General features: G+C 45.2%; 43 protein-coding genes and 1 other annotated feature. Of the genes, 4 read left to right on the forward strand and 39 right to left on the reverse strand.

Going from position 1 to position 57,671, the window contains the following annotated elements; translation table 11 throughout:
• Window positions 1-324, reverse strand: a 324-nt coding sequence (locus BQ9856_RS04500; protein ID WP_328587228.1) for a Clp protease N-terminal domain-containing protein, incomplete at its 3' end; no start/stop codon positions are given.
• Window positions 325-549: 225 nt separating this feature from the next.
• Here BQ9856_RS04500 and BQ9856_RS04505 point away from each other — a divergent pair.
• Window positions 550-1,086, forward strand: coding sequence for a glucan-binding protein (locus BQ9856_RS04505; protein WP_077609902.1), 537 nt, complete (start codon window positions 550-552; stop codon window positions 1,084-1,086).
• A gap of 17 nt (window positions 1,087-1,103) precedes the next feature.
• Here BQ9856_RS04505 and BQ9856_RS04510 read toward each other — a convergent pair whose 3' ends face one another.
• The 10 genes from BQ9856_RS04510 to BQ9856_RS04555 all read right to left on the reverse strand — a co-directional run bounded on the left by BQ9856_RS04510 (window position 1,104) and on the right by BQ9856_RS04555 (window position 28,862).
• On the reverse strand, window positions 1,104-2,426 hold the full coding sequence (locus tag BQ9856_RS04510) for an MATE family efflux transporter (RefSeq protein WP_077609903.1): 1,323 nt from the start codon (window positions 2,424-2,426) through the stop codon (window positions 1,104-1,106).
• Between the two features lie 12 nt (window positions 2,427-2,438).
• Entirely contained in the window at window positions 2,439-3,422 is a 984-nt protein-coding gene (locus BQ9856_RS04515) for a Gfo/Idh/MocA family protein (RefSeq protein ID WP_077609904.1), read from the reverse strand.
• Between the two features lie 38 nt (window positions 3,423-3,460).
• Window positions 3,461-4,186: a class B sortase gene (locus BQ9856_RS04520; protein WP_159441942.1), complete on the reverse strand. Its 726-nt coding sequence runs from the start codon at window positions 4,184-4,186 to the stop codon at window positions 3,461-3,463.
• Between the two features lie 4 nt (window positions 4,187-4,190).
• Entirely contained in the window at window positions 4,191-18,191 is a 14,001-nt protein-coding gene (locus BQ9856_RS04525; RefSeq protein ID WP_235839115.1) for a SpaA isopeptide-forming pilin-related protein, read from the reverse strand.
• Between the two features lie 85 nt (window positions 18,192-18,276).
• Window positions 18,277-19,011, reverse strand: a complete 735-nt coding sequence (locus tag BQ9856_RS04530; protein WP_077609906.1) for a hypothetical protein — start codon at window positions 19,009-19,011, stop codon at window positions 18,277-18,279.
• A gap of 41 nt (window positions 19,012-19,052) precedes the next feature.
• Complete coding sequence (locus tag BQ9856_RS04535; RefSeq protein WP_077609907.1) at window positions 19,053-19,682, reverse strand: hypothetical protein; 630 nt, start codon at window positions 19,680-19,682, stop codon at window positions 19,053-19,055.
• Between the two features lie 420 nt (window positions 19,683-20,102).
• Window positions 20,103-24,230, reverse strand: coding sequence for a hypothetical protein (locus BQ9856_RS04540; RefSeq protein WP_077609908.1), 4,128 nt, complete (start codon window positions 24,228-24,230; stop codon window positions 20,103-20,105).
• Window positions 24,231-24,287: 57 nt separating this feature from the next.
• A complete protein-coding gene (locus BQ9856_RS04545) occupies window positions 24,288-26,564 on the reverse strand; it encodes a DUF6273 domain-containing protein (protein ID WP_077609909.1) in 2,277 nt (758 codons plus the stop codon).
• Entirely contained in the window at window positions 26,561-27,544 is a 984-nt protein-coding gene (locus tag BQ9856_RS04550; protein WP_077609910.1) for a hypothetical protein, read from the reverse strand. Before BQ9856_RS04550 ends, BQ9856_RS04545 begins: the two co-directional genes overlap by 4 nt.
• Window positions 27,545-27,965: 421 nt before the next feature.
• Window positions 27,966-28,862, reverse strand: coding sequence for a LysR family transcriptional regulator (locus tag BQ9856_RS04555; RefSeq protein ID WP_077609911.1), 897 nt, complete (start codon window positions 28,860-28,862; stop codon window positions 27,966-27,968).
• Between the two features lie 163 nt (window positions 28,863-29,025).
• Between BQ9856_RS04555 and BQ9856_RS04560 the strand changes: the two genes are divergently transcribed.
• Window positions 29,026-30,306, forward strand: coding sequence for an L-cysteine desulfidase family protein (locus tag BQ9856_RS04560; protein WP_442855482.1), 1,281 nt, complete (start codon window positions 29,026-29,028; stop codon window positions 30,304-30,306).
• 73 nt (window positions 30,307-30,379) lie between these two features.
• Here the strand turns inward: BQ9856_RS04560 and BQ9856_RS04565 are convergent, their stop codons facing one another.
• From BQ9856_RS04565 to BQ9856_RS04585, 5 genes are read right to left on the reverse strand one after another with little or no spacing between them, the layout of a single operon-like run.
• Window positions 30,380-31,993, reverse strand: coding sequence for a mannitol dehydrogenase family protein (locus BQ9856_RS04565; protein WP_077609913.1), 1,614 nt, complete (start codon window positions 31,991-31,993; stop codon window positions 30,380-30,382).
• Window positions 31,994-32,007: 14 nt separating this feature from the next.
• Complete coding sequence (gene uxuA, locus BQ9856_RS04570) at window positions 32,008-33,081, reverse strand: mannonate dehydratase (protein WP_077609914.1); 1,074 nt, start codon at window positions 33,079-33,081, stop codon at window positions 32,008-32,010.
• Between the two features lie 25 nt (window positions 33,082-33,106).
• Window positions 33,107-34,390, reverse strand: coding sequence for a TRAP transporter large permease (locus tag BQ9856_RS04575; RefSeq protein ID WP_077609915.1), 1,284 nt, complete (start codon window positions 34,388-34,390; stop codon window positions 33,107-33,109).
• A 2-nt stretch (window positions 34,391-34,392) separates the two neighbouring features.
• Complete coding sequence (locus BQ9856_RS04580) at window positions 34,393-34,983, reverse strand: TRAP transporter small permease (RefSeq protein WP_077609916.1); 591 nt, start codon at window positions 34,981-34,983, stop codon at window positions 34,393-34,395.
• A 10-nt stretch (window positions 34,984-34,993) separates the two neighbouring features.
• Window positions 34,994-36,016 (reverse strand): TRAP transporter substrate-binding protein, encoded by a 1,023-nt coding sequence (locus tag BQ9856_RS04585; protein ID WP_077609917.1) that lies wholly within the window; start codon window positions 36,014-36,016, stop codon window positions 34,994-34,996.
• 267 nt (window positions 36,017-36,283) lie between these two features.
• On the opposite strand from BQ9856_RS04585, the gene BQ9856_RS04590 reads away from it, so the two are divergent.
• Together BQ9856_RS04590 and BQ9856_RS04595 are read left to right on the forward strand one after the other, a co-directional pair.
• Window positions 36,284-37,300 carry a zinc-binding alcohol dehydrogenase family protein gene (locus tag BQ9856_RS04590; RefSeq protein WP_077609918.1) on the forward strand — a complete coding sequence of 339 codons (1,017 nt, stop codon included), beginning with the start codon at window positions 36,284-36,286 and terminating at the stop codon, window positions 37,298-37,300.
• A 101-nt stretch (window positions 37,301-37,401) separates the two neighbouring features.
• Window positions 37,402-38,079, forward strand: coding sequence for a GntR family transcriptional regulator (locus BQ9856_RS04595; protein ID WP_077609919.1), 678 nt, complete (start codon window positions 37,402-37,404; stop codon window positions 38,077-38,079).
• Window positions 38,080-38,584: 505 nt separating this feature from the next.
• On the opposite strand, the gene prfA is transcribed toward BQ9856_RS04595, so the two are convergent.
• From prfA to rfbA, 23 genes are all read right to left on the reverse strand, one after another.
• The gene (prfA, locus tag BQ9856_RS04600) at window positions 38,585-39,658 is read right to left on the reverse strand and encodes a peptide chain release factor 1 (RefSeq protein WP_077609920.1); all 1,074 of its coding nucleotides are present in this window, start codon (window positions 39,656-39,658) and stop codon (window positions 38,585-38,587) included.
• A gap of 74 nt (window positions 39,659-39,732) precedes the next feature.
• Window positions 39,733-40,599: a peptide chain release factor N(5)-glutamine methyltransferase gene (gene prmC, locus BQ9856_RS04605; RefSeq protein WP_139348647.1), complete on the reverse strand. Its 867-nt coding sequence runs from the start codon at window positions 40,597-40,599 to the stop codon at window positions 39,733-39,735.
• Complete coding sequence (locus tag BQ9856_RS04610; RefSeq protein ID WP_077609921.1) at window positions 40,596-41,540, reverse strand: DUF1385 domain-containing protein; 945 nt, start codon at window positions 41,538-41,540, stop codon at window positions 40,596-40,598. Before BQ9856_RS04610 ends, prmC begins: the two co-directional genes overlap by 4 nt.
• Before the next feature lie 213 nt (window positions 41,541-41,753).
• Window positions 41,754-41,963 (reverse strand): 50S ribosomal protein L31, encoded by a 210-nt coding sequence (gene rpmE, locus BQ9856_RS04615; protein ID WP_013271164.1) that lies wholly within the window; start codon window positions 41,961-41,963, stop codon window positions 41,754-41,756.
• 134 nt (window positions 41,964-42,097) lie between these two features.
• Window positions 42,098-43,705 (reverse strand): transcription termination factor Rho, encoded by a 1,608-nt coding sequence (rho, locus tag BQ9856_RS04620; RefSeq protein ID WP_077609922.1) that lies wholly within the window; start codon window positions 43,703-43,705, stop codon window positions 42,098-42,100.
• A 166-nt stretch (window positions 43,706-43,871) separates the two neighbouring features.
• Complete coding sequence (locus BQ9856_RS04625; protein WP_077609923.1) at window positions 43,872-45,191, reverse strand: replication-associated recombination protein A; 1,320 nt, start codon at window positions 45,189-45,191, stop codon at window positions 43,872-43,874.
• Between the two features lie 47 nt (window positions 45,192-45,238).
• On the reverse strand, window positions 45,239-45,958 hold the full coding sequence (locus BQ9856_RS04630) for a polysaccharide deacetylase family protein (RefSeq protein ID WP_077610038.1): 720 nt from the start codon (window positions 45,956-45,958) through the stop codon (window positions 45,239-45,241).
• Window positions 45,959-46,131: 173 nt separating this feature from the next.
• Window positions 46,132-46,821: a response regulator gene (locus tag BQ9856_RS04635; RefSeq protein WP_442855473.1), complete on the reverse strand. Its 690-nt coding sequence runs from the start codon at window positions 46,819-46,821 to the stop codon at window positions 46,132-46,134.
• A complete protein-coding gene (locus tag BQ9856_RS04640) occupies window positions 46,818-48,299 on the reverse strand; it encodes a sensor histidine kinase (protein ID WP_077609925.1) in 1,482 nt (493 codons plus the stop codon). The genes BQ9856_RS04635 and BQ9856_RS04640 overlap by 4 nt, the downstream gene beginning before the upstream one ends.
• A 2-nt stretch (window positions 48,300-48,301) precedes the next feature.
• Entirely contained in the window at window positions 48,302-49,291 is a 990-nt protein-coding gene (locus BQ9856_RS04645) for a potassium transporter TrkG (RefSeq protein ID WP_077609926.1), read from the reverse strand.
• On the reverse strand, window positions 49,278-49,949 hold the full coding sequence (locus BQ9856_RS04650; protein ID WP_077609927.1) for an NAD-binding protein: 672 nt from the start codon (window positions 49,947-49,949) through the stop codon (window positions 49,278-49,280). Before BQ9856_RS04650 ends, BQ9856_RS04645 begins: the two co-directional genes overlap by 14 nt.
• The gene (locus BQ9856_RS04655; protein WP_077610039.1) at window positions 49,946-50,386 is read right to left on the reverse strand and encodes a potassium channel family protein; all 441 of its coding nucleotides are present in this window, start codon (window positions 50,384-50,386) and stop codon (window positions 49,946-49,948) included. Before BQ9856_RS04655 ends, BQ9856_RS04650 begins: the two co-directional genes overlap by 4 nt.
• A 213-nt stretch (window positions 50,387-50,599) precedes the next feature.
• Window positions 50,600-50,803: a cold-shock protein gene (locus BQ9856_RS04660; protein WP_077609928.1), complete on the reverse strand. Its 204-nt coding sequence runs from the start codon at window positions 50,801-50,803 to the stop codon at window positions 50,600-50,602.
• A gap of 275 nt (window positions 50,804-51,078) precedes the next feature.
• Window positions 51,079-51,450 (reverse strand): 50S ribosomal protein L7/L12, encoded by a 372-nt coding sequence (rplL, locus tag BQ9856_RS04665; protein WP_077609929.1) that lies wholly within the window; start codon window positions 51,448-51,450, stop codon window positions 51,079-51,081.
• Between the two features lie 119 nt (window positions 51,451-51,569).
• Window positions 51,570-52,073 carry a 50S ribosomal protein L10 gene (gene rplJ / locus BQ9856_RS04670; RefSeq protein ID WP_077609930.1) on the reverse strand — a complete coding sequence of 168 codons (504 nt, stop codon included), beginning with the start codon at window positions 52,071-52,073 and terminating at the stop codon, window positions 51,570-51,572.
• Window positions 52,074-52,132: 59 nt separating this feature from the next.
• Window positions 52,133-52,276: a sequence feature (ribosomal protein L10 leader region), on the reverse strand.
• 40 nt (window positions 52,277-52,316) lie between these two features.
• The gene (gene rplA / locus BQ9856_RS04675) at window positions 52,317-53,012 is read right to left on the reverse strand and encodes a 50S ribosomal protein L1 (RefSeq protein WP_077609931.1); all 696 of its coding nucleotides are present in this window, start codon (window positions 53,010-53,012) and stop codon (window positions 52,317-52,319) included.
• A gap of 161 nt (window positions 53,013-53,173) precedes the next feature.
• Window positions 53,174-53,599: a 50S ribosomal protein L11 gene (gene rplK, locus BQ9856_RS04680; protein WP_077609932.1), complete on the reverse strand. Its 426-nt coding sequence runs from the start codon at window positions 53,597-53,599 to the stop codon at window positions 53,174-53,176.
• An 85-nt stretch (window positions 53,600-53,684) separates the two neighbouring features.
• Window positions 53,685-54,200, reverse strand: a complete 516-nt coding sequence (gene nusG, locus BQ9856_RS04685) for a transcription termination/antitermination protein NusG (protein ID WP_077609933.1) — start codon at window positions 54,198-54,200, stop codon at window positions 53,685-53,687.
• Between the two features lie 23 nt (window positions 54,201-54,223).
• Window positions 54,224-54,427 (reverse strand): preprotein translocase subunit SecE, encoded by a 204-nt coding sequence (secE, locus tag BQ9856_RS04690; protein WP_077609934.1) that lies wholly within the window; start codon window positions 54,425-54,427, stop codon window positions 54,224-54,226.
• A gap of 24 nt (window positions 54,428-54,451) precedes the next feature.
• Window positions 54,452-54,601, reverse strand: a complete 150-nt coding sequence (gene rpmG, locus BQ9856_RS04695) for a 50S ribosomal protein L33 (protein ID WP_077609935.1) — start codon at window positions 54,599-54,601, stop codon at window positions 54,452-54,454.
• A 231-nt stretch (window positions 54,602-54,832) separates the two neighbouring features.
• Entirely contained in the window at window positions 54,833-55,678 is an 846-nt protein-coding gene (rfbD, locus tag BQ9856_RS04700; RefSeq protein ID WP_077609936.1) for a dTDP-4-dehydrorhamnose reductase, read from the reverse strand.
• Window positions 55,679-55,719: 41 nt separating this feature from the next.
• Window positions 55,720-56,742 (reverse strand): dTDP-glucose 4,6-dehydratase, encoded by a 1,023-nt coding sequence (gene rfbB / locus BQ9856_RS04705; protein WP_077609937.1) that lies wholly within the window; start codon window positions 56,740-56,742, stop codon window positions 55,720-55,722.
• A 23-nt stretch (window positions 56,743-56,765) separates the two neighbouring features.
• Window positions 56,766-57,656 (reverse strand): glucose-1-phosphate thymidylyltransferase RfbA, encoded by an 891-nt coding sequence (gene rfbA / locus BQ9856_RS04710; protein WP_077609938.1) that lies wholly within the window; start codon window positions 57,654-57,656, stop codon window positions 56,766-56,768.
• Window positions 57,657-57,671 lie beyond the last annotated feature (15 nt).

The following is a 57,671-nucleotide window of genomic DNA, read 5'->3' on the forward strand; positions in this document are numbered from 1 at the left end:
GTGCTCTACCGAAACGTATTCATCCCCCATAGCCTTCGCTTCATCCTCGGCACTGATTAAAACCTTATTTAAATCATTGCTGATGTAAAGATGTCCCCCGCTTACCTTAGGCAGTTTTTCTATGGACCGGGCCGTTTCATGGAAGAATTGCTCCTTTTGTATATTCATCTTGGTAATCAGCTTTAAAATCAGGCTGTCTTCAATGGTAAGAAGGCTGTAAAGCATGTGCTCCTGCTCAATCTGCTGATTCCCATATTCATATGCAAGCTTTTCGCAGTTCTGGACGGCTTCTACAGACTTTTGCGTAAATTTATTAATGTTCATGATAGTACCCTCCTTTTTTCTTTGCTATGTACGATCATTGTTTCATTTGTTCTATGTGTAATATAACAAATACAAAGTCGTGTGTCAAGTTAAATTCATACAAAATCAGAAGGAATTTAAACGAAAATCTTACAGTTCTCTTTCACACATTGTTTTTTCTTCCGGCATCACGTATAATCGAAACAAATATTTTATAATCGTTACTTTCAGGAGGTGGCCGTTTTCATGATAAATTTTCCGCGTTGTATCCGGGCGCGCTCTGCCGCAGCAATTGCCGCCATTTTCCTGTTTCAATCCGCAGGAACCGGAAGCATCACCAGCCTGGCCCACACAAAAGATGAGTCTGTCTACTTAACCGGCATCTGGCAGCAGGACGAGAATGGCTGGCGGTTCTTCAATCAATGGAATTCTACCTCCCCTGCCGGGCAATGGGCGGAATATCAGGGCAATTCTTATTATTTTATGGATAATGGGTATATGGCTGCCGGCTGGCTTTTTCTCAGCAACCGCTGGTATTATTTTAATCCCTGCAAAGGAAAGCAGGAAGGCTCCATGGTAACCGGCTGGATCAACGATCCCTCTTATGGCGGTTGGTTTTATACAAATCAGAACGGAATCATGGTAACCGGCTGGCATAAAATTGACGGTTTCTGGTACTATTTTAACCCAGATTTTAATGGAATACTCGGACTTATGGCTACAAACCGTATCATTGATGACGCATATGTGGATTTAAACGGGCGTATGAATGAACTGCGGTAAAAAAAGGCAGTGCCGTTTTAAGAAACAGACACTGCCCTTTTTTCAATTCCATGAAATCTCCATACAAATACAATTGCACGGAAAATCCAGTCAATAAACATGCCGTACCAGACACCCATCACGCCTGCGTCCATAATATGTACGAAAAAATAAGCGAATGCAATACGAAACAGCCACATGGAAAACACCGACACTGCCATCGTGAATTTTGCATCCATGGATGCTCTCAGCGCATAGGGGACCGTAAAGGCAAATGGCCATACGATCATGGCGTAACTATGTGCTACTATCATTCGGGCGGATATCCCAGCCGCCTCTCCCGACAGATTGTAGACAGAAACAAGCCGGTCTGAAAATACTACCATGACAGTACAGAGCAAAAGAAGAATTCCATAGTTAACACCGACCAAAAGCCTGGTGTACCGCTTTGCCTGTTTTTTCTCTCCTGCTCCCACACACTGACCCACAATAGTAATGAGCCCCAGACCAATGGCATTGCCTGGCAGATAAAGAAGCGTCACCAGGTTGGAAGCTACCGCATAACTGGCAATAGCCGCCGTACCCAAAGACGAGACCAGGCTCTGCAGCGCAATTTTTCCGAATTGGAACATACCGCTCTCTAATCCATTGGGAATGCCGATGGAAAGAATATTTTTTATCATTTTAAGGTTTGGCCTCAATTCCTCCAACCGGTTTATTCTGACGGTATTACCCGGATTCTGGATCAGATACAGCATCATAATTGCGGCGACCAGCCGGCTTAACAGCGTAGGATATGCCACACCGGACACTCCCATATGCAAGCCGAACACGCAGATTGCATTTCCTACAATATTAATGGAATTCATCACCAGTGATACTGCCATGGATACCTTGGAGTTCCCCATGGACCGGAATAAGGCCGCACAGGAATTATAAACTGCTATAAACGGGTAAGACAGGGCTGTGATCCGGAAATAAATTAAGGCATCATCCATTACTGCAGGCTCCACTTTACCAAAAATGGTACTTAGCAGATAACGGTTCCCCACCAGAGCTGCAAATGTAACCGCCACCGATAATACGGTGGTGACTCCAATGAGCTGGCCTGCTGCCCTGCAGGCATTCTCTGATTGCTTTTTTCCAAGATACTGGGCCGATATAACGGCGCCGCCTGTGGCCAGCGCCGCCAGGATCTGTATAATCAAAATACTGATGGAATCCACCAGAGAAACTCCGGATACAGCAGCCTCTCCAACAGCAGCTACCATCACGACATCCACCATTCCTACCAGAACGGCTAATATTTGTTCCACAATTAATGGGGCAAGCAGCTTTAGTAAATCTTTTTTCGTAAACATATCGGGTCCTCTTTATTGTCTCTCAAATGGATAACGTATTCCCCACTGCCGCCTTAACTCATCCATAACCTTCATTATGTTCAGCGTTGTCTTATGCGGCATCTGCTGACACTCGGTCCAGCCATTTCTGATTGCTTCTGCACTGGCTTCGATCTGGTACTCATATCCTGAAATCTGTTCCGGCCTGATATGGGTTTCAACCAGCTGCCGATTGGTATCATAAACCCGGATGGACTCAAAATTATTAACATTCTCAACGACAAGGAACCCTTTAGTTCCGTAAACAATCCCCTGCCTGTCGGACAGCACCCGAAGGGAACTGTTAAGTATGGCCATTTTACCCCCCGGATAACACAGGGTAATGCTGTTTTGTGCATCCACTCCTGTATCCGTTTTAATCACACTGGATTGAATATCCGAAATGTCATCGCCGAAAACAAGAGAGGCGAAGTTAAGGGTATAGACTCCTACATCCAAAAGAGCTCCTCCTGCCAGTTCAGGCTTTACTAGGCGTGGCTTTTCAGACACCAGATAGCAAAGATTCGCCGTAAGAGTCATTGGCTCCCCGATCATGCCGGATTCCAGAACGCTTTTTAGCGTTTCAGCCATAGGCATATAACGCACCCACATGGCTTCCGTGATCATAAGGTTCTTTTTCTCTGCCAGGGCAATCATCTCCTCAGCCTGAGTAAAGTTTGCGGCAAATGATTTCTCGCAAAGAACATGCTTCCCCTGTTCCAGGCACAGTTTCGCGTTGCTGTAATGCTCTGAATGAGGGGTAGCAATATAAATTAATTGAATTTCCGGATCCTTTGTAAGCTCCTCATAGGTTCCATAAGCCTTTTTTATGGAAAAACGAGCTGCAAATTCTTCTGCTTTCTCCAGACTTCTGGAAGCAGTCCCATACAGATTTACCTGTGGCATCCGTATCATCGTGTTTGCCAATAACGATGCAATTCTGCCAGTTCCCATGATCCCAATTTTTAACGGCTCCATATCTCAGACCTCCACACATTTATACCAAACATTTCTATTTATTCAGTATAACACATCAAAACAGCCTGTACAATCATTCTTTTGGAACGCCCATAACAGGTTGACAATGTAATGATCGGGTTATTCACTGACGGACTTACCGGAATGTAATAGAGGGAAGCTTCTTTCATATTATCTATAAATTCCTGTTTTTCTTTTGCATTGGAGAATTCTGTTTGATAACACTGCATCTCCTCCTCTTCCTTAAGCTGGCAGGAAAAGATGATCCCTTCCTGCCACCTCCTCTCGTAATAAATTCGAATCATTTTATGGCTTTTATAAAAATCCCTGCCACTGTAATTTTTTAAGTCAGCAAACATGGTTCCGTCCTTCATATTATGACCGAAAATAACCGTATTTTCTTTATTCAGTTCCCCTCCTTCTTCCTGGACAAACAAGCTGCCACAGGAGTTTACATTTCCCTGAAAGGTATGGTTCAAATAATAACCCGGCCGGGTACTTCTTGCTACCGGATAGTTGACAGATGTGCCCGGTATACAAAGCCAGCATATGTAATCGGGATTTAGCTTCCATAAATATGCTTCCGGTATTTCCTTATTATCATCAAATGTCTTTCCACTCTCTTCCGTCTGTAATCCCGACAAAACACGGTTAAGCTCTCTATACTCCAGTTTTCCCTCCCTGTACTCAAGAACCCGTTGAAATAGCTGCAGACTGAATCCTAAAAACCCTGCCAGCCAAAAAACAGACAGGAAGTATTTCATTGTATTACTTTTCCAACTTGTTTTTATCCCGGATTCTACCATATCTTCTCCTTTTTCGTTTCCCTCCTCTTATGGTTAAAAGAAATCCCAAAAAACAGAGAGCCATACCTGAAATCCAGAAGCCGGCAGGAGTCCTGTCTCCTGTTTTTTCTCCATGCCTTCCGGTTTCTTTTCCATATGCTGATTCCAGCCATACCGGATCAAGCTGGTTCTTCCCGTAACGAGCTGTAATCGTTCCCATTTTTTGAGGCTCTTTTGGAACATTTGATTCCGGTTTCGGCACAGGCTCTGGCTCTCCTTCTCCTGATTTATGCTTTTTTAAATCCGTCATAATGACATCCAACTGTTTTGCACCTTTTGGAACAATAAATTTTCTATCAGCTGCAGGAAGATAACCGTCCGGCGCTTTTACTTCGTGCAGGAAATACGTTCTACCGGCCTCTAAAATTCCATCTATCTCAATTATTTTATCATTTGTTTCAAAATCCTGTATGGCAATATTCCCTCCTTCATCCAAAATCCTGAGAATTGCCCCTTCCACCAGCCTTCCTTCCGAATCCACCTTGCGAATTCTTACTTTTGTGGTATTATTTCTCATTTCAACCACATCAGTGCTTCCATCTCTGCTCACAGTAAACCGAACAGCATCGGAACAGGCATATCCGGGCCTGGGCCTTTCCTCACAAAAATAATATTGTTCTCCGGCCTTTAGCTTGGCGGTAATTTGATGAGGCTGATCCGTGGAGGTCCACTTCTCAACCGGATTACCGGCTTTATCTGTTATGCTCAATTGGTTTCCAGGTAATTCGTCATGGCCTGTCATGGCTTTTTTGGACAGTATCACATGGGTTGGATCATCTTTCATAACTACAACACCCCTGTTACCGTTTAAACTGACTGTAAAGGGGATATCTTCTGCATATGCATATCCATCAGCAGGACGGATCTCATGGAGCCAGTAGTTTTCTCCCGCTGCCAGCTGGCCTTTCAGCTCCTTAAACTGATTTCCCGTCGTAAAGATTAGATCATCACCGGCTTCAAAGCCATTGCCATCCCGCAAGGCTTTTGCAGGGCTTTTATTCTCATTTAAGACTTCAAGCACACATCCGGCCAACCGGCGGGCCCCTTCTGGTTGAGATGTTTCTGTAAGGGAATGGTCCAGCTTCTCAACCAAAATCTCCGTTTTCTTATCCGTCATGGTAACACTGATGGGTTCAGGCTCTTCCGGAACCGTGAAAACAACGTTCTGGCTGCAGGCATACCCGGCTGGCGGTTCTTCTTCTATTAGCTCATAGGTTCTTCCTGCAATCAGGATCCCTTTTAAAACGACCGTTTTTCCTTCCGCAGTAAAGGATGTTATAAGATCTCCTGTTTCCTTTTCTCTGATCGAGAACCGTCCTCCTTTTAAATATTCCCCTGTTTCAGCATCCACCTTTAAAATCCCTGCCTCCGTCTTTTTATCCTGCATGATGATGGTTGACCGTATGCCGCTCTCTTCTGCTATAAAACGGATCTCTTTTTCAAAAGAGCAGCCTGCCGGCGGAAGCTCTTCCCGGAAAAGATACTCCTTTCCAGGGGTAATGAATTCCGGCGGGATTAATACCTCCTTTCCTTCTTTTTTCGTAAATTCGTAGATATTTTTCCCTGTCTCTGCATCGATAAGGCTGTAACGGCCTCCCTCCAATTCCTTCTCTGAATCTCTATCTATCTTTGAAAAATACAGGCGTACCGGACGGTCCTCCATGTCCACATTATCAACCATTCCGGAAACGTTTAGCTGGAAGCGGTATACTCCGCTTATAAGGTTATTTCCGTCACTGTAGGCTGTGGTTTCAATAAGCCGGTAGCTTCCTCCTGCCGTCAGAATTTCCCGGATCGTTTCATCATTCCGGTTGTTTTTAAATACCGCACTCCGGAAGTTTTTTGATATCTCCCCTGTTATCGTACCGCTTCCTGTCTGCCCGGTGGAGAGGGGCACGCTGTCGTAGCCATCTTTCGGTTCCTGAGTGATCTCATATTTAGTTCCGTAAGGCAGCCCGGCGAAGGTAAGATACCCGTCACCGGTAATGACAATGTTCCCCTCACCTTTGATCCGTCCTTCAGAGGAACCGCTGTATGCCTGGTATCCGGTCAAGATGTGCCCATTCCGGTCCGTAAGCCTCACATGGAACGTAAATTCATCTGACAGTTCCTTTCCTGTTCCGGTCAGCTTGCTTATGATGGTAATAGAGCCATCCTGGACAATGGGGTTCGTAAGAGAAGTACGTTTTGTTACCGCATACACTTTTGTTTCAAAATGTGCTTTTGTCTGCGTTCCCTCCTCTCCGGCCGCGACTGCCACAACATCCACTGTACCGCTTTCATGGGCCGCCACATCGGTAAGATTCCAGGTCACGACTCCGTTTAACTCCGTGCCGTAAGCCGCAGATCTTAAATATTCCAGCCCTTCACCAAGAACCGCTTTTACCCGGACATCTGCCGGATAGTCGTATGGATTGGTATAGGTAATGGTGTACTTTATGACGCTGTTCTTTTTAACTGCACTATGATCCGTTCCGATAGTTCCGGTTACCCGGGCAATAGGTATTTCTCTTGTGACCGGATTTGTAATCGTATGATCGTGATCATCCTCATTGACGGTCCAGCTTGCAAGGACGTTTCCCACTGCATCCGTCAGCTCCTGCCTGGTTTCAAGGTACGTTCTGGATGGAATGGTGTAAGATCCGTTTTCATTGAAATAGATCCGCTTTGTTTCCTTAAATGACTTTTCCGTCCTGCCATCGGAATATCCGGTATACTCAGTGATTTCATATAAATGGCCGTTTGTGATACCGTCCTCCTCTGTTACTGTCCGGCCGCTTCCCGTTCCAACAAAGGGCGGAAGCTCAGTTCCTGTGTCTAGATCTTTTAATACGGTAAATACCTTTACCGGCACCCTTCCGGTTACGGTCATAGCTTCTATGGCACCGTCAGGGTCCGCCCCTTGGGCGTCACTTGCCATTTTTATGACGTTAAAGTCGTTTGAAACATTGCGGATTCCGGTACCGGCTCTGTTTACGGTAAAGATCACCGGCTTTGAAAGAGTATATCCGGCCGGAGCTTTCAATTCTTCCACGATGTAGACCCGGTCTGCTGACAGCTTCTTTGTCAAAGTAAAGCCGTCTGAACCTGATAGAACGGTTTCAATGGCTTTCCCTTGTTTTTGATACTTTCCATCAATGACCACCGCCTCATATACGGCTATTTCTGCACCTTCCACGGCCATGCCGGTATCAAAGTTTGTCTTTCTGAAATGAATCTCTGTTGGGTCGTTTAAAACCTCATAAGCAGAAAGAACTTCTTTTCCGCTTTCCGTCCCGTCAAACCGGAACTTGCTTATCCCTCCGGAAATCCGGTATAGGTCCGGTGGGGAAATTTCTTCTATGGTATAGGTATAAGGTTTTATGGTTCCGTCTGTCTGCACCGCACCTACGGGAAGATGATTTAAGTCCGCTTTTCCATCGGAGCCGGTTGTCATGTACCAGATATCCCCGGTGTCCTGATTGGTTATTTTAAACCTGGCGTTTTCCAGCCCTTCCCCTGCGTCGGAAGCTTTCTTTTTTATTTCCAGTTTTCCAACGGTTGGAGTATTTATTATCTTATAAAACGGGACTTTTTCAGCTCCTACGGTGATTTTTACCGGATCGGCCTTTTGCATATAAGGTGGGGCTTCTAACTCTGCGATATAATAGGTACCATAAGCGGTCTTATCAATACGGTGGGGTTTTAAATCTCCCACGGCCAGTCCTTCCGGAATGTTTCCGTTAAATTTATCCTCTTCCGTATATCTTCCATCTGATCCGGAACTCCATGTTTCAATGAGGTGGGTTTCATCTTCCACAAAATTTCCGGCTTCATCTGCCCGATAAAGGGCTAGTTTAGCACCCTCTACGGCATATTCATTTGTTCCATCCGTAACTACTTTCTGGATATTGATGTATTTTTCTTCATTTTCAAAGCTTACACGCTGCACGTCCCCAGTTTCTGTTATAACGATTGCTTTTGGGTCTGCTGTTTCAAATCCAGCCGGGACCTTTTCTTCCACCAGGACATAATTACCTATCTTCTTCCCGTCTTTTTCTGAATTTAGAGGTAAATAATCAATCCGGTGCATTCCTTCTAAGGTGTCATAGCTTTTAATTCCTCCATTCTCTTTGTAATTGAACTGATATTCAAAATGAAGGGGCAGCTTTCCCTCGCTGTCAAGGGAACCATTCTGGACATTACGATAAATGGTGATCCGGATTGTTTTTCCGGCATCGGTGGTCCAGGTCTGGACTGTCCCTTCTCCTTTCTCAGTCCGCAGGCTCTCTATCCGCTCCGCCGTCCGTTCTCCAGCCTTTGTGTACCAGGTGATGGAAGTAAAATCCTCCCCCTTCTCCCGATAGGCCGCTTCAAAGTCCGTGATAAAGCCGGACTGGTTTTCTGACAAACCTAAAAAATTCTTAATGCGGTCGATAAAGCCAGCGCTTTTTTCGGTTTTTTCCGTATATTCGGTCAGATCATCGGTAGTCCATGTATCCATCATTTTTGTTTCATCGTATACCGGGATACCTCTTTCCGTTATGATGTTTCCGTTTTGGTCTGTTTTCGCTTCATAAAGAGCCAGACCGGCAGCATGGTCATTGGGCAGCTGCACCCTGTTTCCCTTACTGTTCTGATAGTATTTATAGATTTCCAGCTTGGTATGATCATTTTTTACGTTGATGGTCTGAACATAACCGGCTGCCTTTATCGTTAATTCCATGGAAGAACGGACATAACCACCTGCTGCTTCCGATTCCTCCAGGATATAGTCTCCTGCAGGGATCCCTTCAAAGTATTTCGGGGTCCCGTCTGTGATCCAGTCAGCAGTAACAGTCACCGGCGTATTATCAGTGGAGTTTTCTACCTTCCACTGTGCCGGGGTAGTCTCTGCTTTCACCAGATAATATCCTTTCGGATAATTTTCGCTGTCTGTGGTATAAATACGTTTTGCCTTATAGAGTAACAGGTGAGTTCCGGATACCTGGCTGTAACTGTAGGCTCCCTTCGGTTCTGTGACTGCACCGTGCCCCGCTTCACCGGGTAAAAGACCTTCCTGATAGTCACTGATTACATTAATCCGGTACTGATCCGGTGCATCGGTTTTTACAATTTCTATCTTGATTTTTTCATCTTCCATTCCGGCCTTCTGGACTTCCGTTGTTTCGGTAACAGTAATTCCTTCCGGAAAGCCCTTTGTGTAGCCTGATGGAGCCTTGGCCTCCTCTATAATGTAGGTTCCGGGAATGACACGTTTTAACATATCGGCCTGCCCCACCGTCAGGGTCGGCCCCTCGGGTCTATCCCCTTTAAACGGATCATTGGGATATTTCTCTCCGGTGATCCAGGTGTTTTCCATGATCCAGGCTTCACCCTGGCGGTGATAGAGTTTTTTATCGTCTGTGGTATCCTCCTTATTCCCGATCTCCCCCATGCCGGCCTTATCATTGATTTTATAGGCAGCATTGTTATACGCTGGAAGAAGGTCATCGTATTTGTATCGGACATAATCCCCGTCAATGTCATAGACCGGGTTCCCCTTTTTATAGGTTTCAACCGATCTTTGGTAATACTCCGGAAGGCCATGCCCATTCAGAACAGGATTCATGCTTTTAACCAGACTGTTCCCGTCATAAGTTCCTGTGATGTATTCCTGATCGGTATCGGCATTGAAGGAAGCGATTCTCCATGTTTTGATCTTCTCCCTGGCAATGACCGCCCCGTTCTCTGTCCGGGAAATCTTCACCGGCCATACCAGAAGTTTTTCTCCGTCTTTCGTGTACGCCATACCTGTTGTTGGATTGACATACGCATCCCTATTCCCGTCACTGTCCAAATGGTACATGACAGTTCCATAGCTTAGAGAAAAGGTTTTATCCGCTGCTGAATACTTCACCGCAGTTAAATCCCCTCCGGTCAGCTCAAAGACTGGCTGACCGGCTTTCAATACGTAGATAGATTCCTGATTTTTTACCTGTACCTTATTTCCTTCCCGGTCATAGCCGTACAGCTTCCCATCAGTTCCGGCTTCTGTTGCCTTCAGGTTTCCAAGGGAGTAAAACAGGATATCTGTATCTTCCCGGTCTATGGTTTCATAGGTCCAGGTTCCCTCTTCTGTTCCTCCTGCAAGGCTTTCTTCCGAATCCTCTTTCCGGATAAACTCTACGGTTCTTCCGGCGTAGCCTTTTAATACCTTCATGGACTGGACGTTATTGTTCCGGTCTCTGGTCACTTCCACGCCGTCATATCCATAATCTCCGCTGTCCCCATTTTCTTTGATCTCTATGGCATCATAAAGGGTCATCTGCGCCCCGGCCACGTAGCGGTTTTGATCATCAGAGGTATCCAAGGGTCTGGATATCAGGCCGTAACCGGCAAACACGCTGTCAATATATACCAGTTCCACATCTTCGCCGGCATCTTTTCTGGCCTGAAGAGATTCAATGGTTCCCTTATACCAGGCATAGCCTAAATAGGTTCCGTTCTTGTAGGCAAATTCCAGGTTTTCCGTTCCGTACTTTTTCTTTAATTCCAGTTCTGTTCCTTCCACTCTCGTATCGGTCCGGTAGGTAACGGTCTGAGCGGAATCCTTGATTTTTGATACCTCTAAGCGGATCGGAGTGTTTGCTACATAGATCCTTGCGGTATCTTCTTTAATGGTTCCATTTTTACTTTGATTCTCATAAATAGCTGCGGCAACCCTCTCATCCCGGTTTCCGTCCAGGTAATAGGTGGTCTTATCAGAATAAATCTCAAGGGCTACCGGTTTTGTTCTCACATAGCCAGCTGGTGGCTTGATCTCACATAGGACATAGGTTCCTGCTCCAAGGGGCCGCGGTGTAACAAGATATCCGGTGTTTTGATCCTGATTGGCAGTACTTGTCTCATCCTCTTCCTTTGCCTGGAGTCCGTCTCTTGTAGTGGTAAAGGCTTCAAACTGTCCGGTTTTTCTTCCTTCCTGATCGGCAAGAATCACTTGTTTCGATTCCTCACAGATCGGGGTCCCTGCCGGGACGATACCAGTCCATGTGTCCCCAATCTTACTGATCTTTTCCGCTCCCATAGCTGTCAGAAACTCCTTGGAGCCTTTGATCCGGGTGTCTGTTTCATAGAACTTTACCAGGCCATCTGTCGTCTCTCCGTCCTCTCTGGAAGCGGCATATAGGGCAAACAAAGCACCGTCATGTAAGATATTTTCTCCAGTCTCGGAATCCAGCTTTTCGATTCTCAACCGGCTTGTATAGAAGGTATTGGTAAATTTCCTATAACCATACCCTTTATAACTTGACGTACCATTTTCATTCTGTTTGGTATCAGTTACTTCATCTGTTGGCTCCGTAACGGTCCAGGGAACCAGCATAGAGGCATATTTGCCATCATAAGCAGTCTGTATCCCCTCTATGGCGGTCACATGATCCTGATAGACTTCTCCTGTTACTCCTGGAAATACGACCTGATCATAGATCTGCTTATCTTCTGATATGGAACCATAGTGGTATATTTTTTCCACGCCATTGGTTTCATAGTCGGCACCGTTAGGGGCTTTCTTTCCGGCATTGCCATCATCGGCCAGGTAATGGCTATTAGAATTCCCTCCTTCTTCCGCCGGATCAATCATGGTATTGTAGTAATCTTTTTCCGGATCATTCCTCTCCTGCGTGATGGTAAAATGTCCTTTTCCGGAAGGATCACCAGGAGCAGAACCAGAAATTGCCTGAAGGTCCAGACCATAAGGGTAAATCTCGTAATCCCCTAACCGGCTGTGTGCCCGGATCACATACGTTCGCTTGTCCTCTTCACTCTCTCCCGGCCATTCCTCATTAAATCGGATGTGGTATTTGGAAGAAAGCTGGGAAACGTTATCTGCTGCGTTATAACGATAATAGCTGGCCAGCTCCTCCGGTGTTTTGTCTGATCCGGTTTTCCCTCCCTCATAAACAGCCGGAAGTTCAATTTCCTTCGGAGCATCTGTTTTGTAGTGCTTATTGAAAAGATCTCCTAAGTCTTTGTTAAAGGACTGCTGTTCCACGACTACATAGGTTCCGTATGGGAGATATTCTGAAACTCCATAACAGTACTTCGCCTCCGCATCTTCCAGGTCGGCGCTTAGTGTCGTTGTGTCTTTGTCTTTTCCGCCCTCTGCTTCGCTGTCCCAGGGAATAGAATAGATTTCATCAAGGTCATAGCTGAAGAAGGGTTTTAAATAATTCTCTGCTTTTTTGATGGCTTCAGCCAAAGCCTTATCATAAATTTCATTCGAATACGGTTCACTTCCTACAGCACTTTTCGTTTCTCCAGCCAGATTGTTCTTTACCAGCTTTGCTACTTCATCATCCAAGTACCAGGTAATTGCAAACTGGCGGACATGATCCGAACGCTGGGAGTTACTTTCAGCTTCTGGAGAGGTGTTAATATTGTTTTTCATATCTGGATTGTTATGGATTGCAGGATACTGCTTTTCGCCTCCATCGGTTCCAAACTGGAGTTTTTTAATCCAGGCAAACGGTTTAAAGGACGTGCTGCCATTGTCTGTCCGCTCCCACTGATCTTCATTGGCCACTTTTATGGCATCAAAGAACTTTTCATAGTTGTAACGGCTGACTGATATCTCCTTTCCTTCATCATCTTTGATTGTTTGGGTCGTTTTTTCCAGGACTGCCGTATAACCGTTATTCTGTTCTGCATTAATTAGACCGTTTGAAGAACCGTAAAGCTCCGTGTTTGCAATGGCTGCTTTATTGGAATCCTTAAAGAGCGGATCTGTCTGGTGGTCTACGTTGGTATAAACCTTTTGCACCTTTTCCGGGAATGCCTCCCGGTAGGCTTTGATATCCACCGGATTTCCATTCCGGTCCTGCCAGAGAATGCTTCCATCTTCTGCCCGGTAAAGCCGCTCTAAGTTGGATTTTAAATAAGCTTTAAAGCGGAAATTCTTTATATATTTTGCGTTATTTTCTGTTCCTCCTCCATGTTCGGTATACTTATCCTTCCAACCAGCGTTTGCATAATTATTATTTTCATAGGTTCCATCGTCCTTTACCGATATATCCTTTGTAATCTTTACCTTCTGCATAATGGGCCGTCCTACCAAGGAAACCGGGATCTGTCTGGTCCCACCGTCAGAATCAATCCGGGTCCGGTCATACCGGAGCGTCACCGTTTCTATGTAACTTCCGGCACTGGCCATCTTTGGTGTAACAGAAATATTTCCATAATACTCTGCATAGTCCTGGGGAGATGTATAAGTCCCTTCCATCAGCTCCTTGTTATACTTGATGCGGTATTGTATTGTTTCCGTTCCCTCGCTTCCGGAGGCCTCTATGGCGTATCCCGTTCCGTCATAGGCTGCGGTCACCGGTGTATCAATATCCTTTAACTCATAACCCGGAGCCACCTGGATTTCTTCCTCCACCATGACCTTTTTGATGCTACCATCGTTATTCCGGATCGGTTCTCCCTGACTGTATACCCAGTAAGTCCGTTCCGGACTTTCCTTGATCGTAATTGCAGATAGATCATCCGGGAATACTGCCTGTTTCTTTGACAGCTCTCCTGCCTTTACTTTGGCAAAAGTAAGAAATCCGTTTCCGTTTTCTTTATAATCAGCTAGCTGATCCAGGGTGTATGGAATATAGATATAGCCATAAACCTCAGTTCCATTGATTTTGTAATCCAGAGATTTTTTTATATAAGTCAATTTATTTACTTCATCGTAAACACCGGAGGATACAGAATTTCCTACCCGGTAGGAGTAGCGGATCACCGCTTTTCCATCGGTTACCTCCTGCACTCGTAAGCAGTTAAAGACAGAAAGCCCGGCTTCTTCCATTCCTTCATACAGGCTCTTTGCCTGTTCCTCAAAGGTATTTCCCACTAGGGAAATCAAGATCCAGGGCGCACCCTCATCCGGATCTTTAAAGGAAGCCTTTTTCAGTGCTGCATTGGCATCTTCCATCAAATCTTCTGTGTTTTTCTTATCCTCAAAGGTAGGAATGGTATAACGGAGAGCATTATCCGGGCGGACTGAGGTGTAATCATACTCCGGATCAGAAACCTGGCTCACTACGGCGCTTTCCCCATTGGGAAGCGTTACTCTATCCCCAGCTTTTGCTTCCACGCTGGAACCATTTATGATGACTCTGGCTCCGGCTTCTTCTGCCAGGGCGGTTTCTTCTCTGGATACATACTCCGTATGGGTTCCCTTTGGATCTTCCACCACCTGGCTTTTGGTCACATAGAAGATAGCTCCCTCTGGAATGCCTTGGGCGTAGATCTGGTACCCATTGGTGGTTCCACTGCTGTTTATCATAAATGCATTGCTCTTTTTTAATTTGTCCACTTCCAGGCTCCCGGCTGAAACAGTTCCTTCTGCCGATGGATTTCCTCCGGCTTCAAATGCCTCCCGGTTGGTTAAGGCTGCATCCTTTCCATAAACAGAAAGCTCATATCCTTCCGAACGAGTCAGCTCCTTGATGTAGTACTGGGTTCCGTCCCCATTGACGATAAGCGGCCGGCCGATCCAGGCGTTTCCGTTTAATGCCTCATTGTTCTCTATGGAGTAGGAATGGCTGCTCTCTCCGGTTCCGTCCATTCCCTGGTTAGATGATAATTTTTGATATCCAGAGTCCGTTTCACTTCGGCTGTCAGTCAGGGAAATGCTGTCTCCATTGGAAGTATGGCCCTCAAACCGTTCCATGTCCGATTCTTTTCCGATAGCCTTTCCCATGGCAGAATAAAGATTGGTGGGGGCACGGTCCAAAAAGCCTCCAGGTGTCTTCTCAATGGCTCCGGTCTGATAATTAAAGGTATGTCCCGGTGCCTGGGTAATGGTTAGGAAACTGGCCTTGCCATTCCGGTCTGTAGTGGCTACGGAAACCAGGTCATCCTTTTGAAAGACAACACCGGAATGTCCATCCGGGTGAGAGATATCAGTGGCTGCAAACAGTCCGAAAACGTCTCCCTCTAAGCTTCCATCTCCCTGGGTATCACCATAAGAATCATAATTTCCTGATTCTCCCGCTTTTAGGTTTATATCTTTCTTGTTAATATGGATATCCCCCTCTACCCGATGATCATAAACGATAAAGGTCCAGTCCAATATGGATGAATTTAAGGGAGATACCCGGCTTATTTCCTTGGATTCTGGAAGAGATGAAAGTGATGATGATCCTCTTTTCCCATCGTCATCCGATAAGCGGAAAAGGGTTTTTGCCTTGTTCGCCACAAACTGAAAGCTGTTCTTGATTCCTTCAAAAAAGCCGGTAAAGGTGATTGCACCGTTGATAGCTTCTATCTGGGAAGCGGTTGCCTTTTGCTTTTTTACAGGCTTTGGAAGTTCCATAACCTGTGTCTCCGAAATGGTTTCTAATGGTTCCTCACTTACTGTTTCTGGTGGTGCCTCAGCTTCTGTCTCTGCCGGTACCTCCGCTTCTGTCTCTGCCAGTGCCTCCGCTCCTGTCTCTGCCGGGATTTCTGCTTCTGTTTCTGTCAGTGTTTCCTCTTCTGTCTCCGGTTCCGTTTTCGATTGGGTCTCGGTATTGGCTTCAGGTGGAGCCTCCGTACCATGTTCTACTGATGCTTCCTCTTCTGATTTATCGTTTGATGAAATAAATTCCTTCTGATCTAGTAACTTCACTTTATCTAATGCACCAAATCCCATAAGAAGCTGCTGTTTGGAGATTGGGGCCGTTTGCTGTACCAGGGACGAATCAGAAGATATCGAATCCACTTCCATGTCCGGTCCATCTTCCGAACTTCCGGAGTGATCCATGCCGGAAGACTGATAGCTTTTATATTCACTTGATGTTACTGTTCTCCATTCCACCGGAATATCATCCGGATGGTTTCCATGAAGGGCATAACCTGGGGCCGGAGTGGTTTCTTTAGCAGAATATTCATAGGTTAAGGAAATGAAATCCTTGTAAAACTGATCCCGGTCCTTTTCTAGGGCTTCCTTTTGCGTCCTTCCGGTTGGATCAATGGCATGGAAGAAGCCGCCTTTTTCTACTAACCGCTCACACTCCTGTACTCCGGCCAACCACTCGGCCCATTTGGTATCATGAAGCGCCTGGTTCCGCTGTTCCACCGCTTCGATATCACCCTCATTGGTTTGCTCTCCGGTTTCTTCGTCATACTCCGGTTCTGGAACTTCTTCATACTCAATCACAGGTGCCGGATGGCCAGAACAGTAGCCCTTTTCATACTTATAGCTTCTGGCATCGGAATGAGCTTTCTTATTTACTATCTTCCCCAAAGAATCCACGTAGTAAAGTTCCCCATTTTCATTGGTGATATGTTCATCTGCAGAACAGGCATCACGGTCCGGATCACTCCAGCGCTTAAACTGGGAACCAGAGGAATTCCCCTGATTAAAATGGTTGGCTTCCGAATCATTCAGTTCAGTATCTCCGCTATAATTCGTAGAAATCCGATCCTCATCACTATCCACATCATCCTCCCATGAAGCTCCTGTTAGGGAACCAAGGTTAGAAGAGTATCTTCCTGGATCATCAAGATCAAGATCTGTATCATCAAGTTGGGAATCATCAAACTTTTCTAAAATGTCCCAACGGGAACCAGCCAGTGGTTTTCCAGTTTCGGAATCAAAGTCAGAAAGAGATATATTATAATTGGCTCCAAAGGCTTCCGTATGCTTATAGCGTTTCACTCTGTTTGGTGGAGTTCCGGGACGGACATAAATTTCTAAGTCTTTGTTAAGCTTGGCGGCAAAGTAGGTCTGAGATATGTCAAAAGCATATAATGTATTCGTAAAATCTTCAGGAACCTTTGTATAAAACTTAAAAGTTGCAAGCTGGGCAGAGCCGATATCTTTTGCCAGCTCCAATCCATCTTGACCAGGATTAGCCCAGTAAAGAACTCCGATTCCCTTTCCATCAGTTGGAACTTCCCCAGATTGAGAAGAAAACACAAGACCAGCTTCGGTTGGGCCGTTATAAGTCCAGTCTCCATAAAGATCTTTAGCTGAGAATCTCTGATAATAATCTTTTACGGCTGTATTTGGATATGGGACGGTAATGGTATAGGTATCAGAGGAAAGGTCTGTTTTGGCATAATAAACGGTTTCTTCCGCATCCGAATCAAGTTCTTTTGTAATGTTTGCTGCATCCCATACTTGTCCAAACATCCACTCTGCCCAGTTCGTACATCCTTTTGCCTTGTATTCTTCTGGAATTTGAGTACTGGATAGCTGATTGTAAACGGATCGGTCCCCTACCGCATTGGGATTCATTTGTTTTACTACCACCTTATAATTATCACTATTTTGAAAAATTCCTAAATCAGTTTTAAGATCGGTACCAGTAAAAGCACAATCATCCGCTGCAATCCAGTTAATGACAGAAGCAACAATGTACTTTGCTGTTCCAGCATTGGCATCATTACAAGCTTCTATGCTGTCGTTTTTTCCCATGTAGCTGCCATACACGTTCATTAAGAAGTTAAATTTCTCTATTTCCTCATTACCGATATCTTTGGGGAATTCTTTCGGTCTATTTGTTGGAGTCCAGTATTTTTCGAAGAAAGCCTGGCTTCCTAAATGAATCATGGTATTTCTTTCATGTCCTTGTACACAGTAGATAAATGTCTTATCAAACTCATTAAAATCACCTTTACTATGCTGTTTGTTTTCCACTAGATATTGTTTGGCTCCTGCTGGAAAATTTCCTTCTTTTACAGGTTCTCCTAAGTGAAACACCTTATTTTCATACATCAATCCTGTAGGCGTATAGTTGTTATAATTGTCTACTTCATATCTATTAGCATCCCAGGAAGGTAATGATACTGCTTCAATAAGCTGTGCATAGTCTGCAAAGGAAACCATGGTTTCCGGAACGTATGGCAAAAATGCCATGGTTGCTAGTATTACAGCCATGACCCCAGCTGTCTTTCTCTTTAACTTAATCTTTTGCAACAGTTTTTTCATTCTTTTCTATCCTCTATTTTGCAACAAAAAAAGACCACCGATTATGAATTAACCGATAGTCTTTAATAAAAGGATTTATTAAATTTTAAAAGAATGGATTTGGTGTTCCCCAAAGCTGGGCGGCCCTTCCACAAGAGTCATAGTCATAGCCCAAAGCACCTATTGGAAAATCAGCGTAACCATACCACTTATTACCAGGGTTTGTTTTCGGATCTATAGTTTTTACCTTTCCATCAATCATGAGTTGCCCCAACTCATTGACCATGTAGCCATCCGGCGTAATGGTGTTGGTGTAAAGGTAACCATATTCATTAAAGCAGTAGGCATACTTTAAACCATCTTTCTTTCCATCTGGAGATACCATTAACCAAGACCAGTGGCTTAAATAAAGGCTACCAGTACCAGTTCCATACCAATAATTACTAATTCCATTTGCATTCTGCGATTTCTCTGAATCCTGATGCCATGATGGGCTTTCATATGGTTGAGAAATAGTGTAATCAATTGCATTCTGCTCGGACCCATAAGAGCAAACACGACCTTTTGCATCAACTATAATGCCATTACCATCTGTTTTTGAACCACCGGCAATTTCAGCATTCTTTATAAAGTTTCCATGTAAGTCTTTTAGATAATATGTGTAACTATCTTTTTTAATAGCTGTTCCAGCATTTAGGAAAAAGTTTTTATTTTCCCACTCATTAGTTGTATATCCCGCAGGAAGCTCATCTTGTGTCCAGATAATTTCCGCAAATGCCGGCGTTGCCATGGTTACAGTAAGTACTGTCGATAATATTGCCCCTATTATTTTCTTTTTCATACTTAAGTCCTCCCTTTCTATCTGAAACTGTTAACTATAAGTTATGCCCATAATAAGTTATTATTGCTTTGTTGCTTCTTCAGAACCTCATCCATTTTATTTTCCATTCTCCAACGATGCAATTGTTCCTCATATAAGTTTAACACTTCCTTCATTGTATCTGCTCTCCCACATTCAATTACTTCTATAAGATAAGATGTAGCTAAAGGATAACGATATTTTTCAGGAATCAGACTGATAACTTCAATCTTTTCTTTAATAACACTCTCTATTCTCTGTTTTAACTCATTTGATCTTGCAGCAGCGTGTTCCAAGTCCTTTTTAGCTCTCTTAATTCCCAATAATAATGCTATTGGAAAATGCAATACACCTATACCAATAAAAGATAAAAACGCTGGTTTTATAATCTCATTAAAAATTACTTTTTGGGGTTCTGGCGGCTCACTTGGATAGATATAAACAACACGACCTATCGCAAAGAATAGAACTGCCATACACATAATAATCAAAACAGGAATCCAACGTACTATAACCTGCCCTGCCTTATACGCTGGTCTTTGGAACCGTTTTACTACTTCTTCATTCTGGTGATAATAATCATTTGTAACCCACAATTCTTTACACCAATAACTGGTTTCTTTGATTTTATCCACTGTAATATTAATACTCATTCCCTTAAAATCTCATATTTGACAAATTTTCAAATTCGTGTTATTCTAAGGGTACAAAGGGTAGCCAACTCCACAGAGTGGCTTCCAAATTAATGATTTATTCTTTTAAAAATAACCATACCACTTGGTCGGCGGGGTGGTTATTTTTTTGTACCTTTGTTATTGTTATTCGCATATGTAAGGATTGAAACGATCAACGCTGCAACATTTATAATAATCATAAATTCCTCATAGGTGCTGATAACAACCACCTCCTTTCGGAGATGGAAACCACCCGGCAGATTATCTACCATGGTAATTATAACATGTTTTGGTACTTTTTACAAACTTTAATATTTCTTTATACAGTGTTCTGACCATTTTCTATCAGTTAAACATCTTCGGTTATCAATGTTCAATGGCCTTCCGGCCCGGCGGAAGCTACCGCATTGCAGTAACCACTTTCCCGCCCTGTACCCACTGGCCTTTTTCATTCACTTCATACTGTCCATCAATGACCATTCCGGTCATTAACTTTCCTCTTGTCCCATCAGAAACCGGATTAAGGTAATACCAGGCCCCCTCTACAGCGTGCCCCGCTTCACCGGGTATGTACTGCCAGCCAGTGAGCATCTGCCCCTGGGTTCCATCGGAATGGGACTTTAAGTAATAGATATTCCCATCTGCATCCGTATACCAGCCAGTCATCATAAATCCGTCCTTATCGAACCGAAACCAGGAGGCTTTTTCCTGAATTCCGGTTGCGTATGGGTTGCTGATATAAGCCCATTCGTCCGTATAAGTACGGTTTGACGCAAAGATCCATTTCCTGTTTGCAGTCTGTGTCCAGGTCCCTGTCACGACACCAGCCGGTGCTGCCGGCCCCTGGGTATTCCCTGCTGTTGTCACTCCCACAGAACGTCCACCGGTTCCACCGCCGGAAGAACCGCCACCGCCTCCTGAAGAACTTCCTGAAGTCGTATCATCCACAATTTTAAAATTAAGCTTTACTATTACCGGATCAGACATTTTTCCGTCACTTGCAGCTGCATAGATCGTCACTGTGACAGCCCCGGTATATGGGGATCTTCCCACAGATTCCTTGATCCAGCCGGCCGTGACCTCCTGTTTCTCATTTAAGACTACCGGGGTCACATTTCCATTCTGATCTACCGTAAGGATTCCGGGATCGGAGGTATGCCATAAAACACTCTTTTTCTCCTGGCTTCCCGAATAGATGGAAGCGTTAAACTTTTTACTCTCAATCCCGGTCCAGGAAAGAACCGGATTACTTCGTTTTCCGGTTTTCCTAAGCACCAGGTCAAAGCTTTCGCTCTCCCGGTCTGCTTCAATGCATTCTGCCTGGAAGGTTAATAATACCTTACAGGCAGCGGCCTTCTGGCCGTCCTTTGTCACTGCTGTGATCTCCACGCTCTTCTCAGCCCGGTACGGTGCCTTTAAAAGTGCTTCTTGGATCCATGATGCTCCATCGACCGGAGTCACATTTCCTTCCGGATCCACCGTTACCGCTTCCGGATCGGAAGAGGTCCACAGGACGCTGCGGTCATAGGGTTTGTGTTCTGCTGTATCTTCAATATCCGGAAGAACGGCTGCAGAAAGCTTCCTTGTTTCAAAGCCGGTCTTTTTGACCGTTTCGGAATGGATATTCCCTGCCTTCTGATAACCAAGGCTGTAAAAAAGTGCCGTCTTATCCAGGGTAATCCCTTCCGGTACGATCCTTGTCTGGTCATTGGTAACGAATTTTACCGTTACCTGACATGTGGCCGAAGCCTGGTTCCCAAGCCTGTCCTTTCCGTTTACAGTGATCGTAACATCCCTGCAACCGTTTCCGGAAACCTCTGCATACTCATCATTGCTCCGGATTCCATCATCAGTGGCAATGATATCCCGTATCCACTTTGCATCCCTTAAAGCTGAAACCGATACTTCCCGGTAAGCTTCCTGATCCTGGGATACTAAGGCCACCGCCGTGTCCGAACTTGTCCAGGTTACTTCGTCCTTTGAGAAGAAATCCGGGATAAAGGTTGCTGTCAAAGACTGGGGAGCTGTCACCGTCACCTTTTCAGCCGGTGCTGTCCGGTCTCCGGACAGGGTCCTTGTCACGGTAAGGTTAAGAGCCTGTTTATCAAGGACGGCTCCTTCCGTTGCCACAAAGGTATTATCTATGATCTGGAACGTTACATTGATCCGGCTGTTTGCCGTACATGGTTTTCCCTCAAAGGAAGCGGAGGGCCTGGTTTGTGCCGTCAGTACCGCAATGCCGCCGTTCTGATGCCCGGCCCCGTAAATCGTGTTCGGGATCTTATACCGGTAATTCTCATCCGCCTGTTTCTTTTCTGCATCTTCAATGATGCTTATAAAGAAGGAAGCCCCGAGGTTTACGGATAGAGTGGCAGATTTGGCCGTATAGCCGTCTGCTTCCTCGTCATCATTGGCAGCAAGACTTATGAGTTCCGGATCGTCAATACTCCATTTCACACGCCCATCCTCTACGTCGTTATTGGCATCTATAACGGCCGCGATATTCACCGGCTGCACCTGGGTTCCCTGCTCCAACGCCCCGTTTATGTAACGGGCAATGAGCTTTCCTTCCTTGTTCCTGATCTCTGTAGTCTTTACCGGATTCTTCCGGTTTCCGGTTCTGGTCTGTGTTACTGCTAAGGAATAGGCTTCAGGTTCTGCCTTGATGGACACAGCCACCTTTTTATAGACCGCTGATACGGAAATATCTTCCTGGGGCATAGTAAAAGTATAAGCATGGCTGCTGTCGGAATAGGTGGTACTCCTTTTTATCCCTTTTCCATTGGTATAGGTTGGAGTGCCTTCCATCTGATACTTTTCCGTATCCGTATTCTTCGGGGCCGTAGTGATGCTGACCGTTGTCCCGGCTGCAATGGCTCCCCGGCTCCCCTTATCAAGTGACTTTGAATACTGGGAGCTTCCCCTTACCTCCAGGGTAGCAATATCATAAAAGTTCCGTCCATTTGCTACCGTGTCGATCTGATTCACAGTCAGCAGATACCCTCTTACGGGACGGCCCAGGGAATTAGGGGCAAAATGGTCCAGATTATAATGCCCGGTAAGGCGGGGAAGGCTCTCCCCTATGTCCTCAGCCATGACATCCAGGATACCGTCCTCTAACTCTTCATAGAAATACCGGTCTGATATGGTCTTTTTGGTCCCTCCCTGAACCAAGGTATAATAAAGATCCCCGGAATGCCAGTAGCCCACATGGGCGGCATAGGTATAATCGTTATCGTCGATGATCTCCGATCCGCATACGGTGGCACTGATCTTACTCTCGGAATCCGCAAACAGGTAAGCCACATCATCCATGTAATTAAAGTTGGTTGCAGCTCCCTGTCTTGTCCCGATAAAGGTCCCCTCCCTTGCCATGGACCCAAGCTGGGAATTTCCGATGGTTCCCTCAAAGCGTGCTACCTTTAACTTTCCGGCCGCATATCTTCCGGTAATTCCGCCGATGGCTGCTGAATGATAACCGCCGATGGTCCCGCTTACATGAGTGTTATAGACGGCGGTTGCATTTTGGTATCCCACGATCCCGCCTATGTAACCGGTACCCTGGATTCTTGCTGTGGTCCCATCCCCGGTGGAAACTTCACAATCCACGATATAGGAATCCGATGCGATCCCGGCGATTCCGCCGGCATAAATCACATCTGTTCCCCCTGCGGCATCAATCATCACCTTTTCACAAATTGCATTTTCAATGACCGTACCGCTGATTTCTCCTGCAATTCCTCCGGAAACTCCGGTAGAACGTATAAAAGCGTTTTTGACGGTTACATCACGGATCTTGGAATCCGATGCGCATCCGGCTACAATCCCGGTTCGGTCATTTCCCTTGATCTCGCTGCTGTCCGGGATCATGGTCACATCCTGGATCACTGCATTGGTTATGGAACCGAAAAGTCCCACATTGTTATAACCGGCAAAGGAAGTAAGTTTTAAGTTCTTAATGGCATAGCCATTTCCGTCAAAATAACCGCTGAAGGCATTAGGAACTTCCCCTGCGCTTTCCGATGAATCCCGGTAAAAGCCTATAGGAATCCAGTCCACCCCCTGTAAGTCGATGTTACCGCCAAGGGCGAAATAACAACCGGAATAGTCACCGGCATAATCTGCCCCTTCTGCGTCCTGGACCGTCATCCCCATGGCTGCCAGCTCTGAAAGACCCATGAGCTGTTCCTTATTCTTTATGAGGAAAGGTTTTTTTGCCGTTCCCTCCCCATTGTTCCCATTTAGGAATTCAAAGCTGGTTTTTCCGGACCAGGAATCCCATATATCCCCAAGAGAACCGGAAACGGCCCTGTTGGTTTCAGCAGCCTCTTCTTTTTCGTTTTCTGTACCCGATCCCACCTTCTTATTGGCTTCCGTATCATGTTCTGCCTCCGAGGCAGTGGCTGTTTGAACTGTTTTTCCTGTGGTTTTCCCGTTTTCTGCATATACTGCCCATGACAGCGTTGCCGTCATTACCAGAACAGTACACAATGCGTATACCGTCTCCCTTATGAATCTTTTTCTCATTCTTCCTCCTTGCTTCATTGAACCAGGCCCGTTTTCTTATATTCCTTTCTCCTTTCATTATCCCTGTGGAATTGCCATTGCAGGCCTGATACCAATGCTCGTTTCCATTACATCAACCGGCCGGATATTACCGTCTGCAAGATTGACTGTATAAATCCCAGCCCCATACCGGGGACCATCTGGTCCGCTCTCTTGCGGAGTACGCAAATAATATCCCTTGGAATATGCGGAAATTTGTGATTCCTGATTGTTCGTGTCACTCCCGTTGAATTTCCAGAGGGAATCCCTGTATTTAAGTGCTTCATCCACCGACAAAATAAAAACTTTATCCTGCAGGAGCTGGAACATCCGATCCAGCCCCGTAAGGTCGTTGTCGTTTAACTGCTCATACGTTCCCTTTCCTGTTGCACCAATGTATGATTTGGTGATTCCTATATAGTTTTTACGAACAAACCGGTCATCTACAGCGTTATTACGAAGCCACTCCCGGATATTGGAATACTTATAATTATTATCAGACCCAAACGTTAACTTCTTAGATACGCCGTCAATGTCCGATCTTATAACGCTGTCACAGAGAAACAGCGCTGTCTGCGTGCTGTTATCCATGGCGTCCTCATAATCATCATCAATACAGCGGAATAAATAAATTTTCTCTCCAATGGTCCGGGCCTGTACATCACCTATGTTATAATGAATGGATTCCGGCTCTTCATCTGCCGGTTCATAACAGATGTCGCAATAACCGTCATGATCTGCATCCGTATGTCCTGTTGCCGGCAAATCATACGTTTCCTCCCTTCCACATTTTCTGCATCTGACTGTTTCATGGCCGTTTTTCATACATTCGGCATTGACTTTATCTGTAATTTCATAATCATGGCTGCAAGTATTTTCTTCACAGGTTTTTAAAAACCCCACAAGCAACACCGTATACCGTTCACCTGCTATCGTAAATTCATCCCTGACCAGCTCGGATATATTCTTAACGTCCCGGAAAGTCTGGCTTACAATCATGGCATTGGGCGTATACCCCTTTGCAATGAGATAGACTTCCTGGCGGCCTGTGCTGCCAGCCATAGAAATCAGGTTCCGCAGTCTTTCGTTGCTTTCGTCCAGTCTTTCAGTTATAATCTGTTGGCCTGACGGCTCAACTCCTGTAAGCTTAAAATCAGCCTCCATTGCAATTTCCAGCCATTTCTTAAGCTTTTCCTTTGCTTCTTCATCCGGATCAGCCTCTTCCTGCAGGCTTTCTCCTTTTTGGTACTCAATATAGTATTTCTGGACTCCATTGCCGTTCACAATGACACTCCATGGACTGGAGACAATAGAATGATAATAATACCGGTCCGTTCCTATAATTGTTTCAGGAAAATCGACCACAAGCGGCCTTCCTTCTTCTGTCCGTCCCTGCTGGGCCTTGAATATTTCTTTGTATGGCTTTCCCTGTTCGATAAAATACAGATTCCAGTCAACTTTCTTAGCCTCAGAGGGAGAAGCAGGGCATTCTTTCTCGTAATAAACGTTCAGGATCATATTGTCGCAGGACAGATCAAAACTTTCCCTCTGCCCTCCGCAAAGTTCATAGCCCACAATATCCGGCTGTGTAATAACAATTGTTTCCCCTTCAGTTCCTATGCCGTTCACTACGTGGAGTATTGTTTTATCTGAAATATCCATATAGCGTATCGTGTACGCAAACGGCTCCGCCTGGTCAGCCGACACCTCCGTACCTCCGGAGGAATCCCCAGGCTTAGGCAAATCTGGCTCGGCTTCCGATTCTTTTACTTCTGGATAAGGATTATCTGAATCATTATTTATCTTCGTACTCTCCTTATGGCTGCCTCCCCCTCCGGAACCTCCCCCGGAAATTCTTCTGTCAACCGATGCCGCCTTTCGGGATACAGCCGTCTGAATGCCTTTTCCGGGAATTTTAACGATACCAGCCTCATAAACCCAGGCCCCTGAAGCATCTACAAAGTACCCATCCGGAGTCAGCTCATTTCTGTACATTGCCCCTTCCGGATAATTGTCCCCCGGATGATCAGCCAGATAATAACAGCGCCCATCAATCCATTGCCAGCCGGTCATCATCTTGCCATTTACTCCATTAATATCCGGATTTAAAAAATACCAATATCCGCCCGTACATATCCATCCGTTTTTCATTAAGCCATTTTCATCATAGTAATACCAATCTGCTTCCACCTTCTTCCAACGTCCATTTTCCTTTGTATATCCGGCATTTACCTCCATACCTGGAAAATGGCATGTCAGGGCCATTACCATCAGAATCAGTCCGGCCAACCTCCCCTTATCAGAAATATATCTCATGCTTTAACTCCTTCCTTTTTCTTCTTACGGCAGGCTCTCCGCACCAGGGTAATGAATAAGACAATTACACCCCCTGCAAATAAAACAGATAGCGTTACCACCACACTTTTTCGTATAACCAGCCATTTTCCTTTCTTCTCTTCCGTGCCTGCAGAAAAATTCTTAAGTTCCACTGGCCGCTCTTCTGCTGGATCCCATCCATCGGTCACGGAATCAAATCCCCGGTAAACGGCCACGCATCTCACTCCATCCGCCTCCGGGAACACCATTTCTCCTCCATAAGTCACATAATAGTCAGCCACTTTCTTTTCCCCTGTAACCGCCGCATCTCTGCAAAAATTTCCATTTTCATCGAAATAAGGATCACCCTGCCAGACTGCATCGAGAACCCGATATTTTTCAGGCTCTGCTCCAATTTCCTCTAAAAGTTCCTGACCGCAGTCTTTCAGCTCCGGTTTATGGCTGTTAAACGGAATTTTCTTTGTTCCCAATTGATAGTAATCCGCACCATAGGAATGGAATACCGCGGTAAAGGTAAAATCAGAAAGCCAGCGTTCCTTTACAGCTTCCATTCGGAGAATAGGATAATCCTTTTGAAGCTGTCGGCCGGTCATCTTATCTCGTAATGTAACGGCCGCCTGCTTTGGAATCTGTCCCTCCCATTCCACTCCCTCATAGATTGCGGTACTCTCCACCGACTCCCTGCGTTCTGGTATTCTGCACGGTTCCAAATGCCAATCCTTCAGCCAATGCTGTTTTCCAGCCTGATTCACGTATTCCCCTGCCGGGGCATACCCCCTCCGTTCTTCAAACGGAATTTCCGATTCTATTATCACCTCCCCTTCCTCTTTCCCTGTTACAATAACAGGATCTGTTCCTTTCCTCTCCTCTGCCGCCACTCTGCCTTCCCCATAAAGAATTCCTTGCAAGGCGGCAAAAATCACAATAAGCAAAAGAAAAGACTTTTTTCCAGGCTGCATAGCAGACCCCCCTTTTCGAGAAAAATTGCATATATAAAGCAAATAGAATTAATAATTTACTTATTTTGTAATAGTGGAATAATTAAAAGAAATTAGAAAATTTGAAAAGCATAAATAGAATATATTAGATACAAAAAATAACGAACCAGTTATAAAACATAAAATGGGATCATTTCGAAATCACAGAACACTCTAAAATGAATTCATAAGCCGGACCTGCGAAAGAAGCTCGCATGAAAGACAAACCGAAACCTTGAATTCAGTATACCCGATTTTATAAAAATAATCAATAGCCTTTTCGAAAATATCAACTGATATAAACCACAATTTACATCTTTCCCTTCATGTAATTTTTCATCAGAAAGCTCTAAATAAGTCAAAAACCTTCCTCAATTGCAATGTCCGGGAAGGTTTTTTTAACTTAAGAAACAGTATCCTGTTCCATATTCTGAACCAGCTCAATAAAAGCCTTCATCTCCCTGCTGATCCATTTATCTTTATGATAAACGATCTGCCTCCAGGTCTGCAAATGAAAATCCTCCACTTTTAAGGCTGTAAGAGATCCTTCTTCCATGTCCCTTCGAATGGTGAACTCCGGAAGAAATGAGATTCCGGCGTTATTACGAAGCAGCTTGACGATAAATTCTGTATTGCCGATCTCCAAAAAAGGGTGTACTCTTTTTTCATCAGCAGCCAGATACTGTTCTAAAATAAACCGATAGCTGGCATCCCTTTCCGTAAGAATCATGGGCTGTGAAATAACCTGATCAATTTTAAGACCGGTTTCCCTTGCATAGGGATGATCTTTTGATGCGGCGAAAATAATGCTTTCCGGCTTTTCCATCACCTTCACCCATTTCGTATCGTACATCCGCTTATCAAGAAAATACACGACATCAATGGTATTCTGATTCATCATGGAAAGCAATGTGCTGGGAGAATCAATGACAATGCTTATATTGATCTTTGGATAAAGCTTGTGAAATTCCTGTATTAGAGGAGGAAACAGCGATGCACAGATGGACTCGATGGTCCCGATAACCAGCCTTCCGGTAAGCTCGGATGACTCCGATAAAATATTTTTTGCATGAGTAAGATCCCGAATGACATCTGCGGCATATTCATAAAATATTTCTCCTTCATGAGTCAGGGTCGTCTGTTTCCCGATCCGGTCAAACAGGTGAACATTCAATTCCTTTTCCAGCTGCTTAATCTGTACCGTAACAGCTGCCTGGGAATAGCCCAGCTTCCCCGCTGCCTTGCAAAAGCTTTTCAGATTTGCCACCTCTAAAAATGTTTTTATTTCCCGAAGCTCCATCCCGATCCCCTTTCTTCTATTGATTTAAAATTTTTAAACATTATTATAAAAACATTAAATTTTACATACATGCATTTTTATGCTACATTAAAGTTATTCAGAAATCAATACATATTGAAGAGTATTTTCCGAAAGATCAATGATACTTTAGAAAGGACTTAACATTAGTATGGAAAAGGCGAATATGAAATATCGTGCCTTTGTGCAGATATTAAAAGAAGAGCTTATTCCTGCCATGGGATGCACCGAACCGATCGCTCTGGCCTATGCTGCGGCTGTAGCCAGAAAAACGCTGGGGGAAATGCCTGATAAAGTGGCAGTAGATGTAAGCGGAAGCATTATAAAGAATGTGAAATCCGTGATCGTCCCCAACACAGGCCATTTAAAAGGCATTTCCGCTGCAGTGGCGGCGGGTATTGTGGCAGGAAACCCTGAGAAAGAGCTGGAGGTAATTGGATCGGTCACACCCGGGCAGATCATCCAGATAAAAAAATTTATGGAAGAAACGGAGGTCAGGATCGAACACATTAACAGCGGATTTACCTTTGACATTCTCGTCACCTTGTACAAAGGCTCATCTTACAGCAAAGTCCGCATTGCCAATTTTCACACCAATATCGTTCTCATTGAAAAAAACGGAAACATACTGCAGCAACGGGAGGCAGCAATGGAAGAACAGCCATTGACCGACCGGAATTTACTCAATATGGAGGATATCTGGGACTTTATCAATACGGTAGACATTTCGGATATCTGGGAAACCCTGGACCGGCAGATTAAATATAACTGGGCCATTGCAGAGGAAGGGCTTAAAAACAGCTATGGGGCCAATATCGGCAAGGTCCTTCTGGAGACGTCCGTGAATGATGTCGCTGTGAAGGCAAAGGCCATGGCGGCGGCTGGTTCGGATGCCCGTATGAATGGCTGTGAATTGCCGGTCATCATAAATTCAGGAAGCGGCAATCAGGGCATCACAGTTTCCGTACCTGTCCTTGTATATGCAAAAGAATTAAAGGTCAGCAGGGAAAAATTGTACCGGGCCCTGGCTTTGTCCAATCTGACCGCAATTCACCAGAAAACACCCATTGGCAGATTATCCGCTTATTGCGGGGCGGTTAATGCAGGAGCAGGGGCAGGAGCAGGAATTGCTTACTTATGCGGAGGGGGGTATACGGAAGTCATTCATACCGTTGTCAATGCACTTGCCATTGTATCGGGTATTGTATGCGATGGGGCAAAGGCTTCCTGTGCAGCAAAGATCGCTTCTTCCATTGATGCCGGAATATTCGGTTACAGCATGTACAGGCAGGGTCAGCAGTTTTTTGACGGCGACGGCATCGTCACCAAAGGTGTGGAGGCCACGCTGAAAAACGTTGGCAGATTGGGGAAAGAGGGAATGAAGGAGACCAACGCGGAAATCATCAAAATTATGATAGGAGAATAGGTATGAATAAAACGATCCATAAGATAACAGCCCCTGCAGCCGTTCCCTGGCCGCAGAGGCTGTATAAATATACTTATAAAGCCAGTTCCTTTTTCAGTGAATCTCTCACAGCTCCCTTACCGGCGATCTGCTCGCAGAACATCTTCTCGATCAGTTCTCCGATCCCGGCTTTATAAAGATCGACTCCAAAAATATTCTCATTGGATAAGATTTCCTTTAACTGCCCCTTATATGTTTCCGGTTTTCCAACCAGGATACCTTCCAATTTGGCAGTCAGTTCCTCAAGCATGGGATCCGGTGAAAGCTCAAATGGTTTTCCTTCATCATCCACGGCAAGCAGATATCTGCACCAGCCGGCAATGGCCAAAGGAATCGCTTTTAATTTTTTAGCATCCCCATACCTGGCCACATAGGCCTTAACGGTTTCACCATAGCGGATGCCGACCTTCTGGGATGTGTCGGTAGCAATGCGCTGCGGCGTATCAGGCATGAATGGATTCGGAATCCTTACATGAATCACTTCGTCAACAAAATCCTGCGGTGAAAGGATACCCGGGTCAGTCACTACAGGCATTCCTTCAACCGGTCCGATTTCATGGACCAGCCTGCTAAGCTCCGGATCTTTCATCTCATCTGCAATCAATGTATAGCCCAGAACACAGCCATAAACAGCCAGTGCTGTATGCAGTGGGTTTAAGCAGGTAGTTACCTTCATTCGCTCCACTTTGTTAACCGTTTCACGGTCCGTCATATACACGCCGGCTTTTTCAAGCGCCGGTCTTCCATTGGGGAACTTATCCTCTATAACCAGATACTGAGGCCCTTCTGCATTCACAAAGGGTGCAATGTATGTCTTCTTAGAGGTAATGACCGGCTCCATCGCTTCGACACCGGCCTTTTCCAGCTCCCTGCACACAGAATCTGCCGGGCGGGGCGTGATCTTATCAATCATGGACCACGGAAAAGAAATTGTTCTCTCATCTTTTAAATAATCCACGAATCCGGCTTCAACAAATCCTTTTTTATACCATTCCTCCGCAATGGCAACAATCGATTTCTGCAGCTTTTCACCATTGTGGGAACAGTTATCCATGGATACGGCAGCCAGAGGTGCTTTTCCAGCCTTATATCTTTCATTTAAGAGTGCGCATACAACTGCCATCGCTGAAACAGCTTTTTCAGGGCCATTCTCAATATCCGCCTGAATAAACGGAAAATAATTTCCTTCCGCTCCTTTTAACGCATAGCCCTTTTCCGTTATTGTGAAGGAGATCATCTGTAAACCCGGATTTACGAAAATTTCCTTCAGACGGTTCCATTCAGATGCCACAGATGACTGGGCTTTTATTGCCTCTGTCAGAGACCCGATCACTTTCTTGTCTGTGGAGCCGTCAGCATTTAAGGTAACCCCAAGAACCAGATTATCATACGGCTTGTAGATCTTATCAATCACATCAAAATCAAACGTTTCCACACAGGTGATCCCTTTTGAACTTTCACCGCAGGCGATCAGGGTATCTGCGATTCCCCCAATAAAGATACGGAAAATATTACCGGCGCCAAAATGGACCCAGACCGGCGCTTTCTTTGTTGCCTCTGCTACCTGTTCCATGTCGTATGACGGAAGGCTGATGCCGGAATCTTCCCATAATTCCTTGTCTTTTAATCCCTCTAATGTTAATTTCATAGAATCAATGCTCCTTATCTGTTCTTAGATTCTTTCTCAATGGCCTCCCATAGCCCCTGCAGATAAACTGCTCCCAGCGCCCTGTCATAAAGGCCATATCCGGGCATCGCAACCTCTTCCCAGATCATTCTTCCATGGTCCGGACGGATAACCCCGTCAAAGCCTGTGTCATACAGAGCCCTCATAATTGCATGCATGTCCATGGACCCATCAGACGAAAGATGGGCTGCCTCCTCAAAATCCCTGTCACTATTATACTTTAAGTTTCTTACATGGGCAAACGGTATTCTTCCTTTTGCAGCCCTTATGATATCACAAATATCATTTTGCGGATCAGAACCCAGGGAGCCTGTGCATAACGTAATTCCATTATATGGCTTATCCACCGCCTTCAGCAGCTTCATAATGTTCTCCTTATTACGGATAATTCTCGGCAAGCCAAAGATCGGCCAGGCCGGATCATCCGGATGAATGCCCATCTTAATGTCATATTTTTCACAAACCTCTCCAATTGCTTCTAAAAAATATACCAGGTTATGAAACAGTTTTTCGTCATCAACATCCTTATATGCCTCAAACAGATTTTTTAACCGGTCCAGCCTTTCCGGCTCCCAGCCCGGCATGACAAAACCGTTGGACATCTTCTCCATGGATTCTCTCATATGCTCCGGGTCGATTTTATCCACCACATCCTGATTATAAGCCAGCACGGCAGAACCATCCGGCCTCTTTCTTGCAAGATCAGTACGGGTCCAGTCAAAAACCGGCATAAAGTTGTAGCATACCATATGAATATCCGCTTTTCCCAGATTTTCAAGCGTAGTAATGTAATTCGCAATATGCTCTTCCCGCTTTTCTGTACCAATTTTGATATCATCAGAAATATTCACCGATTCAATTCCCATAATGGTAAGACCCGATTCCTCAACGGCCTTTTTAAGATCTTTAATTTCCTCAGCCGTCCAGACTTCTCCTGCCTGTTTCCCCATAAGAGTCGTGACTACGCCCTTCACTCCCGGGATCTGTCTGATCTTTTCGAGTGAAACACTGTCATATCCTGGTCCGTACCACCGTAATGTCATATCCATAATAAAATTCCTCCTTTAATTTTTATTAACTGCCCATGAAAAATGCCGTAGGTACCGTGATAAGCGCCGGAAAGAAAATCAGGAACAGCAATATGAAAATCTCTGCCAGTAAAAATGGCCATACTGCTTTTACAATTCTCTCCATGTTAATTTTACCAGCACTGCACGCAACATTCAATACGGTACCGACCGGAGGCGTTAATAAACCCAAAACCGTACACAATATAAAGACCACGCCAAAATAAACGATATCGATTCCGGCCTGTTTTACCGCAGGAAGCAATACCGGAGTCAGAATCATAATCGTAGGTGTTACATCCATAGAAGTACCGACCAAAAGGACAATTACACAAATGACAAGCATCAATATTACAGGATGCCCAATAAATGGTGTCAGAATTCCTGTAACAATGGAGGGAATATTTGCTACCGTCATCAGCCACGAGGATACCATTGCCGCTGCAGCTAAAAACATAATGACAGAAGAAGACCTTGCTGCAGAAACCAGGCAGTCCATCAGCATACGGATTTTTAACTCCCGGTATACAAATAATCCGATTATCAGTGCATAGACAGCCGTAATTACCCCGGCTTCTGTGGGAGTAAATTTACCGCTTCTTAATCCGATTAAAATAAAGACCGGAAGCAAAAGAGCCCAAAAACCGTCAACCAGAGATTTTAAAATCTGTTTTTTACTCTGGCGCGGTGCGGTATCAAGATTTTCCTTTTTGGCAACAACGAACCAGATCACGCACAAGGCGGAGGCCAGGTATACTGCCGGCGCAATTCCGGCCATAAACAGGCTTGTTACGGAAACACCGGCCTGGACCCCAAAAATAATCATTGGCACAGACGGCGGCATAATGGGCGATAGAATATTACCGGCTGCGATCAGTCCCGTACATTTATCCCGGTTGTACCCTGCCTTCACCATCATCGGAATTAAGATTGCACCAAGCGCTGCTGTAGACGCAACCGCCGAGCCAACCATGCTGGCAAACAGCAGGATAGCCAGAATGGAAACATATCCAAGTCCTCCTCTTACATGTCCCACGATCGCATTCGCTGCGTTTACGATCCGCTTTGTGATGCCGCCCCGGTTCATAAACTCTCCTGCAAGAATGAAAAAGGGAACCGCCATCATGGAAAAGGAATCCGCACCGGAAAACAAATTCTGGGAAAGGATCTGGGAATTGAACCCGTTCATATAAAGCATCATACAGACGCCGCTGAATAAAAGAGCAAAACAGATCGGAAGACCGATCGCGATCCCTCCTACCAGTGATGCCAGAAATATTCCTAATGTCATACTTATTTACCTCCCCGTTCATTCAGACGTTTTGCATATTCTTCATCTGACAGATTTTCCATATTCTCCATAGCCTCCGCTGCCGCTTCATCCTCCTCGGTATGAGACGCAACAATCCTTGATATCCGGTCCGGATTTTTTAAGGCATAAATAATATTGCAGATCCCTAACACCGCAATCGCAATCCCCGTCACAATCCCGCTGAAGTACAACACGGAATAAGGAATGTTTAACGCCGCTGTTCTGGCCTGGGTATTTTGCAGAACCATTTTAACTGAGCCCCGGACCAGTATGCACATAATGACCGCAATAAGTGCCTGGGAAATGATATATAACTTCATCTGCATTTTAGCGGACACCCTGGACAGCAGGGTATCAACGCTCATATGTGCATTAGAACGCATTGCACTGACCGCACCTATGTAGGTTACATATACAAATAAATATCTTGCCAGTTCCTCCGACCATGTAAGTCCGGAGTTAAAAAAAGTACGGAGTACTACATTCAAAAATACAAAAAACACCATAAGCCCGGTAAGAATACCGGTAAAAATATCGATTCCTTTAAATAACCTGTCAATCGTTCTTCCCATTGCGTTCTCCTCATTTAATATCATCAATCATATTTCTGATGTCTTCCGCCCAATCATATTTTTCATCCAGATAATCGTAAACCGGCTTAATCTTCTCCTTCATGGCAGCCCGCTCTTCTTCTGTTAAATCATGAACCTTTAATCCATGATCAGCCATGAACTGCCTGTCACTTGTAAGCTGCTCCATATAGCTGTCCCATGCATAATCAGAGGTTTCCTTTGAAACCTGTCTGAAAATCTCCCGGTCCCCGTCATCCATGCTGTCCCAAAATTCATCCCCTGCAAAAAGCTCTAAGGATGCCACAATGTGATTTGTGTTATAAATATAGTTCTGAACCTCATACCAGCCTTCATTCTTCACCGTAGAAAGGGGATTATCCTGTCCGTCTGCAACTCCCTGCTCCAGCGCCGTAAAGACCTCTCCCATATCCATGATGACTACATTGGCCCCCAGGCTCTCGGCCAGTTTTACATGAATCGGATTATTTGGCATCCTTAACTTTTGTCCTTTAAAATCGTCGAGGCTCTCCAGCTTTTTATTGGAAGAAAATGCCCTCGCGCCATTTGGGAACCATGCGGTCAGCTCAATCGGCTGATCTTTTTCAATTTCATTTTTAATGTAATCCCCCAATTCTCCCTGATAACATTTTCTTGCATGCTCAACATCCCGAAAAACAAACGGAAAATCCGGTATCGCCATTGCAGGTGTTTCCGACCACATCGGGGTCCCTACCACGCACATCTCGATGATCCCATTTCTGGTATAATCATAAGTTACCTTTTCACTGCCCAAAACTCCGGAATCATAGATCTGGATGTCATACTTTCCATTGGTCAATTCCTCAATTCTCGGCTTAAATACCTCTCTTAACGCCGTTGCCGCAGGTGTCTGGCTTGAAACACAGACAGCAATTTTTACCAGCTTCCCCTTATTCATGCTGCCATTCTGTCCCGAACATCCGGACAAGGAACAAAGCAGGACCAAAGAAGCAAAAATGCAGGATCCCCGCTTCAAAAATCGTTTCATCCTCATAATGAAACCCTCCTAATCATCATCGTTAATATTCTTACTATGTAAATTCTCTGCACAAATCGTTTCGTGCATATCTCATCTTGTATGGTAGTATATCTATAAATAATATTCAATATGTAATATTATACAATTTTAACATTCCATTTTTATGCACTTTAACCTTTTTATTAAAATTACGCAAAAGACTCTTGACTTTTTAAAGCAAATGATTCACCATACTTGTATGTAAGTTATCCGAAAATAACCAAGAAAGGATCTGTTACTATTATGAAAGCAGTACAAATTATAAAACCCGGTCAACTAAAGATCATTGATATGGAAAAGCCGCAAATTGATGATAAAAATAATGTTCTGATCAAAATGACCGCTGCAGGTATATGCGGCTCAGATGTCGGCATTTACTCCGGCACCAATGCCGCTGCAACATATCCGAGAATCATTGGCCATGAAATGGTCGGTCATGTCGAAAAGACAGCTTCAAACGTAACCGCACTTAAGCCCGGTGACCGGGTTATCATCAATCAGGTTACCAGCTGCGGACACTGTTACCCTTGCAGAATTGGGAGAGGGAATGTATGTGATGACTTAAAAGTCCGGGGGGTCCATATTGACGGCGGTTACAGAGAATATATTGCTGTGCCGGAATCTGACTGCTACGTCCTTCCTGATTCTCTTTCAGATAACGATGCCGTTATGATCGAGCCCACTACAATTGCAATTCAGTCCTGTACCAGAGCCGGACTTGGAACCGATGATATGCTGCTGATTTACGGATCAGGAGCTCTTGGAAGCACGATTCTGAAAATTGCGCGGTTAATTTGCAGCAACATATTGGTAGCCGATGTTGTTGATGAAAAACTCAAGGATGCAATGAAAAACGGTGCAAATCACACCATAAACGTATCAAGAGAAAATCTGACTGAAAAAGTAAGAGAATACACCAATGGCCATGGTTCCACGGTATCGATAGATGCTGCCTGTACAAAGGACTCCCTGATGAATCTGCTGAATGCAACTGGCAACGCAGGCCGGGTCATAACCATGGGATTTTCAACGTCCGCAGCCGAGGTCAACCAATTTTTAATCACGTCGAAGGAGCTTGATGTCAGAGGCTCCCGATTGCAGAATCGGATGTTTGGAAAAGCAATTGAATTGATAAAAGCCGGAAAACTGGATCTTTCAAATTCCGTTTCCCATACGTTTCCCCTTGACAAAGCCCAGGAAGCCTTTGACTTTGCAACCAGCCATGATCCATCTATCCGTAAAATAGTTTTAACTTTTTAATTTCTGGATAAAAACTATAGATAAACTTAACATTCGGTAGTATACTAAGTACATCATCTTGTATACTACCGAATGTTAAGTTTGTAATAAGTGAGGTTTTTATGAAATTATTAGATCGAGCACCTGCAGAAAATGCCCGGAATTTCGCTATTCGGGTTCTTTTATATAACATTATCAACTTAGAGCTTGTACCTGGCAGTATTGTCAGTGAAAACGAATTATCTTCCGGCTTAAACCTTTCGAGAACCCCTGTACGCGAGGCCCTGATCGAACTCAGTAAAACCGGACTGGTTGAAATATTGCCTCAGCGGGGAAGCTGCATCTCTAAAATAGACTATGACCTGATCGAAGAGGCCAGGTTTATGCGGCTTGTCTTAGAAAATGCGGTTTTAAAACTCGCATGTGAAGAAATAAGCCCTTTGTATCTGAAACAATTAAAGGATAATTTAAACCAGCAAAAATTCTGTCTGGAAAATGATGACTCCGGGAAGCTCTTTCAATTGGACGATAACTTCCACAAGCTGATTTTTCAATCCGTAAACAAAGCGCGGACCTTTGAAATCATCCATTCCCAAATGGTACATTTTGACCGGCTCAGGGCCCTTTCTCTTAAATCAACCAAACCGACCAAGACGGTCGAGGATCACGAGAACATTCTGTATGCGATTGAACGAAAAGACGGGGAGCTGGCAGAGATTTTAATGACAAGGCATTTAACCAGACACCGCATGGAAAAATCGGAGCTGCTGGCCCTTTATCCCGATTATTTTATCCGTTAACACACTTACATGCAAACCGGCCCTGGTAAATGGTTTACCGCTAAAAATATACTTGTATTCTTCGATCTGCTATCATATAATTATATTAGCAGATACCAACTGCTGGCAATCGTGTACGGGGTAGTTGACCTCTATTCTACATAGAATGGAGGTGTTGCTTATGAAGAATTTTGACTTTAAGGACTTGATGTCTTTTGGCATGTTCATCTTGGCACTACTGACATTCATCTTCTTGATATGTCAATAAGCTAAAAAACCTTCCCTGTACTTTGGCCAGTCAGGAAGGTTTTTCACTTTTCTATTTGGTCAACCACCCTGTGGCGATTGCCTTTATTAAGTATATTATAACAAATATTTGAAATATTACAAGTACATGAACTAATTTCGTCATCCCTATACTATTTTAGAAGCTTTTTCATTAATATATTAAGCAAAATGCTCTATATTGGGCATTTCCACTCTTTGTACCCCCGTCAAAAAATTCCAAAATACTCCAGAATTCCCTTTAATTCTCATTCATTTTTGCAAGCTTTTCGGCCTGATCCGCCGCAATAAGCGAATCCAAAAGTTCCTGAATGTCACCATTCATGATGGAATCGATCTTATAAAGGGTCAGCTTGATTCTGTGGTCCGTCACACGGCCCTGCGGAAAATTATAGGTCCGGATCTTTTCGGAACGGTCTCCCGTACCAATCTGGCTTCTTCTTTCTTCCGCTTCCGAATTCTGCCTTTTTTCCAGCTCAATGTCATACAGCTTGGAACGCAGCAAGCGGAATGCCTTTTCCTTATTCTGAAGCTGGGATTTCTCCGTCTGGCTGTAAATTACGATTCCGGTTGGAATATGGGTCAGACGAACGGCTGAGTCAGTGGTATTAACGCACTGTCCGCCGTTTCCGGAAGCACGCATGACATCAATTCTTACATCCTTATCATCAATGACAACATCCACCTCTTCCGCCTCAGGCATAACTGCTACGGTAGCCGTAGAGGTATGGATCCTTCCGCCGCTCTCGGTCTCCGGAACACGCTGCACACGGTGAACACCGCTTTCATATTTCATCTTGGAATAAGCGCCCTTGCCCGTAATCATGGCTACCACTTCCTTAAAACCGCCGATCCCATTTTCATTTACACTGATCAACTCTACTTTCCAGTGCTGACCCTCCGCATAATTCACATACATGCGGTAAAGCTCAGAAGCAAACAGTGCTGCCTCATCTCCGCCTGCCCCGGCACGGATCTCCAGGATAATGTTCTTGTCATCATTGGGATCCTTAGGCAATAAAAGGATCTTAAGCTCCTGCTCCAGCTCCTCAATCTGCTTTTTGGCATCGGATAATTCCTCCTTTGCCATTTCCCTCATTTCTTCGTCGCTCTCTTCCTCCAGAAGAGCCAGACTATCCTCTACGGTCTGCTTTGCCTTCTTATACTGCGTATAAGCCTCTACAAGCTCCGCCAAATCCGCCTGCTCCTTCATCAGCCTCCGAAAGCGGTTCTGATCCTCTGTTACGGAAGGATTGTTAAGCTCCTGCATCAATTCTTCATAATGAATTAAAATATCATCTAATCGATCAAACATCGGTAACCTCCTGAATTCAGGCGCGCTCACGCTTGCCTTCATTAATGAAATCATGCCAGGGCTGTCGCCCATACTTAAACAGAGACGGCGCATACCACACGGTCCAGTCCGGCCGCATCCTTTACCACCCGGATTTCTTTAAAGCCGGCATCCTTTAAAAGTCCGCTCACCGCCTCTCCCTGGTCATAGCCGATTTCAAAATAAACCGCCCCGCCCGGGTTTAAATAACAGCCGCATTCCAATGCCAGCCTTCTATAAAAATACAGCCCGTCTTCCTTACCATCAAGAGCCAGTATTGGTTCATAGTCCCGGACCTCCGGCTGCAGCCCCTCTATTATCTTAGTCGGAATGTAGGGAGGATTTGACACAATCACATCAAATTTTCTGCTTTTTTTCATGGAGGCAAACAAATCACTCTCTACAAGTGTGACCTTATCCACTTCCATCAGATGATTTACATTCCGTTCCGCCACCTTAAGAGCCTCCGGCGATATATCGGCCGCAGTCACATGGTCAAATCCCCCAAGCAGAGCCAGGCTTACGGCTATGCAGCCGCTGCCGGTGCATATATCCAGGACCTCCGGCTTCCTTCCCTTATAATCCTTTAAAACCAGTTCCACAAGCGTTTCCGTATCCTGCCTGGGGATCAGCACATATTCATTCACATAAAATTCCAGTCCCATGAATTCACAGCTTCCTGTGATCTGCTGAAGCGGTATCCTTTTTGACCGCTTTTCAAGCATGGAACGGTATTCCGCTACGGCTCGGAAAGCGGATTCCTCATCCAAAAGCTTCCTGTTCCTGTCAATGAGAAAATGTGTCATATCCGTATGAAACGCCTGAAAAAGCAGATATTTAGAATCAAGAGAAGCCTCCTCAATCCCTGCCCTTAAAAGCTTTTCCGTTCCTTCCTCAAATAAAAGCTGCAATGTCAGATTCATGCTTTATTCTCCGGGAAGTTCCTGTTAAGAAATGTTCTCCAGTCAAACACAGCCTCTACAGAGGCAATGCCCACTTCAATCATGGCGTCATCGGGTTCCTTGGTGGTCAGCCCCTGCATCCACATGCCCGGACGGCTTAACAAATCCACCAGCTTAGAATCACTGCGCCCGGCCAGGCGTAAGAATTCATAGGATACCCCGGCGATTACCGGAATCAGCACGATCCTGCTCAAGATCCGTAAGGGCAATGTCTTCACTCTCACCACCATGAAAAACAGAATGCTGATAATCATGACGATCAAAAGAAAGCTTGTTCCGCAGCGCTTATGCTCCTTGGAACTGCTGCGCACATTTTCCACATTCAGTTCCAGCCCGTGCTCCAGACAATTGATGCACTTGTGTTCCGCTCCATGATACATAAAGGTCCGGCGGATATCTTCCATGCGTGAAACCAGCTTGATATAGGCAATAAAGATTCCGATCCGGATAAATCCTTCAAGAATTGCCATAACCGTTTGAGATTTTATAAAACGGTGGAATATATTGGCAAGAAACATGGGGAATACCATAAAAATGCAGATAGCCATCACCACGGAAAACACCATTACAATGCTCATCAAAGCCTTTTCCGTTTTTTCCCCGAATAACCGCTCTAATAACTTTTCGAATCCGGAAGGCTCCATGTCCTCCTCGTCATCCTCAAAAAAGCTGGCAGAAAACGTCAGTGCCTTCATACCAAGGACCATAGAATCCACAAAGCTGAATATTCCCCTGATAAAAGGAAGGGAAAAGAATTTCACCTTTTCTCCCATGCTGACATAAGTATCTTTTTTTACTTCGATCGTTCCGTCCGGCTTCCGGACAGCGGTGGCATACTCATCCCCATTTTTCATCATAACGCCTTCAATCACGGCCTGACCGCCGATTCCTGAATACTTCATACGCCAAACCACCTCTCTAGTCAAGCGGATATTCGCAATCCGCTTCGCTACTTGCTCATTCCAATCTCAAAAAAGGTTGAGCTAAAGTGTTTCCACCAAACTCAACCTTTTCTCTGCTCCTGATATAATAAGGAAGTTCGATACGCCTTACGGCGCATGGAACGGCTGATTTCCTAAATTCATGCTGCGCTACGCCTGCATTCATTAAAGAAATTATGCCTCAGCCTTAACGCCATACTTACGATTGAATTTATCAATACGTCCACGTGCGGAAGCAGCTTTCTGCTGACCGGTGTAGAATGAATGGCATTTAGAACAAACTTCTACGTGGATATCTTCCTTTGTAGAACCAGTTACGAATTCATTACCGCAGTTGCAGACAACCTTTGCCTGGTAATAATTTGGATGGATTCCCTCTTTCATGATTTTCACCTCGCATACTCTGATTTCTATTAAATCGCGGTCCGCAAACCGACTTTGTCTAATAAACAGCTTGTATAGTATAACATAGAATACTTTTTAATGCAAGTATTTATTTCTATAAAAACTCGGAATTCCTAGAAGAAGCGCATTTTTTTGGAGGTCTCCACGAACTCACGATTGTTTCTGGTTCTTGAGAATAAGTCCAGTATTTTCTCCACTGCATCTTCCGGCTTCAATGTATTGGTAGCTTTGCGGACAACGTCAACCGCCTCTGCTTCTTCCCTGGTAAGCAGCAGATCATCCCTTCTGGTACCGGACTTAAGAATATCAATTGCAGGGAAAATCCTCTTCTCAGACAGCTTCCGGTCAAGAACCAGCTCCATGTTACCGGTTCCCTTAAACTCCTCATAAATGACGTCATCCATACGGCTGCCCGTATCCACAAGAGCGGTGGCCAGAACCGTTAAGCTGCCTCCCTCCCGCATGTTTCTGGCCGCTCCGAAAAAGCGCTTCGGCATATGAAGGGCTGCCGGATCCAGACCGCCGGACAGGGTACGGCCGCTCGGTGCCACAGTTAAGTTGTAGGCCCTTGCCAGACGGGTAATGCTGTCTAAGAGGATTACCACATCACGGCCATGCTCCACAAGGCGTTTGGCCCGTTCGATCACCATCTCCGACACCCTTTTATGGCGCTCGGGAAGCTCATCAAATGTTGAATAGAGGACCTCCACGTTATTTCCTACAATGGATTCCTTGATATCCGTTACTTCTTCAGGACGCTCATCGATCAAAAGAATCATCAGATGGATCTCCGGGTGATTCACTGTTATGGCCTTTGCCACCTGTTTCAGCAAGGTTGTTTTACCTGCCTTCGGCGGTGACACGATCATACCTCTCTGCCCTTTTCCAATCGGAGCCAAAAGATCCAGAACCCGCATGGCAGTGGTACTCTTTCCTCCTGATGTCTCCATATGAAGCCTTTTATCCGGGAACACAGGAGTCATATTTTCAAAATTTGGACGGCGTTCTGCCACGTTTGCAGGGTAACCGTTGATATTCTTTACATATAAAAGAGCGGCAAATTTTTCTGCTGCTGTCTTCACCCTGCGGCTGCCGTGGATGATGTCTCCTGTCTTCATATTAAAACGCCGTATCTGGGAAGGCGCCACATAGACATCATTTTCTCCCGGAAGGTAATTTTCACAGCGGATAAAACCGAAGCCATCCGGCATAACTTCCAGTATTCCATGGGCCTCTATGCCGCTGTCCAGTTCCTGCAGCTCAGGACTTGGCTGAAAATCTCCTTTGGACTCTTCCTGTACGTTTTCCTGGCGCACCTCATTCCTGGCCGGAGCCTCTGCGCTGTTTCCAGGCGCAGGACGGTAACCGGAAGGTCTCTGCTGCGATTCCGCACGGTAGGAGCGGATGACCGTCTTCCTCTGGCCCGTTCCTGTTGACAGACCCTGCTGGTCCATTACCATCTGGCCCTGCTGGCCCATACTGCTCCCATTCTGCGGCTGATGTCCCGAACCGTCCGCTTTACCTGCTTCCCGATCCGGTCCTTCCGCCTTCTCTACCGAAGCGTTCCCCGACGAAACACCTGACGCAGAAGCCTCCCCTTCCTTTTCACAAAGCAGATCTATAATTTCAGCTTTTCGCATGGAGCTGCAACCCTTGATCCCCTGGGCTTTTGCAAGCTCTTTTAATTCCGCTAACGGCAATGTCTTTAATTTTTCACGCATATTATTCTCCTTCATGATTCCTTTATAACAATTGTTTCGTAATCTTGGGAATGATTCACGATAGAATATCGCAAACAGATGGCCGGAAGCACCCTCCCGGCCCAAATCATGTTAAATCAGGTCGTACGATACGCCTATTATATACCTTTGCAGGAAAAAAGAAAAGTTATTTTTTTAGAAAGCTTAAGTGCTCTTTGATTTTGCGCTCATAACCATTCTCCGTAGGGCGGTAGAACGCCGTGCCCTCCATTCCGTCAGGAAGATACTGCTGCTTTACATAATGATTGGGATAATCATGGGCATAGAGATAGCCCTGCCCATGCCCCAGCTTCGCAGCTCCTTTGTAGTGGGCATCCTGCAGATGGACCGGAACCGGCATGGTCTTCTGATTCCGTACCGCATCCAACGCCTCAAACACCGCCACACAGGCAGCGTTGCTCTTCGGTGCTGAAGCCACATAAGTGACCGCTTCCGCCAGGATGATCTGAGCCTCCGGAAGCCCGATTCTTTCCGCCGCCTGGGCTGCCGCTACCGCTACCACAAGCGCCTGGGGATCGGCATTGCCGACATCCTCTGCGGCACAGATCATGATTCTTCTGGCAATAAACTTAATATCCTCTCCGGCATACAGCATCCTGGCAAGATAGTATACTGCCGCATCCGGATCCGATCCCCTCATGCTTTTAATAAAGGCAGATATAGTATCGTAGTGGTTGTCTCCTGCCTTATCGTATCGGACAACACGCTTTTGAATGCACTCCTGGGCTGTTTCCAGATCAATATGGATTTTACCGTCTGAAGGGTTCCGGTCCGTGGTCATAATGCCAAGTTCCACCGCATTTAAGGCAGCCCTTGCATCTCCATTGGATACATCCGCCAGGAACTCCATCGCTTCCTCGTCAATGACAGCATGATAAGAGCCCATCCCCTTGTCCCTGTCATAGACAGCGCGGCGGATCAGCTCCTTGATATCATCTTTTTCCAATGATTTTAACTCAAAAACCCGGGACCTGGAAAGAAGAGCTCCATTCACTTCAAAATAAGGATTCTCCGTGGTTGCCCCGATGAGGATGAGCGTCCCATCTTCCACAAAAGGTAGCAGGTAGTCCTGCTGCCCTTTGTTAAAGCGGTGGATCTCATCTACGAAGAGAATGGTCTTTTTACCGTACATTCCCAGGGAATCCTTAGCCTCCTTCATAATCTCTTCCATATCCTTTTTTCCCGCCACCGTAGCATTCAGCTGCTTAAAATCCGCACTGGTGGTATTGGCTATCACCCTGGCCAGTGTGGTTTTTCCAGTTCCCGGCGGTCCGTAAAAAATTACAGATCCCAGCTTGTCCGCTTTGATGGCGCGGTAGAGCAGCTTATCCTTGCCAATGATGTGCTGCTGCCCTACTACCTCGTCAAGCTTCGACGGCCGGAGCCTCGACGCAAGCGGAGATTCCTTTTCCATAGTATTTTCCCTCATATAATCAAACAAATCCATTTCCATTCTCCTGTATCCTTAAATCCTCCGGTGGATCTCCAGGCAGATCAATCCACCAAAAGCTCATCCACTGTAACAAAAGTATAGCCCTCCTTTGTTAAAGTGTCAATCACTTCAAGGGCCGCTTCCACCGAAGTAGGGTACACATCATGGAGAAGGATAATATCCCCGGGCTCCACATGCTTGACAATGTGGCGCACCACTTTTTTGGCATTCTTGGATTTCCAGTCCCGGGGATCCACATCCCAAAGCACCACCGTCATATTGGTCGTACATTCCAGCTCTTCGCTCCAGGAGCCATAAGGCGGACGCAGGTACTCGGGCCTTTTTCCGGTAATGGACTCTATCAGCTTATTATTCTCCTCGATCTGCTCGCAGGCCGTATTCACCTCTTCCTTGCTCATCTGTACATGGCTGTACCCATGATTGCCGATCAAATGGCCATCCTCCTGCATTTGCTTCACAATGGCCTCCTTGCCCTCCACATTCTCTCCAACAAGAAAAAACGTGGCATGAACGCCTCTTTTCCGAAGGCCGTCAAGGAGCCGGGGCGTATAAACAGAATGCGGACCGTCATCAAAGGTCAGTGCAATCTGCTTATCCCCGGAAAACTGCCTCCGGACCTCATCCCTTTCTTCTGCCCCCGCATCCACAGGGAGAAACAGAGTATTCTTTGCCTGCGTATAGGACTGATACATAGCTCTCAAGAAAAAAATATCCAGTATGAGAACAGCCAGAAGGCAGGCTGCTTTCCATTTTATTTTCATAATTCCATAAGTCCGGCTTTCTACCATTATTATTAAATCTATGGGCCGATACATAAAAATAAAACCGAAATTTTTCTGTTTTTTTCTATCTTATCCTCCTAATTTGCTCTATAATTATACTATATTTAAAAATTTTGAGCGAGTTATAAAATTTTAATGTAATTGATAAAATTTTAACATTCTACAAACCGGTATCCCACTCCTACCTCAGTAAGGATGAACCTCGGTTTGGTGGAGTCCTCTTCAATTTTTCTTCTGATATTAGCCATGAACACCCGGATCGACTGGTAATCATCCGTAGTATCATACCCCCAAACTTCCTTCTGAATATAGTGATGGGTCAGAACTCTGCCTGCATTCGTCACAAGCAGCTTCAGCATTTTATATTCTATGGGAGTAAGGTGGACCTCCTCCTCACCGACCGTAACCTTTCTTTTTTCAAAGTCCATTTTAAACGTTTCCAGTTCAAATGACTCCCCCGGCTTGGGCAGCCCGCTTCGATGGCGGAGAGCCACACGGATTCTTGCAAGAAGCTCTCCCGCATGAAAGGGCTTGGTAATATAGTCGTCCGCCCCCGAATCCAGAGCCTGTACCTTCTCCTGCTCCAGTCCACGGGCAGAAACAATAATCACGGGTATCTCTGATTCCTTGCGTATCTGATCCAGTACCTCCATTCCCTCCACATCCGGAAGCCCTAAGTCAAGAAGGATCAGATCCGGGTTATTTGCATAAAAATATGAAATTCCCGCCAGTCCGTCATCTGCCAGAATGCAGCCGTATCCCTTGGTTTTAAGCGTTATCCGGATAAAATTCTGTATGCTCTTGTCATCTTCAATTACAAGAATATTTACTTCATTCATCATAAATCCTCCATAGGCAATTCTATCTGAAAAGATGCCCCGCCTTTGCTGTTTTGGTACGCATGAATGCAGCCGCCATGTGCTTCCACAATAGCCTTGCAAATGGTAAGTCCAAGACCCGCTCCCCTATGCCGGTCCCCGTCCCGGTAGGCTGTGGTAAAGAAATTGTCAAAAATATGCTCCATTTTGTCTACAGGAATCCCTGCGCCGTCGTCCGAAACAGTGAAAACCATTTTTTTCCCTTTTGCCGCGGCGGATACGGTGATCTGCGTATTATCTCCGGAATGCCTTACCGCATTATCCATCAGGTTTACCAGGACCTGCGTAAACAAACTTGCATCTACCGGGATCAGAATGATTTCCGAAGGCGTTACGGTTTTTAAATTATGTTTTCCCAACCGTCTGGATATCAGGGAAACCGCTTCTGATATCAGGTCATCCACAACTTCATTTTTCTTATTGATATCCAGCCTGCCCTCCTGAATGCGGGTCATATTAAGAAGATTTTCAACCATGGAATTCAGCCACTCCGCATCCGTACAGATATCCTTCAGCATGCTTTTGGCGCTTTCCTCATCTACAAGTCCATAATTATCATAAAGGAAATTGGAATTACCAGCTATCCCTGTAAGAGGTGTCCTTAAATCATGGGAAATGCTTCGCAAAAGCGTGCTTCTCAGCCGTTCTCTCTCGATCTGGAGACTGGATTCCTCCTTTTCCTCATTTAACCTCTCCCGTTCCAGAACCAGAGTGAGCTGGGAAATGACCGTATCCACATACATTCGTTCTTCGTCCGCAAGCACTCCCCCGCTGCAGTCAAAGACAATGACCCCATAGGTCCTGCTGCTGTTGCGGATCGGCATATAGAGTTTTGTATTTTCACCAAACTGGGCTTCCCCATATCCGCATGTCATGGAATTTTTGTAGCACCATTCTGCAATGCTGTCCTCAAACTCCCTTTCCGCTTTATCCCGAAGAAGAATATCCGCTTTTTTTCCTGTCAGATTCTGAAGGCTGTTTAAGCTGTACTTCACGATAGAAGGACGTCCGGAAAGATTCAGAAAACCATTTCCAATGGTATTTAATTCAACGGTGACCCTGGCTCTGATCCTGGCAATATCCATCTGTTTCTGCAGCTTGACCGTGAGAGATGTCACAATGAAAGCTACTACAATAAATATAATCAGAGAGATTACATAGTTCGGATCATCAACCCGAAAAGTAAATCTGGGAGCGGTAAACAAATAATTAAAGGTAAATACAAATATAAACGCAGAAGAGATCCCCCAGCACATGCTGCTGGTCTCTACGCTGCAGATCACTACGCCTACCACGAAGATCAGCAAAAGGGTTTCTATCCTGACGCCAATGTGGTTCAGCACAATGGCGAACATGGTAGAAAGCAGCCAGATCATGAGAACCTTACAAGTATTCTTTAGGAACCGGACCTGTAAAACCATGCTTTTCACTTCTATATTCATATTTACAGTTTCCTCTCCTTTGCTTTCTTATGCTGAAGGAAGAATTCCCTGCCATCAGCAGCCATTCTTGTCGCCGCTATGAACACCACATAAATTTCCAATCGGCCGAGCAGCATACCTGCGCTTGCCGTCCAGTGTATCACAGGGCTTGCGTCATATGCGGTGATTCCTACGGAAAGCCCCACCGTACTTAACGCCGATGCAAATTCAAACATGGAATCCTGAACCGAATATCCAAAGCAGCAGAAAATAAAGGTTCCTATCGCAAAAATCAAAAGATAGAAAAATACAAAGGCATTGATCTGGTTCTTCTCCTTATCGGTGACATTTTCTTTTTTCCCGCCCCGGTTGATCTGTTCGGTGAATACTACGCGGTTCGGATAAATGCTTTGGGCAAGATTCCACCATATTTCCTTCAGCATAACATAAACCCGGTAAATCTTCAATCCTCCCGCAGTGGATCCTGTGCCGCCGCCTATCAGCATCAGAACGATCATAAGGAATATCATGGGAGGCGTCCAGTCCGCAAAGCTGTCCACAGTCTGAAAGCCTGCAGTTGTAAGCGCAGATACCGCCTGAAACAGGGCGATACGAAAACTTTCCGAAATCCCGCCGTACATTCCCATAAACAAAAGCACCGCCAAAACAGGGACAAAAAGAGCCAAAAGGAATATGGTCAAACGGGTTTCACAATGAAAAAATACCGCTTTAAACCTTCCCCTGATCAGAAGCAGGTGAACAAAAAAATTCGTACTTCCAAGCAGCATCAGGCTGAGAAGATAGCCTGCCAGAGTGGAACAAACGCCTGGGATCACAAAGCAGCAGGCCTGTCCTGCCTCCTCCGGATAAAAAATTAAAATAAAAAGAGGGAGCAGGGTGATCATGCCTGCAAGCATCATCACAATTCCCATATATCCTGCGATGAGCCGGCCGCCTTTCAACTCCTGCTCCGAAATTTTCCATTGTTTTACATCATAATTATTCCTGTTCATATCCTACAATTGCCTTCACAGCCTCCTGCTGGTTCTTAGGTGTTGTCATCACCACAAGACGGTCTCCCGCTATTATTTTACTTTCTCCGCCGGGAACAAATACCTCCGTATCCCGTATGATGCAGCTTATAATGGTACCTTTCGGAAGCTTTAATTCCACAATCTTCTTATCCATAGCCGGACAGTTTGATTTTACCTTCATTTCATTCACCAGCACCTGCTCATTTTCTAAGGGCACCACCTTTACAATATCCTCTAAAACAGAGGCCTGTTCAATAAAATGAGCCAGCATATAGGTCGCGCTGATTGCACGGTCCACCCCGAGAATTTCGAATATTTCCACATTCTTTGGGTTTCTTACGGTACAAACCGTCTTTTTCAAAGCGAACAGGCGCTTGGCCATCTGACATATTAAAAGATTATCCGCATCTTTATCACAAAGGGCTATCATCACATCAAAGCCCCTGACTTCGGCATCATTCATCACATATTCCTTGCTCGGATCTCCATAAATTACGGAAATCCTGTCATATACCGAGGCCAGATGTTCACAATAAGCCTTATCTTCATTCATTACGATCAGCTTATGTTTTCCCATGAGAAGAAGCCCGATCAAAAAATCTGCTTCATCTCTTCCTCCTGCTATTGCAATTTTCATGAACCCGCAGCCTCCTGATATTCCCCTTCTGTAAGACGGTCAAATTCATTGACTGATAAAACAAACGGACAGATTGCTTTCATATTAAACCCACTGATCAATTTTTCCTTATCCTTATCATTCAGTCTCAAAAAGACCTCGGGCACCTTAAAAATCCGGCTGGCAATCTGCGCTGCCAGAATATTCACATTGTCCTCATCTGTAGCGGCAATAAAAATCTGGGCCTGTTCAATGCCCACCTGCTTTAAAAGCTCTGTATCGGTCCCATCGCCTACGATCTGATGCCCGGAGAAGTCTTCCGGCAGCTTTCTAAAAGCTTCTTCCTTTAAATCAATTACTACAATTCTCGTATTGCGGCCGGACAGTCTTCCTGCTAACCCCGCACCAAACCGGCTGGCTCCGGCTATGATGATCGTTTTTGTTTTAAGAAAAAGCATATACGGTTCCTTCCCTTCTGTCTGATACCTTAAATCCATACGCCTTTAGTTTAAATGTCTCCCTTATAAAAATGATAGTAGTGATATGCATCCCCGTATAAATATTTTATAAAGGCCCCATATACTCCGATTTAAAATCACAAAAAGGGCTGCCCCTCCATTATTAAAATGGGGGGACAGCCCTCAGATCTTACTTATAAAACGCTGATTTAATTAAGCAAGGTTAACATTAACTGCCTGCAGACCACGGTTTCCTTCTGTTGTATCATAGGTTACCTTCTGGCCTTCTTCCAGAGTCTTATAACCGTCTGCAACGATGCCGGAGAAATGTACGAAAACTTCCTCGCCAGTTGCGTCATTTACGATAAAACCATATCCCTTAGCACCATTAAACCATTTTACTGTACCGTTGTTCATAACGTGTACCTCCTATAAAATAAAAAATTGTTTGATATATCGCCTGAAACAAAAAATCACATATTTTTGTAAATCATCATCCGAAAATAATGACTTACAAAAATATGTGAAATCATAACTCCATTCGATAATACACGTTCATTCTAACCTGAATATACAAAATTGTCAAGACCATTCTATTTATTTTATAATGTAAAAAAACAGGGCCCTGTTCCTGTCTAAAAGGTAGGGACCCTGTCCGAAATAACCGTAAAATAATATTACTTTAAATAATATTACTTTAAGGTAACTTTTGCGCCTTCCGCCTCTAAAGAAGTCTTGATCTGCTCAGCTTCTTCCTTGGAAGCGCCAGCCTTTAACACCTTAGGAGCGCCGTCAACTACGTCTTTTGCTTCCTTTAAGCCTAAGCCTGTAGCTTCACGAACAACCTTAATAACTTTAACCTTGTTTGGACCAACTTCTGTTAATTCTACGTCAAATTCTGTCTTCTCTTCCGCTGCTGCTGCAGGGCCTGCTGCTGCAACTACTACGCCTGCTGCTGCAGATACACCGAACTCTTCCTCACATGCCTTTACTAATTCGTTTAATTCTAATACAGATAATTCTTTGATCGCTTCGATAAATTCAGCTGTTGTTAACTTTGCCATGATAATATACCTCCGTAATTAATATGTTTATTTTTAGGAAGTTCGATTCGCCTGACGGCTCGTCGAACGGCTGATTTTCTAAATTCAGGCTGCGCTTTCGCTTGCTTTCATTAAGAAAATTATGCCTCTGCTGCTTCTCCGCCCTGAGCGTCTGCAATCTGCTTGAGTACGCGGGCAAAGTTTGTGATAGGAGACTGGATGCTTCCCAGTAACTTTCCAAGAAGAATTTCTCTGGAAGGAATGCTGGAAACCTGTTCCATACCCTTTGCATCATAGTAAACGCCCTCAACAACGCCGCCCTTAATCTCTAATGCCGGAGCTGTCTTAGCGAACTCAGCCAGGATTCTTGCCGGAGCTGTTGCATCTGTCTTGGATACAGCGATCGCTGTAGGTCCTTCCAGATTAGGGTCCAGAGCTTCAAATGCTGTACCCTTAGCTGCGAAACGGATCATGGTATTCTTATATACTTTGTAGGATACTCCAGCCTCTCTTAATCTCTTACGAAGCTCTGTATCCTCAGCCACTGTGATACCGCGGTAGTCTACGACAACTGCGGTCTCAGCGCCGTCGAGCAATTCCTTGATCTCGCTTACAACTGGCTGCTTTAATTCAACTTTTGCCATTATGGTTTACCTCCTGTTTAGTCTGAGCCGTACGGTCACCCGTAAGGCCCGCTCGTATAAACCGCAAAGAAAAACCTCTCTGCCTGACGGACAGAGAGGTCTACAATTCATTTACAGAAAATGATTCTTGTACGTTCCTCGGCAGGCGTTAACACCTTATGCCTTGCGGCACCTGCTGTCTTCGGCAGTCAATACTAGCGTAGTATAACATTATTTATAATTAATGTCAACCATAAAACAAAATCAACCCATTAACTTTGCTACATTCAGCTTTACGCCAGGTCCCATTGTGGAAGCCAGTGTAACACTCTTTAAGTAAGCACCTTTAACTGTACTTGGTTTTGCTTTGACGATTGCATCAACAAGCGTCTGGAAGTTGTCCGCTAACTGTTCTTCTGTGAAAGAAGCTTTTCCAACTGGCACGTGGATAATATTTGTTTTATCAAGTCTGTACTCAACCTTACCAGCTTTGATATCGTTGATCGCTTTTGTTACGTCCATCGTAACAGTACCGGCTTTCGGGTTTGGCATTAAGCCCTTCGGTCCCAGGACACGGCCCAGACGACCAACAACACCCATCATATCCGGAGTAGCAACAACTACATCAAAATCCAGCCAGCCTTCGTTCTGGATCTTCGGAATCAGTTCCTCAGCTCCAACGTAATCTGCGCCTGCAGCCTGTGCTTCATCAGCCTTCGGTCCCTTAGCGAAAACTAAAATACGAACAGTTTTCCCTGTACCGTGAGGAAGCACAACGGCACCACGGATCTGCTGGTCTGCGTGACGTCCGTCACAACCGGTTCTGATATGAGCTTCAATGGTTTCATTAAATTTAGCACTTGCATTCTTCTTAACTAAAGAGATTGCTACCGGTGCATCGTAGAGAACAGAACGATCTACTGTCTTTGCTGCCTCTGCGTATCTTTTTCCTCTTTTCATTCTAAATAACCTCCTAGTGGTATTGTCGGGGATTTTCCCTCCCACGTTCTAAAAACTTCGTCGACTGCGATACTGATGAGGAAGTTCGGTTCGCCTGGCGGCTCATCGAACGGCTGATTTCCCAAATTCAGGCTGTACGGTCCTTACCTTCATTAAGAAAATTATGCCTCTACCGTGATCCCCATACTTCTTGCGGTACCGGCGATCATGCTCATAGCTGACTCAACAGATGCTGCATTTAAATCCGGCATCTTCAGTTCAGCGATCTTCTGTAATTCAGCCTTGGAAATCGTAGCCACTTTTGTCTTATTCGGTACTGCAGATCCGGATTTGATCTTGCAGGCCTTCTTTAATAATACAGCAGCTGGCGGAGTTTTGGTTATGAAGCTGAAGCTTCTGTCAGCATAAACAGTGATAACAACCGGAATGATTAAATCTCCCTGATCAGCTGTTCTGGCGTTAAATTCCTTTGTAAACTGTACGATATTTACACCATGCTGTCCAAGTGCCGGACCTACAGGAGGAGCTGGTGTAGCCTTTCCTGCCGGAATCTGCAATTTGATATATCCTGTTACTTTCTTTGCCATAATTAGGCACCTCCTAAATAAATGTGGTATTGTCGGGGATTTCCCTCCCACGAGCCTATACACCGGTATAAGCCGCTTTTACTTGTTACATCCTCTTTACTTCGTTGAAGCTTAATTCCACCGGAGTCTCCCGGCCGAACATCTCAACGCTCATGGTGATGGTTTTCTTACCCTCGTTGATGGACTTGACAGCACCAACCGTATCCTTCCATGCACCGGAAGTTACCACAACGGTATCTCCCTCTTCAAAGCCAACGATGACCTCTTCGTTCTTGAATCCAAGCTTCTCCATCTCTTCTTCTGTCAGAGGAACCGGTTTTGATCCAGGACCTACAAAGCCTGTCACTCCACGGGTATTACGTACCACATACCATGTGTCGTCATTCATGACCATGTGAATCAGTACGTAGCCGGGGAACATCTTTTTATCGGCCTTTTTCTCAACGCCATTCTTAAGCTCAATGACGGATTCGAGCGGAACCGATACTTCCAGAATCTGATCCTGCAAGTTTCTGTTTTCGATTGTTTTCTCAATGTCGACTTTTACTTTGTTCTCATAACCTGAATAGGTATGGACTACATACCAATTTGCTTCTGACATAAACTCACCTTAACCCTTACGAATTATAAGATAAAACTGAGACCAAACTTGATGATCAGATCAAGAATCGCGATAATCAGTCCTAAAGCAATCGATGCTGACGTGACAGCGATCGTCTGTTTCGTTACGGTTTCCTTGTCAGGCCAAACGACTTTTGCGAACTCAGCTTTCAAGCCCTTAAAAAAGCTCTTCTTCTGAGCACCCTCGTTGTTCACTGTATCTCCCATAATCTCACATCCTTTACAAACCGATTACTTCGTTTCCTTGTGCAACGTATGGCTCTTACAGAATCTGCAGTACTTCTTGGTTTCCATTCTGTCCGGATGAGTCTTCTTATCCTTGGTCATGTTGTAGTTACGCTGTTTGCATTCAGTACATGCCAGTGTGATCTTTGTGCGCACGACTTCCACCTCCACTTAAATTTTCGTTGTTGTGTTTCAGTCCTCTTCTCTGCTGCAAGTAATTTTGAGCATAAAAAAAAGACCTAAGCTCTTCCATTCGCCCAATTACTATAACATACGGGGCAGGATTCGTCAATCTTTTTTTACAAAAACCTGTGAAATTAAGACGTTCTGACATTATAACACGGGAAACTATAAAAAGCAAGTAAAAAAGTTTCCCGTGTATAATTTTTAATATTCGATCTTCCCAAGATACCTTGCCAGGGCATCCTGCCAGGAAGGAAGGCGGCGAAAACCGTTTGCCCCCAGTTTATCCTTGTTCATGCGGCTGTTCATGGGCCGCTTTGCCTTTACAGGATACTGGTCAGCGGCCACAGGCTCCACCTTTACATTCATGCCGGTCTGGCGAAAGATCTCACAGGCAAACTCATACCAGCTGCACAGCCCCTGGTTGGTTGCATGATAACGGCCGTATTTTTCCGTCTCGATCATATCCACCAGCAGGCGGGCCAGGTCATAAGTATAGGTCGGTGAGCCGATCTGGTCGGCAACCACGGTCACCTTATCCCGGGTCTTTCCAAGATTCAGCATGGTCTTTACAAAATTCTTTCCGTTCACCCCGAACACCCAGGCAATGCGTACGATAAAATACCTGGTCAGATTTTCTTCTACCGCCAGTTCCCCCTCATATTTGGACTGACCGTAGACATTTAACGGTTCTCTTTTGTCATCCGGCTCCCAGGGACGGGTCCCCTGGCCGTTAAACACATAGTCCGTACTGATATACATCATCTTGATATCCAGTTCCCGGCATACCCTGGCTATGTTTCCCGTGCCGTCTGCGTTAACCTTCCTGCACAGCTCCTCATTGTCCTCGGCAGCATCGACCGCCGTATAGGCCGCACAGTGGATGACTGCGTCGGGAGCAGTTCTCCTAATGACCCTGTTTACGCTGTCCTCATCCGTAATATCCATTTCTTCAATGTCCACGCCCACAGCCTCGTGTCCCCGTTTTTCCAGTTCATTTACTACATCAAATCCAAGCTGGCCTTTTACGCCAGTAACAAATACTTTCATAGCTGCCTCCTTTCTTCATTAAGGAAATTATGACGGAAAATTTATAAACGGTTACCGTACATGTTGTCAAAATAATTCTGGTACTCCCCATTTATGATATGCTTCCACCAGTCCTCATTGTCCAGATACCACTGGATGGTCTGACGGATTCCGGTGTCAAAGTTATATTTCGGCTTCCAGCCAAGCTCTGTTTCCAGCTTCTTCGGATCAATGGCATAACGTCTGTCATGGCCCGGACGGTCCGTAACGAACTTGATCAGGCTCTCCGGTTTGTCTAATGCCTTAAGAATGGTCTTAACCACCTCTAAGTTGGTTCGCTCGTTGTGACCGCCTACATTGTAGACCTCTCCGACCCTTCCCTTGTGAATGATTAAGTCAATGGCCTCACAGTGGTCGGAAACATGGAGCCAGTCCCTGACATTCTCCCCAGTCCCGTATACCGGAAGCTCTTCATCTGCAAGAGCGCGGCTGATGATTAACGGGATCAGCTTCTCCGGGAAATGGTAAGGCCCATAGTTATTGGAGCATCTGGAAACGGTCACCGGAAGTCCGTACGTCCTATGATATGCCAGAACGAAAAGGTCTGCGCTGGCCTTTGAGGAAGAATAGGGGCTTGAAGTATGAAGCGGAGTTTCCTCTGTGAAGAATAATTCCGGGCGGTCCAAAGGCAGGTCGCCGTATACTTCATCCGTGGAAACCTGATGATAACGTTTGATCCCATAGGTCCGGCAGGCATCTAACAGTGTGGTGGTTCCCATAACATTGGTTCTCACAAAGGCCTCCGGATCGGTAATGGAACGGTCTACATGGCTTTCTGCCGCAAAGTTTACCACCACATCCGGCTTTTCTTTCTCGAAAAGGTCAAAAATAAAGCTTCTGTCTGCAATATCGCCTTTCACAAATTTATAATTCGGTTTCTTCTCAACAGGCTTTAATGTCTCCAGATTTCCTGCATAGGTCAGAAGATCCAGATTGAGGATCTGATAATCCGGGTACTTATTCACCATATGGTGCACAAAATTTCCGCCGATAAACCCGGCTCCTCCGGTAACAATGATTTTCATGTATTATTTCCTCCTGATTTTACTTAACCGTGTAATTTGTCAATGTATTTTCCGGCAAGGACATCCATTAGGTACTGTCCGTACTGGTTCTTTTTCAAAGGTTCAATGCTCTTCATAAGCTGATCCTTGGTAATCCAGTTGTTCAAATAAGCGATTTCCTCCAGACAGGCAATCTTTCTGTGCTGGTGTATCTCCATTGTATGGACAAAATTCGTAGCATCCACCAGGGATTCATGAGTTCCCGTATCAAGCCAGGTAAAGCCCTGGCCCAAAAGCTCCACATCAAGCTTCCCTTCTTCTAAGTAAATGCGGTTTAAATCCGTGATCTCCAGTTCTCCCCGGGCGGATGGCTTTAAATTCTTCGCATATTCCACAACCTTATTGTCATAGAAATAGAGTCCGGTCACGCAATAATTGCTCTTTGGTTCTGCCGGCTTTTCTTCAATGGAAACTGCTTTTCCGTCAGAATCAAATTCCACGATGCCAAAGCGCTCCGGATCATCTACATAATAGCCGAACACGGTAGCTCCATCCTTCTTGCTTGCTGCGTTTAAAAGACGTTTGTTGAGTCCGTGGCCCGCAAAGATATTGTCGCCAAGGATCATGGCCACACTGTCATCACCGATAAATTCCTCTCCAATGACAAATGCCTGTGCCAGGCCGTCGGGTGACGGCTGAACTGCATACGATAACCGGATGCCGAACTGGGACCCGTCTCCTAAAAGTGCCTCAAACCGCGGCGTGTCATCCGGTGTGGAAATGATCAGGATATCACGGATTCCTGCATTCATTAAAACGGACAGCGGATAATAAATCATGGGCTTGTCATAAATAGGCAGTAACTGCTTGGAAGTTACCATGGTGAGCGGGTAAAGTCTTGTGCCGGAGCCTCCGGCAAGAATAATTCCCTTCATTTTTTCTCCTCCATA

Source organism: Clostridium sp. Marseille-P2415, from assembly GCF_900155545.1.
Lineage (GTDB): Bacteria > Bacillota > Clostridia > Lachnospirales > Lachnospiraceae > Lacrimispora.

Excerpts from the sequence above, each read along its gene's own strand:
- BQ9856_RS04505 (WP_077609902.1), top strand. The coding sequence starts at position 550 with ATGATAAATTTTCCGCGTTGTATCCGGGCGCGCTCTGCCGCAGCAATT.
- BQ9856_RS04510 (WP_077609903.1), bottom strand. The coding sequence starts at position 2,426 with ATGTTTACGAAAAAAGATTTACTAAAGCTGCTTGCCCCATTAATTGTG.
- BQ9856_RS04515 (WP_077609904.1), bottom strand. The coding sequence starts at position 3,422 with ATGGAGCCGTTAAAAATTGGGATCATGGGAACTGGCAGAATTGCATCG.
- BQ9856_RS04520 (WP_159441942.1), bottom strand. The coding sequence starts at position 4,186 with ATGAAATACTTCCTGTCTGTTTTTTGGCTGGCAGGGTTTTTAGGATTC.
- BQ9856_RS04525 (WP_235839115.1), bottom strand. The coding sequence starts at position 18,191 with ATGAAAAAACTGTTGCAAAAGATTAAGTTAAAGAGAAAGACAGCTGGG.
- BQ9856_RS04530 (WP_077609906.1), bottom strand. The coding sequence starts at position 19,011 with ATGAAAAAGAAAATAATAGGGGCAATATTATCGACAGTACTTACTGTA.
- BQ9856_RS04535 (WP_077609907.1), bottom strand. The coding sequence starts at position 19,682 with ATGAGTATTAATATTACAGTGGATAAAATCAAAGAAACCAGTTATTGG.
- BQ9856_RS04540 (WP_077609908.1), bottom strand. The coding sequence starts at position 24,230 with ATGAGAAAAAGATTCATAAGGGAGACGGTATACGCATTGTGTACTGTT.
- BQ9856_RS04545 (WP_077609909.1), bottom strand. The coding sequence starts at position 26,564 with ATGAGATATATTTCTGATAAGGGGAGGTTGGCCGGACTGATTCTGATG.
- BQ9856_RS04550 (WP_077609910.1), bottom strand. The coding sequence starts at position 27,544 with ATGCAGCCTGGAAAAAAGTCTTTTCTTTTGCTTATTGTGATTTTTGCC.
- BQ9856_RS04555 (WP_077609911.1), bottom strand. The coding sequence starts at position 28,862 with ATGGAGCTTCGGGAAATAAAAACATTTTTAGAGGTGGCAAATCTGAAA.
- BQ9856_RS04565 (WP_077609913.1), bottom strand. The coding sequence starts at position 31,993 with ATGAAATTAACATTAGAGGGATTAAAAGACAAGGAATTATGGGAAGAT.
- uxuA (WP_077609914.1), bottom strand. The coding sequence starts at position 33,081 with ATGGATATGACATTACGGTGGTACGGACCAGGATATGACAGTGTTTCA.
- BQ9856_RS04575 (WP_077609915.1), bottom strand. The coding sequence starts at position 34,390 with ATGACATTAGGAATATTTCTGGCATCACTGGTAGGAGGGATCGCGATC.
- BQ9856_RS04580 (WP_077609916.1), bottom strand. The coding sequence starts at position 34,983 with ATGGGAAGAACGATTGACAGGTTATTTAAAGGAATCGATATTTTTACC.
- BQ9856_RS04585 (WP_077609917.1), bottom strand. The coding sequence starts at position 36,016 with ATGAGGATGAAACGATTTTTGAAGCGGGGATCCTGCATTTTTGCTTCT.
- BQ9856_RS04590 (WP_077609918.1), top strand. The coding sequence starts at position 36,284 with ATGAAAGCAGTACAAATTATAAAACCCGGTCAACTAAAGATCATTGAT.
- BQ9856_RS04595 (WP_077609919.1), top strand. The coding sequence starts at position 37,402 with ATGAAATTATTAGATCGAGCACCTGCAGAAAATGCCCGGAATTTCGCT.
- prfA (WP_077609920.1), bottom strand. The coding sequence starts at position 39,658 with ATGTTTGATCGATTAGATGATATTTTAATTCATTATGAAGAATTGATG.
- prmC (WP_139348647.1), bottom strand. The coding sequence starts at position 40,599 with ATGAATCTGACATTGCAGCTTTTATTTGAGGAAGGAACGGAAAAGCTT.
- BQ9856_RS04610 (WP_077609921.1), bottom strand. The coding sequence starts at position 41,540 with ATGAAGTATTCAGGAATCGGCGGTCAGGCCGTGATTGAAGGCGTTATG.
- rpmE (WP_013271164.1), bottom strand. The coding sequence starts at position 41,963 with ATGAAAGAGGGAATCCATCCAAATTATTACCAGGCAAAGGTTGTCTGC.
- rho (WP_077609922.1), bottom strand. The coding sequence starts at position 43,705 with ATGCGTGAAAAATTAAAGACATTGCCGTTAGCGGAATTAAAAGAGCTT.
- BQ9856_RS04625 (WP_077609923.1), bottom strand. The coding sequence starts at position 45,191 with ATGGATTTGTTTGATTATATGAGGGAAAATACTATGGAAAAGGAATCT.
- BQ9856_RS04630 (WP_077610038.1), bottom strand. The coding sequence starts at position 45,958 with ATGAAAATAAAATGGAAAGCAGCCTGCCTTCTGGCTGTTCTCATACTG.
- BQ9856_RS04635 (WP_442855473.1), bottom strand. The coding sequence starts at position 46,821 with ATGATGAATGAAGTAAATATTCTTGTAATTGAAGATGACAAGAGCATA.
- BQ9856_RS04640 (WP_077609925.1), bottom strand. The coding sequence starts at position 48,299 with ATGAATATAGAAGTGAAAAGCATGGTTTTACAGGTCCGGTTCCTAAAG.
- BQ9856_RS04645 (WP_077609926.1), bottom strand. The coding sequence starts at position 49,291 with ATGAACAGGAATAATTATGATGTAAAACAATGGAAAATTTCGGAGCAG.
- BQ9856_RS04650 (WP_077609927.1), bottom strand. The coding sequence starts at position 49,949 with ATGAAAATTGCAATAGCAGGAGGAAGAGATGAAGCAGATTTTTTGATC.
- BQ9856_RS04655 (WP_077610039.1), bottom strand. The coding sequence starts at position 50,386 with ATGCTTTTTCTTAAAACAAAAACGATCATCATAGCCGGAGCCAGCCGG.
- BQ9856_RS04660 (WP_077609928.1), bottom strand. The coding sequence starts at position 50,803 with ATGAACAACGGTACAGTAAAATGGTTTAATGGTGCTAAGGGATATGGT.
- rplL (WP_077609929.1), bottom strand. The coding sequence starts at position 51,450 with ATGGCAAAGTTAACAACAGCTGAATTTATCGAAGCGATCAAAGAATTA.
- rplJ (WP_077609930.1), bottom strand. The coding sequence starts at position 52,073 with ATGGCAAAAGTTGAATTAAAGCAGCCAGTTGTAAGCGAGATCAAGGAA.
- rplA (WP_077609931.1), bottom strand. The coding sequence starts at position 53,012 with ATGAAAAGAGGAAAAAGATACGCAGAGGCAGCAAAGACAGTAGATCGT.
- rplK (WP_077609932.1), bottom strand. The coding sequence starts at position 53,599 with ATGGCAAAGAAAGTAACAGGATATATCAAATTGCAGATTCCGGCAGGA.
- nusG (WP_077609933.1), bottom strand. The coding sequence starts at position 54,200 with ATGTCAGAAGCAAATTGGTATGTAGTCCATACCTATTCAGGTTATGAG.
- secE (WP_077609934.1), bottom strand. The coding sequence starts at position 54,427 with ATGGGAGATACAGTGAACAACGAGGGTGCTCAGAAGAAGAGCTTTTTT.
- rfbD (WP_077609936.1), bottom strand. The coding sequence starts at position 55,678 with ATGAAAGTATTTGTTACTGGCGTAAAAGGCCAGCTTGGATTTGATGTA.
- rfbB (WP_077609937.1), bottom strand. The coding sequence starts at position 56,742 with ATGAAAATCATTGTTACCGGAGGAGCCGGGTTTATCGGCGGAAATTTT.
- rfbA (WP_077609938.1), bottom strand. The coding sequence starts at position 57,656 with ATGAAGGGAATTATTCTTGCCGGAGGCTCCGGCACAAGACTTTACCCG.